General features: G+C 70.3%; 42 protein-coding genes, 1 tRNA gene and 3 pseudogenes. 21 read left to right on the plus strand and 25 right to left on the minus strand.

Annotated elements, in window-relative coordinates; translation table 11 throughout:
- Positions 1–91 precede the first annotated feature (91 nt).
- Positions 92–265, minus strand: coding sequence for a CsbD family protein (locus tag ACKUB9_RS14230; RefSeq protein WP_407523021.1), 174 nt, complete (start codon positions 263–265; stop codon positions 92–94).
- Positions 266–791: 526 nt separating this feature from the next.
- Between ACKUB9_RS14230 and ACKUB9_RS14235 the strand changes: the two genes are divergently transcribed.
- Positions 792–1,187, plus strand: a complete 396-nt coding sequence (locus tag ACKUB9_RS14235; protein ID WP_407523024.1) for a hypothetical protein — start codon at positions 792–794, stop codon at positions 1,185–1,187.
- 312 nt (positions 1,188–1,499) lie between these two features.
- A complete protein-coding gene (locus ACKUB9_RS14240) occupies positions 1,500–1,712 on the plus strand; it encodes a hypothetical protein (RefSeq protein ID WP_407523026.1) in 213 nt (70 codons plus the stop codon).
- 49 nt (positions 1,713–1,761) lie between these two features.
- Here the strand turns inward: ACKUB9_RS14240 and ACKUB9_RS14245 are convergent, their stop codons facing one another.
- From ACKUB9_RS14245 to ACKUB9_RS14285, 9 genes are all read right to left on the minus strand, one after another.
- Positions 1,762–2,091, minus strand: a complete 330-nt coding sequence (locus tag ACKUB9_RS14245) for a hypothetical protein (protein WP_407523029.1) — start codon at positions 2,089–2,091, stop codon at positions 1,762–1,764.
- Between the two features lie 296 nt (positions 2,092–2,387).
- Positions 2,388–3,824: a dihydrolipoyl dehydrogenase gene (gene lpdA / locus ACKUB9_RS14250; protein WP_407523032.1), complete on the minus strand. Its 1,437-nt coding sequence runs from the start codon at positions 3,822–3,824 to the stop codon at positions 2,388–2,390.
- 77 nt (positions 3,825–3,901) lie between these two features.
- Positions 3,902–5,398, minus strand: a complete 1,497-nt coding sequence (locus tag ACKUB9_RS14255; RefSeq protein ID WP_407523034.1) for a pyruvate dehydrogenase complex dihydrolipoamide acetyltransferase — start codon at positions 5,396–5,398, stop codon at positions 3,902–3,904.
- A 3-nt stretch (positions 5,399–5,401) separates the two neighbouring features.
- Entirely contained in the window at positions 5,402–5,995 is a 594-nt protein-coding gene (locus tag ACKUB9_RS14260; RefSeq protein ID WP_407523037.1) for a Uma2 family endonuclease, read from the minus strand.
- A gap of 11 nt (positions 5,996–6,006) precedes the next feature.
- A complete protein-coding gene (locus ACKUB9_RS14265) occupies positions 6,007–6,291 on the minus strand; it encodes a DUF5076 domain-containing protein (protein WP_407523039.1) in 285 nt (94 codons plus the stop codon).
- 4 nt (positions 6,292–6,295) lie between these two features.
- The gene (locus ACKUB9_RS14270; protein ID WP_407523041.1) at positions 6,296–7,765 is read right to left on the minus strand and encodes a pyruvate dehydrogenase complex E1 component subunit beta; all 1,470 of its coding nucleotides are present in this window, start codon (positions 7,763–7,765) and stop codon (positions 6,296–6,298) included.
- Between the two features lie 36 nt (positions 7,766–7,801).
- A complete protein-coding gene (pdhA, locus tag ACKUB9_RS14275) occupies positions 7,802–8,899 on the minus strand; it encodes a pyruvate dehydrogenase (acetyl-transferring) E1 component subunit alpha (RefSeq protein WP_407523044.1) in 1,098 nt (365 codons plus the stop codon).
- Positions 8,900–9,010: 111 nt separating this feature from the next.
- Positions 9,011–9,322, minus strand: coding sequence for an FtsB family cell division protein (locus tag ACKUB9_RS14280; protein WP_407523047.1), 312 nt, complete (start codon positions 9,320–9,322; stop codon positions 9,011–9,013).
- A 69-nt stretch (positions 9,323–9,391) separates the two neighbouring features.
- A complete protein-coding gene (locus tag ACKUB9_RS14285) occupies positions 9,392–10,258 on the minus strand; it encodes a helix-turn-helix transcriptional regulator (RefSeq protein ID WP_407523049.1) in 867 nt (288 codons plus the stop codon).
- A 182-nt stretch (positions 10,259–10,440) separates the two neighbouring features.
- Between ACKUB9_RS14285 and ACKUB9_RS14290 the strand changes: the two genes are divergently transcribed.
- Positions 10,441–11,358: a DMT family transporter gene (locus tag ACKUB9_RS14290; protein WP_407523052.1), complete on the plus strand. Its 918-nt coding sequence runs from the start codon at positions 10,441–10,443 to the stop codon at positions 11,356–11,358.
- A gap of 53 nt (positions 11,359–11,411) precedes the next feature.
- Here ACKUB9_RS14290 and eno read toward each other — a convergent pair whose 3' ends face one another.
- Entirely contained in the window at positions 11,412–12,689 is a 1,278-nt protein-coding gene (gene eno, locus ACKUB9_RS14295; protein ID WP_407523055.1) for a phosphopyruvate hydratase, read from the minus strand.
- Positions 12,690–12,865: 176 nt separating this feature from the next.
- Here eno and queF point away from each other — a divergent pair, with 176 nt between their 5' ends.
- Positions 12,866–13,327, plus strand: coding sequence for a preQ(1) synthase (gene queF / locus ACKUB9_RS14300; RefSeq protein ID WP_407523058.1), 462 nt, complete (start codon positions 12,866–12,868; stop codon positions 13,325–13,327).
- A gap of 60 nt (positions 13,328–13,387) precedes the next feature.
- Here queF and ACKUB9_RS14305 read toward each other — a convergent pair whose 3' ends face one another.
- The 3 genes from ACKUB9_RS14305 to ACKUB9_RS14315 all read right to left on the minus strand — a co-directional run bounded on the left by ACKUB9_RS14305 (position 13,388) and on the right by ACKUB9_RS14315 (position 15,579).
- Positions 13,388–13,705 carry a hypothetical protein gene (locus tag ACKUB9_RS14305; protein WP_407523061.1) on the minus strand — a complete coding sequence of 106 codons (318 nt, stop codon included), beginning with the start codon at positions 13,703–13,705 and terminating at the stop codon, positions 13,388–13,390.
- A gap of 136 nt (positions 13,706–13,841) precedes the next feature.
- The gene (locus ACKUB9_RS14310; protein WP_407523064.1) at positions 13,842–15,032 is read right to left on the minus strand and encodes an MFS transporter; all 1,191 of its coding nucleotides are present in this window, start codon (positions 15,030–15,032) and stop codon (positions 13,842–13,844) included.
- Between the two features lie 58 nt (positions 15,033–15,090).
- Positions 15,091–15,579: a hypothetical protein gene (locus tag ACKUB9_RS14315; RefSeq protein ID WP_407523066.1), complete on the minus strand. Its 489-nt coding sequence runs from the start codon at positions 15,577–15,579 to the stop codon at positions 15,091–15,093.
- A gap of 403 nt (positions 15,580–15,982) precedes the next feature.
- Between ACKUB9_RS14315 and ACKUB9_RS14320 the strand changes: the two genes are divergently transcribed.
- Together ACKUB9_RS14320 and ACKUB9_RS14325 are read left to right on the plus strand one after the other, a co-directional pair.
- On the plus strand, positions 15,983–17,065 hold the full coding sequence (locus ACKUB9_RS14320) for an adenylate/guanylate cyclase domain-containing protein (RefSeq protein ID WP_407523069.1): 1,083 nt from the start codon (positions 15,983–15,985) through the stop codon (positions 17,063–17,065).
- A gap of 230 nt (positions 17,066–17,295) precedes the next feature.
- The gene (locus ACKUB9_RS14325; protein WP_407523072.1) at positions 17,296–18,171 is read left to right on the plus strand and encodes a hypothetical protein; all 876 of its coding nucleotides are present in this window, start codon (positions 17,296–17,298) and stop codon (positions 18,169–18,171) included.
- A 66-nt stretch (positions 18,172–18,237) separates the two neighbouring features.
- Here ACKUB9_RS14325 and ACKUB9_RS14330 read toward each other — a convergent pair whose 3' ends face one another.
- The 3 genes from ACKUB9_RS14330 to queA all read right to left on the minus strand — a co-directional run bounded on the left by ACKUB9_RS14330 (position 18,238) and on the right by queA (position 22,095).
- Positions 18,238–19,743, minus strand: coding sequence for a Do family serine endopeptidase (locus tag ACKUB9_RS14330; RefSeq protein ID WP_407523075.1), 1,506 nt, complete (start codon positions 19,741–19,743; stop codon positions 18,238–18,240).
- 106 nt (positions 19,744–19,849) lie between these two features.
- Positions 19,850–21,010, minus strand: a complete 1,161-nt coding sequence (tgt, locus tag ACKUB9_RS14335; RefSeq protein WP_407523078.1) for a tRNA guanosine(34) transglycosylase Tgt — start codon at positions 21,008–21,010, stop codon at positions 19,850–19,852.
- Positions 21,010–22,095, minus strand: coding sequence for a tRNA preQ1(34) S-adenosylmethionine ribosyltransferase-isomerase QueA (gene queA, locus ACKUB9_RS14340; protein ID WP_407523144.1), 1,086 nt, complete (start codon positions 22,093–22,095; stop codon positions 21,010–21,012). Before queA ends, tgt begins: the two co-directional genes overlap by 1 nt.
- Before the next feature lie 98 nt (positions 22,096–22,193).
- On the opposite strand from queA, the gene ACKUB9_RS14345 reads away from it, so the two are divergent.
- The 3 genes from ACKUB9_RS14345 to ACKUB9_RS14355 all read left to right on the plus strand — a co-directional run bounded on the left by ACKUB9_RS14345 (position 22,194) and on the right by ACKUB9_RS14355 (position 23,242).
- On the plus strand, positions 22,194–22,670 hold the full coding sequence (locus ACKUB9_RS14345) for a MarR family winged helix-turn-helix transcriptional regulator (RefSeq protein ID WP_407523081.1): 477 nt from the start codon (positions 22,194–22,196) through the stop codon (positions 22,668–22,670).
- A complete protein-coding gene (locus tag ACKUB9_RS14350) occupies positions 22,670–22,966 on the plus strand; it encodes an antibiotic biosynthesis monooxygenase family protein (RefSeq protein ID WP_407523083.1) in 297 nt (98 codons plus the stop codon). The genes ACKUB9_RS14345 and ACKUB9_RS14350 overlap by 1 nt, the downstream gene beginning before the upstream one ends.
- 75 nt (positions 22,967–23,041) lie before the next feature.
- On the plus strand, positions 23,042–23,242 hold the full coding sequence (locus ACKUB9_RS14355) for a hypothetical protein (protein WP_407523086.1): 201 nt from the start codon (positions 23,042–23,044) through the stop codon (positions 23,240–23,242).
- 147 nt (positions 23,243–23,389) lie between these two features.
- Here the strand turns inward: ACKUB9_RS14355 and ACKUB9_RS14360 are convergent, their stop codons facing one another.
- Positions 23,390–23,623, minus strand: coding sequence for a hypothetical protein (locus ACKUB9_RS14360; RefSeq protein ID WP_407523088.1), 234 nt, complete (start codon positions 23,621–23,623; stop codon positions 23,390–23,392).
- A 278-nt stretch (positions 23,624–23,901) separates the two neighbouring features.
- On the opposite strand from ACKUB9_RS14360, the gene ACKUB9_RS14365 reads away from it, so the two are divergent.
- Positions 23,902–24,789: a cation diffusion facilitator family transporter gene (locus ACKUB9_RS14365; RefSeq protein WP_407523090.1), complete on the plus strand. Its 888-nt coding sequence runs from the start codon at positions 23,902–23,904 to the stop codon at positions 24,787–24,789.
- A gap of 7 nt (positions 24,790–24,796) precedes the next feature.
- On the opposite strand, the gene lipB is transcribed toward ACKUB9_RS14365, so the two are convergent.
- Positions 24,797–25,540, minus strand: coding sequence for a lipoyl(octanoyl) transferase LipB (gene lipB, locus ACKUB9_RS14370; protein WP_407523094.1), 744 nt, complete (start codon positions 25,538–25,540; stop codon positions 24,797–24,799).
- Between the two features lie 68 nt (positions 25,541–25,608).
- On the opposite strand from lipB, the gene ACKUB9_RS14375 reads away from it, so the two are divergent.
- From ACKUB9_RS14375 to ACKUB9_RS14395, 5 genes are all read left to right on the plus strand, one after another.
- Positions 25,609–25,914 (plus strand): FliM/FliN family flagellar motor switch protein, encoded by a 306-nt coding sequence (locus ACKUB9_RS14375; RefSeq protein ID WP_407523097.1) that lies wholly within the window; start codon positions 25,609–25,611, stop codon positions 25,912–25,914.
- A 132-nt stretch (positions 25,915–26,046) separates the two neighbouring features.
- Positions 26,047–26,131, plus strand: a tRNA-Leu gene (locus ACKUB9_RS14380).
- Positions 26,132–26,527: 396 nt separating this feature from the next.
- On the plus strand, positions 26,528–26,926 hold the full coding sequence (locus tag ACKUB9_RS14385) for a response regulator (RefSeq protein WP_407523100.1): 399 nt from the start codon (positions 26,528–26,530) through the stop codon (positions 26,924–26,926).
- Between the two features lie 149 nt (positions 26,927–27,075).
- The gene (locus ACKUB9_RS14390) at positions 27,076–27,264 is read left to right on the plus strand and encodes a hypothetical protein (RefSeq protein WP_407523103.1); all 189 of its coding nucleotides are present in this window, start codon (positions 27,076–27,078) and stop codon (positions 27,262–27,264) included.
- A 1,216-nt stretch (positions 27,265–28,480) separates the two neighbouring features.
- Positions 28,481–28,729: a hypothetical protein gene (locus tag ACKUB9_RS14395; protein ID WP_407523106.1), complete on the plus strand. Its 249-nt coding sequence runs from the start codon at positions 28,481–28,483 to the stop codon at positions 28,727–28,729.
- A gap of 275 nt (positions 28,730–29,004) precedes the next feature.
- Here ACKUB9_RS14395 and ACKUB9_RS14400 read toward each other — a convergent pair whose 3' ends face one another.
- Together ACKUB9_RS14400 and ACKUB9_RS14405 are read right to left on the minus strand one after the other, a co-directional pair.
- The gene (locus tag ACKUB9_RS14400; RefSeq protein ID WP_407523108.1) at positions 29,005–32,931 is read right to left on the minus strand and encodes a CHASE domain-containing protein; all 3,927 of its coding nucleotides are present in this window, start codon (positions 32,929–32,931) and stop codon (positions 29,005–29,007) included.
- Between the two features lie 81 nt (positions 32,932–33,012).
- Positions 33,013–33,882, minus strand: coding sequence for a response regulator (locus tag ACKUB9_RS14405; RefSeq protein WP_407523111.1), 870 nt, complete (start codon positions 33,880–33,882; stop codon positions 33,013–33,015).
- 169 nt (positions 33,883–34,051) lie between these two features.
- Between ACKUB9_RS14405 and ACKUB9_RS14410 the strand changes: the two genes are divergently transcribed.
- From ACKUB9_RS14410 to ACKUB9_RS14430, 5 genes and pseudogenes are all read left to right on the plus strand, one after another.
- The gene (locus ACKUB9_RS14410; protein ID WP_407523114.1) at positions 34,052–34,735 is read left to right on the plus strand and encodes a LuxR C-terminal-related transcriptional regulator; all 684 of its coding nucleotides are present in this window, start codon (positions 34,052–34,054) and stop codon (positions 34,733–34,735) included.
- A 100-nt stretch (positions 34,736–34,835) separates the two neighbouring features.
- Positions 34,836–35,069 carry a hypothetical protein gene (locus tag ACKUB9_RS14415; RefSeq protein ID WP_407523117.1) on the plus strand — a complete coding sequence of 78 codons (234 nt, stop codon included), beginning with the start codon at positions 34,836–34,838 and terminating at the stop codon, positions 35,067–35,069.
- A 29-nt stretch (positions 35,070–35,098) separates the two neighbouring features.
- Positions 35,099–35,443 (plus strand): Hpt domain-containing protein, encoded by a 345-nt coding sequence (locus tag ACKUB9_RS14420; RefSeq protein ID WP_407523119.1) that lies wholly within the window; start codon positions 35,099–35,101, stop codon positions 35,441–35,443.
- Positions 35,444–35,474: 31 nt separating this feature from the next.
- Positions 35,475–36,002, plus strand: a complete 528-nt coding sequence (locus tag ACKUB9_RS14425; protein WP_407523122.1) for a Ros/MucR family transcriptional regulator — start codon at positions 35,475–35,477, stop codon at positions 36,000–36,002.
- A gap of 60 nt (positions 36,003–36,062) precedes the next feature.
- Positions 36,063–36,647 (plus strand): annotated as a pseudogene (locus tag ACKUB9_RS14430) (carbohydrate porin); the annotation flags it as partial.
- On the opposite strand, the pseudogene ACKUB9_RS14435 reads toward ACKUB9_RS14430, so the two are convergent.
- Positions 36,580–37,992: pseudogene (locus ACKUB9_RS14435) on the minus strand (carbohydrate porin); the annotation flags it as partial. The pseudogenes ACKUB9_RS14430 and ACKUB9_RS14435 sit on opposite strands and share 68 nt — an antisense overlap.
- A gap of 26 nt (positions 37,993–38,018) precedes the next feature.
- Here ACKUB9_RS14435 and ACKUB9_RS14440 point away from each other — a divergent pair.
- Positions 38,019–39,032: a magnesium and cobalt transport protein CorA gene (locus ACKUB9_RS14440; protein WP_407523124.1), complete on the plus strand. Its 1,014-nt coding sequence runs from the start codon at positions 38,019–38,021 to the stop codon at positions 39,030–39,032.
- Positions 39,033–39,271: 239 nt separating this feature from the next.
- Here ACKUB9_RS14440 and gpJ (ACKUB9_RS34430) read toward each other — a convergent pair whose 3' ends face one another.
- From gpJ (ACKUB9_RS34430) to ACKUB9_RS14445, 3 genes and pseudogenes are all read right to left on the minus strand, one after another.
- Positions 39,272–39,607, minus strand: a complete 336-nt coding sequence (gpJ, locus tag ACKUB9_RS34430; protein WP_432760190.1) for a TipJ family phage tail tip protein — start codon at positions 39,605–39,607, stop codon at positions 39,272–39,274.
- Positions 39,602–39,787 (minus strand): annotated as a pseudogene (gpJ, locus tag ACKUB9_RS34435) (TipJ family phage tail tip protein); the annotation flags it as partial. The gene gpJ (ACKUB9_RS34430) and the pseudogene gpJ (ACKUB9_RS34435), both read right to left, overlap by 6 nt.
- Positions 39,788–39,980: 193 nt before the next feature.
- A complete protein-coding gene (locus ACKUB9_RS14445) occupies positions 39,981–40,319 on the minus strand; it encodes a hypothetical protein (protein WP_407523128.1) in 339 nt (112 codons plus the stop codon).
- Positions 40,320–40,975: the final 656 nt, after the last annotated feature.

Below are 40,975 nucleotides of genomic sequence, written 5' to 3' on the forward strand. Positions count from 1 at the left end.
GGGAGGCGCCAGAGGGGGCGTCACACGCCCGGATTCACGCGTCTCGCATCAGTTGTCCCAGGATCAGTTGCCCGGGATCACTTGCCCGGGATCACTTGCCCTTGAAGGCATCCTTGATGCTGCCGACGGCGTTCTGAATGCTGCCCTTCACCTGATCGGCGATGCCCTCGCCCTTCAGCTTCTCGTCACCGGTCATCTTGCCGGCGCCTTCCTTGATCTTGCCGCCGATATTCGTGGCAGAACCTTCCACGCGATCCTTATCCATCTCGCTCCTCCAGATCTTCTTGATGCGTCGATGGCACCCGCTTAGTAACGATGGCGCGCCGGGCCGGTTCCACGCGACTCCGGCCAAGGTTACGGCGCCGGACCGAGCCGTCGGCGGGTCGCGCGCCGTGCGCTCGAACTGATCGAAGCGGCCGTGACACGGCCCACGTCCGCGCGAGGAGGCGCGCGCCGCCCGCGTGCGGACCCCATGGCCAGAGCACGGCCCACCTCGTCGGCGTCATGCCGGGCGGAAGCAGGTCGCCCTCGCTCCTGTGGGGGCGCGAGCAGGGCCGTCAGGGCATCCTGACGCAGGTCCGGGGGACAGTCTTGACGAGGCAGCCGCCACCGGCGCCCCTCGATGATGTGCGCAGCGGCCTGGACTTACTCCCTAAGAGTTCTTCCGCACGCTCTGGACAGGACAAGTCTCTCCGTCCAGACTTGGTCTGTTTCACCCCACAGAGAAGCCGAAGGTTCGGGCCGACACTTCACGGATCGTGATGCGTCGGCCGGCCACATCTGAGGCGCCCATGCAGGCCCAGGTCAGATTCACCGTCGAGGTCGGCCCTGACGGCGATCCGGTCGTGAACGTGCACGCCGGCGATCGCACGATTCCGATCGGTCTGACGGCGGGGCAGGCCAGCGAACTCGGCCGTGCCCTCCTGGCGGTCGGCACGGTGTGCAGCAGCCCCCATCCTCCGCCGGAGGGCACGCCCATCGACAATTGCCACTTCCCGGTGAAGGAATGGGCCACTGGCCGGTCGGTCGAGAAGGGCCTTCCGATCCTGGTCGTGCGGATCCCGGGCGGCGCGGAGCTGATGCTGCAATTCTCCCCCGCCATGGCGGCGGAGTGTGGCGCGCACCTCAGGGAAGCCGCGGACCTCGCCGAAGGGGCCGCATCCCCCCGCGATCACAGCTTGAATTAGCCGATCCTTGGATGAGCCGAGACCGCTCCGGCGGCGGTCGTCCGAACCGCATCGTGCGGGGGCGATCCTCCCGGGTTCGCAGCCCGGCATCTTTGCGTCGTCCGTCGTCGCCCGCTCATCGCGTGGGGATGGAGGGGCACCCATCGCCGAGTGAGGAGCGACGCGGCACGGCCTGAGCATACCTCAAGGTTCAGGGCCGATCCGCTTCGTGCCGGAGCGTATCGCGCCTCTCCTCCCGCTTCGAAGATGGCAACCAATCGGGCCGCTCGTCGATTGGATTGCCATACTGCACGACGCTCGAGGCGATATCTCATGCTCTTTCTCGCAGCAGCGGCGATCGGCGGCGGCACTGCGACGGCCGTGCTCGCCGCGTCTCACGGATACCTCGTGGCACTGCTGGCCGCGCCGTTCGGAGGCAGCGTGGCGGCCCTCGGAGCCGGTCTGTCGCTCGCGTCCATGCGCGGCCATGACGAGCGGGACCGGCGCCGCTTCGAGCACCCACATTCCGTCCAAAGCGCCTGCTGAGCCCTCGCCCGCGCGGGCCTCTCGGTCCCGGTCGGCGCAGACCGACCGGTCAGCGGCCCTGGAGCAGCTTGTCCACGAGCGGCATGAGGGCGTCCACGCACGCCTTCGTGCTGTCATCACCCGCGCACTTGAGGTCCATGCCGACTTCGCCGCGGTAGAAGCGCAGCCTGGCGCCTCTCGCGCCACCCATGAACGGACGCCCACGCCAGCCGCCGTCGCGGTCGCCATCCGGCGGACCACGGCGCGACCACTCGGAGCGGGGATTGTCACCGCCAGGGCTCGAAGGCGGGGAGTCCGTTTGTCCCCCGGTGGCCTGGGCCAAGCAGGCCGTGCTGGTCACGACGGCGAGGATGGTGCCGGCGATCATGCGTTTCATCATGGCGCGTACTCCCTGGACGACTCTCGATCCCCGAAGGATGGCTGGCCTGCGTGTCTGGGGTTTGACCGGCCTGTATCGGCTTGGTGTCTGCCGGGTGATCGTGCCCGGGCACGCGGTTCCCGTCAGCGCGGCTCCGGTCTCTCTCGCCCGAGGGTATGCGTACGGCCTCGAACGCTTTCCTGGCACGCTGCGCCGTACCAAGAGCGGGCTCGTCCGAGGCTTGACCCCACGCCCCTGACCGGTGCGCCTCGTGCCGCCAACGGATCGGTCCGACAGGGCTTTCGGCGCCTTCCGCCTCACACGTGGATCACCCGCCCATACGCGTCGAGCACGCTCTCGTGCATCATCTCCGACAGGGTCGGGTGCGGGAAGACCGTGTGCATCAGGTCCTCCTCGGTGGTCTCCAGCTGCATCGCCACCACGTAGCCCTGGATCAGCTCGGTCACCTCGGCCCCGACCATGTGGGCGCCCAGCAGCTGGCCGGTCTTGCGGTCGAACACCGTCTTGATCAGGCCGTCCGGTTCGCCGAGCGCGATCGCCTTGCCGTTGCCCATGAAGGGGAAGCGGCCGACGCGGACATCGAAGCCCTGCTCCTTCGCCTTGGCCTCGGTCAGCCCCACCGAGGCGATCTGCGGCTGGCAATAGGTGCAGCCCGGGATCTTGCCCTTGTCCATCGGGTGGGTGGGCAAGCCCTTGATGGTCTCGACGCAGAGCACCCCCTCGTGCTCGGCCTTGTGGGCGAGCATCGGCGGGCCGGCCACGTCGCCGATCGCGTAGATGCCCGGCACGGAGGTGCGCCCGAGCCCGTCCGTCGCCACGATGCCGCGCTCGACCGTCACCCCGAGCGCGTCGAGCCCGAGATTCTCGATGTTGCCGACCACGCCCACCGCCGAGATCAGCTTTTCGGCGGTGATCGTCTGGGTCTTGCCGTCCGCCTCGACCGTCGCGGTGACGGCGTCCTTGCCCTTCTCGACCTTGGTCACCTTGGCGCCGGTGAGGATCCGGATGCCCTGCTTCTCGAACCGCTTGCGGGCGATGGCCGCGATCTCGGCATCCTCCACCGGCAGGATCTGCGGCAGCAGCTCCACCACCGTCACCTCGGCGCCCATGGTGCGGTAGAAGGAGGCGAACTCGATGCCGATGGCGCCCGAGCCCATGACGAGCAGGCTTTTGGGCATCGCCTCCGGCACCATCGCCTCGTAGTAGGTCCAGATCCGCGCCTTGTCCGGCTCGATCCCCGGGATGACGCGCGGGCGCGCTCCCGTCGCCACGACGATGTGCTTGGCCGCGTACTCGCCCGGCCCCTTAGCCCCCTTCGGGGCCTCGGCGCGTCGGGTCTCCGCCACCGTGACGCGGCCCGGCGCACTGCCCTTGGGCGCCGCCGCGATGCGCGCCTCGCCCCAGATCACGTCGACCTTGTTCTTCTTGAGCAGCATGCCGACGCCGCCGTTGAGGCGCCCCGACACGCCCCGCGAGCGCTTGACGATGGCCGCGGCGTCGAAGCTCACGTTCTCGGCCGAGAGCCCGTAATCCTTGGCATGCTGCAGGTAGTGGAAGATCTCGGCGGAGCGCAGCAGCGCCTTGGTGGGGATGCAGCCCCAGTTGAGGCAGATGCCGCCCAGATGCTCGCGGTCCACCACCGCGGTCCTGAAGCCGAGCTGCGCGGCGCGGATCGCCGTCACGTAGCCGCCGGGGCCGGCGCCGATGATGAGGACGTCGTAGGGGTCGGACATGCGTCAGGGGGCTCCGTGGCGGCGTGCGCCGGCGACGAGGAATTTTTTGGGACGAGGGCGCCGGACGCGCCGCCGCGTCACACCAGCATCCCCATCGGGCTCTCGATCAGGCCCTTGAAGGCCGAGATCAGTTCGGCGCCGAGCGCCCCGTCCAGCACCCGATGGTCGCAGGACAGGGTGCAGGTCATCATCTGCACGACCGCCGGGGCGCCGTCCTTCACGACGACGCGCTTCTCGCCCGCCCCGACCGCCAGGATCGTCGATTGCGGCGGATTGATCACCGCCGTGAAGTGCTTGATGCCGAACATGCCGAGATTGGACACGGACGTGACGCCGCCCTGGTACTCCTCGGGCTTGAGCTTCTTGGCCCGGGCGCGGGCGGCGAAGTCCTTCATCTCGTTGGAGATCGTCGAGAGCGTCTTGCGGTCGGCCTGGCGGATGACGGGCGTGAACAGCCCGCCGTCGATCGCCACGGCGACGCCGACCTCGGCGTTGTCGAAGCGCAGGATCCGGTCCTCGGCCCAGACGGCGTTGGCCGCCGGGACCCGCATCAGCGCCAGCCCCATCGCCTTGATGACGAAGTCGTTCACCGAGAGCTTGAAGATCGGCTTGCCGTCCTTGTCCTTGGCGGCGCTGGCGTTGAGCTGCTCACGCAGGGCCATCAGAGCGTCGAGCTCGCAATCGACGGTGAGATAGAAGTGCGGCGCCACCTGCATCGCCTCGGTGAGGCGCTTGGCGATGGTCTTGCGCATGCCGTCGAGGGGCACCTCCTCGTAGGTGCCGGGCTTGAACATCCCCGTCACCTGCTTGGCGGTGAGGCCGAGCGGCGGGGCGGCGCCGGCGGGCTTGGCCGGCGGTGCCTTGTCCGGCTGGGCGTCCGGGCCCGCCGCCGGGGCCTTCGGTGCGGGGGATTCTTGCACAGGGGATTCTTGCACGGCCGAGGGGGCCTTCGCGCCGCCCTCCTTGAGCGTGGCGCGCACGTCGCGCTCGATCACCCGGCCGTGCGGGCCGGAGCCCGTCACGCCCGAAAGATCGATCCCCTCCTGCTTGGCGATGCGGCGCGCGAGCGGCGAGGCGAAGATCCGCCCGCCCGCGGCCGGGCGCGTGGCGCCGTTCGGCTTGGACTCCGATCTGGCCTCCGGCTTGGCGGCGTCGGGTTTGGCGGCGTCCGGCGCCTCGTTCACCCGGGCATACGCCATCGTGCCGCCGCCGGGCGTGCGGTCCGCTTCGTCCGTTCCCACCGCGGGTTTGGATGCCTCGGCCTTGGGCGTCTCGGCTTTGGACGATTCGGGCTTGGCCCCGTCGCCGGCGCCGACGCTCTTCGGGTCCTCGCCCTCCTCGGCGATCAGCGCGATCAGGTCGTTCACCGGCACGTCCGCGGTGCCCTCCGGCACCACGATCCTGGCGAGCACGCCCTCGTCGACCGCCTCGACCTCCATGGTCGCCTTGTCGGTCTCGATCTCGGCCAGCACGTCGCCGGCCTTGACCGCATCTCCCTCCTTCTTGAGCCACTTGGCGAGGTTGCCCTTCTCCATCGTGGGCGAGAGGGCGGGCATCAGCACGTTGATCGGCATGTGTCAGGTCTCGGGCGGGGCCGGAGCGGCCGGGTCGTCGAGGGGAAAAAGGGTGTCGAGCGGGAACGGGACGGCGTCGAAGGGCGACAGGGCGACCGTCTCGCCGCGTTGAATGGTGCCCACCAGCAGCCAATGACCGCCGGTGAGCGCGAAGCCTTCGAGCACGCCGTCGGAGGGGTCGAGCAGCCAGAGATGGCCGACGCCCGCCTCCGCGTAGATGCGGCGCTTCGGCCCGCGGTCGAGCCGGACCGTCGAGGGCGAGAGGATCTCGCAGACCCAGTCCGGCGGCGTCTCGATGAAGGCGGTCTGCGGCTCGACCGGCAGCCGCGGGCGGCGCCAGCCGGCGAGATCGGGCACCACGACCTGCGGGCCGAGGTGAAGTTCGGGCTCGATCATGAAGATCCAGCCGCCGGGGCCGCCGCGCCCGCGGCCGAAGGGCGGCCCCAGTTCGGTCGCCAGCTCCATCGCCGCGGCCCCATGCCGTGGCCGCGGCCGCGGATGCGTCTCCAGCACCCCGTCGACGATCTCCGCGACGAGGGGCTCGGGCACGGCTTCGAGGTCGGCGTAGGTGGCGCGTCGCGGGGCGGCCTCGGCCATGGCGCGGCCCGTCAGTTGAGGTGATCCGGATCGAGGCTCTCGGCCTCCATCCCGGCGCGGATGCGCGCGAAGGCTTCTTCCTCCGACATCTCCGTCTCGCGGGCGTAGACCCGGGCCGCCTGCCGGGCGAGGTCGATCAGCAGGCGGCCCCAGGTGGCCGGGTCGTCGAAGGAGCGGCGCAGCGCGAAGCTCACCGCCCCGTCCACCACCGCGGCGCGCAGCACCTCGATCCCGCCGTGCTCGACGGCATCGGGCGGAACCGACAGGGCCTCGAATTGCGTCGCGTCGTCCGCCATCGGCCTACCGGTAGCAGACGGCCTTGGCCGCCTCGATCACCTCGGCGACGGTCGGCAGGGCGAGTTTTTCCAGGTTCGCCGCGTAGGGCATCGGCACGTCCTTGCCGGTGATGCGCAGCACCGGCGCGTCGAGGTAGTCGAAGGCGTCGACCATCAGGCGCGCGGCGATTTCGGCCCCGACGCCCGATTGCGGAAACCCCTCCTCCACGGTGACGCAGCGGCCGGTCTTCCTGACCGATTCCACGATCGTCTCGGAATCCATCGGCCGGATGGTGCGCAGGTCGATCACCTCGGCGTCGATCCCCGCCTCGGCGAGCTCGTGGGCGGCCTTCAGCGCGTAGGTCATGCCGATGCCGAAGGACACGAGCGTGACGTCCCGGCCCTCGCGGTGGACCTTCGCCTTGCCGATCGGCACCGTGAAATCGTCGCCCTTCGGCACCGGGAAGGACTGCCCGTACAGGATCTCGTTCTCGAGGAAGATCACCGGGTTGGGATCGCGGATGGCGCTCTTGAGCAGGCCCTTCGCGTCGGAGGCGGTGTAGGGCATCACCACCTTGAGGCCCGGCACGTTGGAGTACCACGCCGCGTAGTCGTGGCTGTGCTGGGCCGCGACGCGCGCCGCCGCGCCGTTGGGACCGCGAAACACGATCGGGCAGCCGAGCTGGCCGCCCGACATGTAGAGGGTCTTGGCCGCCGAGTTGATGATCTGGTCGATCGCCTGCATGGCGAAGTTGAAGGTCATGAACTCGACGATGGGCCTGAGCCCCGTGAAGGCCGCGCCCACGCCCACGCCCGCGAAGCCGTGCTCGGTGATCGGCGTGTCGACGACGCGCCGCGCCCCGAACTCCTGCAGCAGGCCCTGCGTGATCTTGTAGGCGCCCTGGTACTCGGCCACCTCCTCGCCCATCACGAAGACGGCTTCGTCCCGGCGCATCTCCTCGGCCATGGCATCGCGCAGGGCCTCGCGCACCGTCTGGGTTACCATCTCGGTGCCCTCCGGGATCTCGGCCATCGCCCGGTCGGCGCTGCGGTTGGTGATCACCGCGGGCGCCGCGGGGGCGACCGGCTTGTCCTCGGAGGTCTTGGCGGCGGGAGCAGCCTTCTCGGCCTGCCCTTCCGTCTTCATGTCGGGGGCCGGCGCGGGCTGGCCTTCGGGCCTGGCGGCGCCGTTCGGCTTGGCTCCGTCGGCCTTGCCACCATCCGGCTTGGCCGCGGCGGCCGAGACGTCCTCGCCCTCGCCGGCCAGCACCGCGATGGGCGTGTTGACCGCCACGTTGTCGGTGCCGTCGGCGATCAGGATCTTGGCGAGCACGCCCTCGTCGACGGCCTCGACCTCCATGGTCGCCTTGTCGGTCTCGATCTCCGCCAGGATGTCGCCGGGCTTGACCGGGTCGCCTTCCTTCTTGAGCCACTTCGCCAGCTTGCCCTGCTCCATGGTGGGCGAGAGGGCGGGCATCAGGATGTCGGTCGCCATGGGTGCTTCTGTCGATCCGAGGTGAGGGCCAGAGGGTCAGGCGCGGGCGGGTTCGAGCAGGACGTCGGTCCACAGCTCGGACGGGTCGGGCTCGGGATCGCTGGTGGCGAACTCCGCCGACTCGTTGACGATCTCGCGGACCTTGGCGTCGATCGCCTTGATCTCGTCCTCCGGGACCTTGTGGGGGCCGAGCAGGCGCTTGCGCACCTGCTCGATCGGGTCGGATTCCTCGCGCATCCGGGCGACCTCGTCCTTGGTGCGGTACTTGGCCGGGTCGGACATCGAGTGGCCGCGGTAGCGGTAGGTCTGCATCTCCAGGATGTAGGGCCCCTCGCCGTCGCGGGCATGCGCGATGGCGCGCGCGGCCGCCTCGCGCACGGCGCGCACGTCCATGCCGTCCACCTGCTCGCCCGGGATGCCGAAGGAGATGCCGCGCTTCGAGAAATCGGTCTGCGCCGAGGCTCGGGTCACCGAGGTGCCCATGGCGTAGCGGTTGTTCTCGATCACGTAGACCACGGGCAGCTTCCACAGCTGCGCCATGTTGAAGCTCTCGTAGACCTGGCCCTGGTTGGCCGCGCCGTCGCCCATGTAGGTGAGGCTCACCGCCCCGTCGCCGCGGTACTTGTTGGCGAAGCCGATGCCGGTGCCGAGCGAGACCTGGGCGCCGACGATGCCGTGGCCGCCGTAAAAATTCTTCTCGCGGGAGAACATGTGCATCGAGCCGCCCTTGCCGCGGGAATACCCGCCGCGGCGGCCGGTCAGCTCGGCCATCACCCCCTTGGGATCCATGCCGCAGGCCAGCATGTGGCCGTGGTCGCGGTAGCCGGTGATGACCTGATCACCGTCCTTCGAGGCCATCTGCACCCCGATCACCACGGCCTCCTGGCCGATGTAGAGGTGGCAGAAGCCGCCGATCAGGCCCATGCCGTAGAGCTGGCCGGCTTTCTCCTCGAAGCGGCGGATCAGCAGCATCTCGCGGTAGGCGTGCTGGTCCTCCTCGCGGGTGAACTGGGGTGCGTTGGAGGCCGTGTCGGACGGTTTGGCCGCGGCGGCCTTGGACGGCGGGGATTTGGGCGAGGCGCCCTTGCCCGATGCGCCCTTCTCGTCCTGGCGGGCCTCGTTCGCGGCATCCATCGGCGCCCTCCCGGCTGTGCGACCTTGGTCCAACAGCTTCTAGGGCAGCCGATGCCGGAAGGCGAGGGCTTGCGGGCCGGAGTGGCCCTGCGGGGCGCCGGACGGCGCACGTCAGGGCGTGATGATGACGACCTCGTTGGGGTGGACGCGCCCGAGCACGATGCGGGCGCGCTCCTCCAGGAGGTCGCGGTCGATCTGGTCGCTGCGCAGGAGGGCGACGCGCCGCTCCCACTCGGCCCGGTCGGCCCTGGCGGCGTCGAGCTCCTGCTGGAGGCCGTAGGCCTGGATCTTCAGCGCCCGCTTGGCTTCGAGGCCGCGGTTGCCGTTCTCCGCCTCGTTCAGGAAGTAGCCGACGGCCAGCACCGAGGCGGCGTAGAGGCCGAGCGGCAGCAGGATGGCACGGGTGCGACGACGGACGACCATGCCCGCCACGCTACGGGGGGATGGTTAAGGAAGCCTCAAGGGGGGATGCCGCGCGGGCCGGGGCAGGCATCAGGAGGCCCCCCGCCACGCGGCGGGCGTGAGGCCGGCCGCCTGCTTGAAGCGGCGGGTGAAATGGCTCTGCGAGGCGAAGCCGCAGGCCAGGGCGATCTCGGCGAGGCTCGTCCGCCCCTCCGCCAGCAGGTCCTTGGCGCGGGCGATCCGCCGCTCGGTCACGTAGCGGTGCGGCGCCACGCCGAGGCTGGCCTTGAACATCTTGGCGAAGTGGAAGGTGCTGAGGCCGGCCTCGTCCGCGAGCGCTTCGAGGGTGAGGGCCTCGCCGAGGCGTGCCTCGATCAGCTCCGCGACGCGGCGCCGGACGGTCGGGGAGAGGCCGCCCCGCACGGCCCGCGCCCCGGGAGGGCCGATGTGGCGCCGCAGGAGGGCGTGGAGCAGGAGGTGGCAGGCCGCGTTCAGGGCCATCCGGTCGGCGCCCGCCGCCCAGTCGAGGGGCAGCACGCCGCCGCGCACCAGCATCGCCGTGGCGGGATCGTCCGCGAAGGTCAGCTCGCGCAGATGGATGCCGCTTGGATCGACGTCGAGGGCGCTCACCGCCTGAGAGGCGAGGGTCTCGGGCGCGACGTAGAGGTGGAACAGCCGCAGGCGACCGCCGATCAGCCACCGGCTCTCGTGACCGGCGGGCAGCAGGCAGAGCTTGTCCGGCCCGCCGCCCGACAGGGCGCCGTCCTCGCGCACCACCCTCTCGCCGCCTTCGAGGTAGAGGCTCAGGGTGTGGTGGTCCGGGCGGTCGTAGCGGGCGCGGTTGTCGCGGTTGTGCCATTCGGCGAGCGACAGCCCGCGGCCGGCCGTGCCCGCGCGCAGGAGCGCCGCACCGGTGCGGGCCAGGGCATCGCGGACGTCGGGGGGCGGCTCGGTCATTCTGCGCGCGGATCGGTGGGGGGCGCAGCGTAGGGGCCGGGTCCGGCCGCCGGCAACGGGTGCGGCGGCCTGCGAGGCGAAAACCCCAAGAACGTGCAACGCCGCCGCCGGAAACGGACGAGCCGGCGGCACGGCGCCGACCTATCACGGGGTTCAGCCAGCCCGATCGGGAGCCCCGGACCGTGACCGCCCTCCTCTACGCCCTGACCGTGCTCATCTGGGGCACGACGTGGATCGCCATCACGCTCCAAGTCGGCCCCGTCGCCTTCGAGGCCTCGATCGTCTACCGCTTCGCGCTCGCCGGCGCCGTCCTGCTCTGCGCGCTCGGCCTCACCGGACGGCTCCAGCCGATCCCGTGGCGGCAGCAGCCCTTCGTGCTGCTCCAGGCGCTCTGCCTGTTCTCCTGCAACTTCGCCTGCTTCTACCTCGCCGCCTGCTCCGTCCCGAGCGGGATCGTCTCGGTCGTTTTCTCGGCGGCGACGGTCTTCGCCATCGCCAACGCCTACCTGTTTCACCGCCGCCGCCCGTCCGCCCGCGTCCTCGCCGGCGTGCTGATCGGGCTTGCCGGGATCGCCTGCCTGTTCCGGGACACGCTCGCCGGCACCGCGCTCGACCGAGACACCGCGGTGGGCCTCGGCCTCGCGCTCCTCGGCACGTGGTTCTTCTCGGCCGGGAACCTCGTCTCGGCCCGCAACCAGCGGCACGGGCTCGCGGTCGCCACGGTGAACGCCTACGGGATGCTCTACGGGGCCGCCCTGGTCGGGACGGTCGCCCTCGTCCGCGGCGTGCCGTTCGGATTCGACCCGTCGCCGGCCTATGTCGGCTCGCTCCTCTACCTGGCGGTTCCCGGCTCGGTGATCGGCTTCACCGCCTACCTGACGGTGGTGCAGCGGATCGGACCCGAGAAGGCCGCCTACATGACCGTGCTCTTCCCGGTCGTCGCCCTGACGATCTCGGTCTTCGCCGAGGGCTACCGGGTGACGCCCCTGGCGGCGCTCGGCGTCGCGGCGGTCCTGGCCGGCAACGTGGTCGTGTTCGCGCCGCTCCGGACGTGGCGGCGCCCCGACAAGGACCGCCCGGAGGCGGCCTGCGACGCGTGACGCGCCCCGCGGAGGGCGGTGCCCTCCGGGGCGTTGTCCTCCGCGCCGACGCCTCAGGCCTTGAGCGCCGCGCGCCCGGCGTAGCGCGCCTGCGGGCCCAGGCCCTCCTCGATGCGGATGAGCTGGTTGTACTTGGCGAGCCGGTCGGAGCGGGCGAGCGAGCCGGTCTTGATCTGCCCGCAATTCGTCGCGACCGCGAGGTCCGCGATGGTCGCGTCCTCGGTCTCGCCGGAGCGGTGCGACATCACCGCGGTGTAGCCGGCCCGGTGCGCCATATCGACGGCCGCGAGCGTCTCGGTGAGCGAGCCGATCTGGTTGACCTTGACCAGGATCGAGTTCGCCGTGCCCTTGGTGATGCCCTCCGAGAGCCGCGCCACGTTCGTCACGAACAGGTCGTCGCCCACCAGCTGGCAGCGCGCGCCGACCGCGTCGGTCAGCGCCTTCCAGCCGTCCCAGTCGTCCTCGGCCATCCCGTCCTCGATCGAGAGGATCGGGTAGGCGTCGACCAGCTTGGCGAGGTAGGCGGCCTGGGCCGCCGGGTCGCGGGTCTGGCCCTCGCCCTCGTACACGTAGGCGCCGTTCTTGAAGAACTCGGTGGCCGCGCAGTCGAGCGCCAGCACGATGTCCCGGCCCGGCTCGTAGCCGGCGGCGCGGACCGACTCCATCACGAAGTCGAGGGCGGCCTCGGCCGAGGGGAGGTTGGGGGCAAAACCCCCCTCGTCGCCCACGTTGGTGTTGTGGCCGGCCTTCTTGAGGGCGCCCTTGAGGGTCTGGAAGACCTCCGCGCCCATGCGCACCGCCTCGGCGAGCGAGGCGGCGCCCACCGGCATGATCATGAATTCCTGGAAGTCGATCGGGTTGTCCGCGTGCGCGCCGCCGTTGATGATGTTCATCATCGGCACCGGCAGGATGCGGGCCTGGGTGCCGCCGACGTAGCGGTAGAGCGGCAGGCCGGAGGCTTCCGCGGCGGCCTTGGCGACGGCGAGCGAGACGCCCAGGATCGCGTTGGCGCCGAGCCGGGCCTTGTTGGGCGTGCCGTCGAGCTCGATCATCGCCTCGTCGACCGCGACCTGATCCTCCGCGTCCATGCCGCCGATGGCGTCGAGGATCTCGCCGTTGACGGAAGCGACCGCCTTGAGGACGCCCTTGCCGCCGAACTTCGCCTTGTCGCCGTCGCGCAGCTCCACCGCCTCGTGCGCACCCGTCGAGGCGCCCGAGGGCACGGCGGCGCGGCCGAAGGAGCCGTCCTCCAAGAGGACGTCGACCTCCACGGTCGGATTGCCCCGGCTGTCGAGGATCTGGCGGGCGGCGATGTTGGTGATCGCGGTCATGAGGTCGCTCTCTCCGGCAGGCGGCCGTCGTCAGGCCGGGCTTATCCGCCAAGACGCCGCGCGCGGCAAGCACCTCCAAGCACCTCCAAGCACCCCAAGGTCAGGCAGGCCGGTCGGACCGCCGGGCACGGAGCGGGCCGTAGCGCGCAGCAGCCCCTCGCCCCTATATCGGGCGCATGACCGACGAGACCCCTGACGAGACCCTGCAGCTCGGGCGGCCCGCCGCCCTGCCCCGCTCGCCCGAGGAGGCGCAGCTCGACCGCGTGCCGAACCCGCACCCGGACACGGACTACCTCGCCCGCTTCACGGCGCCGGAATTCACCTCGCTGTGCCCGGTCACGGGCCAGCCCGACTTCGCCATCCTGGTGATCGACTACCTGCCCGACCGCTGGCTGGTGGAATCGAAGTCGCTCAAGCTCTACCTGCACAGCTTTCGCGATCACGGCGCCTTCCACGAGGATTGCACGGTCGCGATCGGCAAGCGCCTCGCGGGGCTGCTCGAACCCCGCTATCTGCGCATCGGCGGCTACTGGTACCCGCGCGGCGGCATTCCGATCGACGTCTTCTGGCAGACCGGCGCGCCGCCCGCCTCCCTCTGGCTGCCCGACCAGGGCGTGCCGCCCTACCGCGCCCGCTAACGGACATGAAAAAGGCGGCCGGGGGCTCGCCCCGGCCGCCCGATCGCGCTGCCGCGCGGCTCAGTAATCGTAGTCGTAGTAGCCGTAGGCCGGGGCGCGGTAGGCCGGCGCCCCGTAGCCGTAGCCGTACCCGTTGCGGCGCGCCGCATCGGCCGCGATGGCGCCGGCCGCCAGGCCCGCGATGCCGAGGCCCACGGCCGCACCCGTCGAGATGCCGCGCCGGCCGCCGCGATAGCCGTAGCCGCGGGCATAGGGGCCGCCGTGATAGCCGTGGCCGTAGCCGCCGCGGTAGCCGGGCCGGGCCTCGGCCGGGGCCGACATCGTCATCATCGTGCCGAGCGACAGCGCGGCGGCGGACATGATCGCGAGCTTGCGCATGAAATCTCCTCGCATGTGAAACAATTCAGGCAAGTCAACACGCGAGGGCGCCGGAAGTTCCAAGGCAGGTTCCGGCCCGTCCGGAAGTGGAGGGGCCGGCTTTGTCATTCATTCTCCGTTCACCGAGCTGGACCCGCTAGGGCAGTTGCACGCGCCGGACTGGCTGGGCGAGGCGGCGCGCGGTGACGAGACCGAGGATCAGGATGGCGACGGCGCAGAGCGCCAGCGCGCCGAACTGGCCCAGCGTCTCGAGCCCGAGGCCGAGCACCGCGACTCCCAGCGCCTGCCCGCAGAAGAACGAGAAGGCGTGCAGCGCCACCGCTGAGGCGCGGGCCTCCGGCGCCACCTCGGTGACCTGCACTTGGTAGGTGTTGTGGAGCATGTAGAAGCCGAGGCCCAGCGCCACCAGCGCCAGCGCGTCGAGCTGCCACGCGCCCGCGAGGCCGACCATCATCAGGGCGCCCCCCGAGACCGCGCCCCCGGCCATCAGCATCCGGGTCTGTCCGAGGAAGCGCAGGAGCAGGCCGACGCTGAGCGAGTAGAGCAGGCCCCCCGCCGCGAAGCCGGCGAGCACCAGCCCCGCCTCGCGCGGGCCGCCCTCGCCGCGGGCCTCGATCAGGTGGGCGAGGTGCGGGAAGATTCCGAACACCGCGATCGCCTCGACGAACACCGCCGCGAACAGCACCCGCGCGCGGGGATTGCCGAGGATCGCCCGATAGCGCGCGAGCGCCGGGCCGACCGCGAAGCGGCCCCCCCGGACCCGCAGGCTGCCCGAGAAGCCCGCGAGCACCGCGACCGCGCCGGCCGCCGCGATGGCGGCGGAGAGCACGAACACCCCGCGCCAGCCGATCTGCGCCTCGATCAGGCCTGACACGGTGGAGCCGGCGAGCTGCCCGAGGATCACCGCGACGAGGAAGCGCCCGATCGCGACCTGGCGCCGGTCCATCGGGATGCGGTCGCCCATCATGGCGAGCGCGAGCGGGATCACCCCGCCGGCCGCCGCGCCCGCGAGCATGCGCAGGGCGAAGAGCACCCGGATGTCGGAGGTGATCGGGCTGAGGAGGAGCGCCAGCATCAGGATGCCGAGGCAGGTGACGACCACCCGCTCCTTGCCGAGCGCGTCGCCGACCGGCCCGAGCACGGGCTGGATCAGCGCGTAGGGCAGCGCGAAGGCGGTGGAGAGCAGCGCCACGGTCGCCGGGCTGGTGGCGAAGTCGCGGGCGAGCACCCCGACGAGCGGTTCGGCCACGCGCCCCGCGAAGGTGCTGGCGAAGCCGCCCGCGGCCAGGACCACGATGAGCCGCGTGGGCGAGGTGGAGGCGGTCACGCGCGACCGGCCGGAGCGCGCGAGGCGCGAGCGCGAGCATTCGACATGACGGCGAGGGTTAACGCGTTTGCCGGAGCCCTGATAGGCGCCTGAGCGCATGGGGGGGTGCCGCCCGCACGAGGCAACTCGTCAGGAACTCGCCCGCGGCCCGGGCCCCGCACAGGATCTCGGCCCGCCCCGCCTGACCGGCCTGGTCGGTGCCGGTGAGACGGGCCTCGCGGTGGAGCCGCAGGGCCAGCGCCTCCGCCTCCTCCGCCCGCGCGCCGGTGAGCGCCCGGGCGGCGAGCCCGATCAGCACGAAGGTGTAGCGGTTCGGCTCGGCGAAGCGCGAGCGCAGGACGACCCGCCGGGGGGCCGCGCAATCGAGCAGCATCAGGTCGGCATCCGCCGCCCCGAACGCCACCACGCTGCCGCTGCGCCCGGCGATCGCGGCCCCGGTCGTCGTCACGAAGCGCCCGGTGAGGCGCGCGCAGGCGTCGGCCCGCGCGCCGGCTGCGGAGCCGAGGAGGAGAAGGGCGGCGAGGGCGAGGCGCATGGCAAGGCGCATGGCAAGGCACATGGCAAGGCACATGAGCGGAGTATGCTGGTGCGGCCGGCTCCCTGCCAAGCCGCACGAGTGAGCCGCACCCGGGTGCTCACGGGTGCGCCGCCCTGCGCGATCCGCGCTGCCGCCCGGCATCAGGTTCGCGCGCAGCCGGATGCGGGTCCGTGGTGCGCCCCGAGGAGGAATGATAGGCTGCGGCCGGAACAAGATAGTCTTGAGTCGAAAAATGCTCAGTTTAACGAATCGTCTGTTCTTTCCGTGGTTCGATATTTCCGATGAGGAGAAATTTAGGGCGTATTACACCGAAGAGACAATCACATCTCTGAAGTATGCATTGACGGTTACATGTATATTGCATGTGCTTCTATTCGTTTCGGATTGGTTGGCGTTCCGAGATGAATTCAACATGCTGGCGATCTACCACATCTACATCATCGTTTCGTGCGCCCTGGCGGTTCCCGGCTTCACGATCCCGTTCGTCAGACAATACCTGTTCCTGCTGGTCCCGCTGTTCTGGATCCCGAGTGGGATCGCGATCGCCATCGTCATGTATTTCGCGGAGAGATCCTTCGATGTATACATCAGCGGAGTCGTTTTTACGCTCTTATACGCCTGTTGTGCGGTGAGAATGTTGTTTGTCAGTGCCGTAATGTGCTGCTTGTTGCAGGTCATTTTCGTCAATGTCGCGCTGTATGCCAGGTCGGCGGGTGCGAACGCGTTCACCTATACCAATTCCGTGTTGATGTATTCCGTCGCGATCGGCTTGGTGCTGAATTTCACGATCGAACTGCTGGCGCGCCGCAACTTCGTTCTGCGGAGCAACCTGGACAGCGAGCGGGGCAAGCTGGACGCGATCCTGCGCGAGATCCTGCCCTCGTCGATCCTGGCGCGGATCCGGTCCGGCGAGCGACGGATCGCCGACTTGAGCGCTCCCGTCACAGTGATCTTCGGGGACATCGTCGGATTTACACAGTTGACGGCAAGGCAGAAGCCTGAGTTCGTCGTCGATATGTTGAACAGGCTGTTCTCGACGTTGGACGAGCTCGCGGCCAAGCACGGGGTCGAGAAGATCAAGACGGTCGGAGACGCCTACATGGCCGCCGTGGGCGTGGGTGACGCGGCCGACAAGGACGTTTTTGCGATCGCGGAGTTCGCCCTGGAGGCGCGCGATGCGGTCAGCCGGCTGAGCCGGGAGGCCGGCGTCGACGTGTCGATGCGCTTCGGCTTCGCGACCGGCAGCGTCATCAGCGGCGTGATCGGCGTGGCGCGCCCCGTGTTCGACACCTGGGGCTTGCACGTCAATCTCGCGAGCCGCCTCGAAGGCGCAGCCCCGCCGAACGGCATCTTGGTGGACGGGCAGACCGCCGACGTCATCCGGTCCCGCTACATCGTGCGCGACGACGGGCCGAAAGACCTGAAGGGCATCGGCGAGACCCCCACCTTCCTCGTCGTGGGACGGACCGATCGGCACCTCGATGCCGCGGCTTAGAGCATCGTCCGACGGAGCGGCCACCGGTTCGCCGCAGAAAGCGTGACGCTATCAAAGACTTAAGAGTGGGGGCGATCACAGCGCGATCGGCTCCTGCTCCAGGGTGAGCCCCGGATCGGCGTGACCCGCCCATCCCCGCTATCCCCAGGACGATGCGCCTGCGTCGTTGCCGCGGAGCCCGCCCGGAGGCCAGATCGCGCATCATCCGCTCGGGATCGGCGGGGAGTGGCGTGCTGAACAGGATCCTCCAGGGCGTGGTCGGGGCGGCGGCGCTCGCCGCGGTGGCGAGCCCGCTCGTGATGATCCTGCTTCTCGACCCGCGCGTCGGCCTCCGCGCTCACCGGATCGAGCCGGAGCCCGCGCCGGTGGTCGCCCCCCGAGAAGCCTGCCCGCCCTGCCGGACGGCCCCGCCGCCCGAGCCGGAGCCCGCGCGGCCCGCGCCACCGCCGGCGCCGCCTGAGCCGGCACCGCCGGCCCTGCGTCCGGCCCTGTCCGACGGGATCGCGACCCCGGACGTCGCGGGCGAGCGGGAGACGCAGCGCGCGCTTCTCCTCGGCGCCACCGCCCATCCCGACCGCGTCTCGGGCTCGGCGGCGTGGCTCGACGTGGTCGGGCTGCGCTACACCGCGCCGCGGGCTGCGGCGGGCGCGCCGCCCCTTGATCCGAACGGCTACCGGCGCGTGCGCGTCGACCTCGCGCAGGCGCCCGACCGCGCGCTCGTGGTGCTGGCCGACCAGCCCCTCGCCCTGTCGCTCGCCGTGAGCCCGCCCGACCGCGCGGGCGCGCTCGGGGTCGAATCGCGGGCCGCCTTCACGGTAGCGGAGGGGCGTCCGGGACTGCTCGGGGGTTTTCGCAGCACGGCCTTCGGGGCGCCGAGCGTGGCGCCGCTCCTCGACACGCTGCGCCCCGGCCCGGATGGCATCCGGACCTTCTGCGCCGCGCTGAGGCTCTGGGCCGGGCAGTACGGGCTGCCGGTCGCGCGCCTGCGCTACACGCTCCTGGAGAACGCCGCGCAGGTGCGGCTGGAGGGCGACCGCCTGCTGACGGACGGCAGCGCGCGCGGCCGGGTGGCGGGCCGGCGCCTCGCGGTCCTGTGCCGGCAGTGAGGCCGGCGCGCGAACGCCGGCCCCGCGCGGGGCCGGCGTCGGCAGGGCGTTGCGGGGCGAGCGCGCTCAGCCGTTCTTGGTCTGGAGCGAGATCGCCACGAAGCGCACGCCCTTGTCGCTCTTGACGCGCATCAGCACCGCCTTGCGGCCGTCGCTCTCGGCGCTGCGGATGCGGCTCGCCACGTCCGCCACCGAGGAGACCGGCTGGCCGCCGACGTCGAGGATGACGTCGCCCGCCTCGATGCCCTTGGCGGCCGCCGGGCCGTCGGGATCGACGCTCACCACCGCGACCCCCTCGCCGCCGGCGCCCACCGCGTCGGCGGGGGCGAGCCCGAGGCCCAGCCGCGGCTGGGCGTCGCCGCGCCGGCTGCCGCGCTCCTCGCGGGAGGCGACCTTGGTGTCGTTCGGCAGCGTGCCGAGTTCGACGGTCGCCACGTCGCGCTTGGCCCCCCGCAGGTAGGTCAGCTCGACCTTGCTGCCGGGCTTCATGGAGGCGATCTTGCGCGACAGCTCGCGGGCGTCGGTGACGGGCTCGCCGTTGACGAGTTGGACCACGTCGCCGGACTTCAGCCCGGCCTTGGCGGCCGGCGTGCCGTCCTGCGTGCTCGTCACCAGCGCGCCCTTCGGCTTGTCGAGACCCAGGCTCTCGGCGATGTCCTTCGTCACCGGCTGGATCTGGAGGCCGAGATAGCCGCGGGCGACCTTGCCGTCGGTGCGCAGCTGATCGACCACCGCCTGCACGGTCTCGGAGGGGATCGCGAAGGCCAGCCCCACGTTGCCGCCCGACGGCGAGGCGATGGCGGTGTTCACGCCCACGACCTCGCCCGTGACGTTGAAGGTCGGACCGCCCGAATTGCCCTTGTTGATCGGCGCGTCGATCTGCAGGAAGTCGTCGTAGGGGCCCGCCCCGATGTCGCGGCCGCGGGCCGAGACGATGCCGGCCGTCACCGTGCCCCCCAAGCCGAACGGGTTGCCGATCGCCACCACCCAGTCGCCGACCTGCGGCGCGCCGTGGGCGAGCTTCACGTACGGGAAGCTGCCGCCCTCGGTGACCTTCAGGAGCGCGAGGTCGGTCTTGGGATCGGTGCCGACGAGCTTGGCGTCGAGCGTGCGGCCGTCGTCGAGGGTGACCTCGATGGCCTTGGCCTTCTCGACCACGTGGTTGTTGGTGACGACGTAGCCGTCGGCCGAGACGAAGAAGCCCGAGCCTTGCGCGGCGCGGCCGCGGTCGCGCGGGCGCTGGGGCGTGCCCTCCTCGCCGAAGCGGCGGAAGAACTCGCGCAGCTGCGGCGGCACGCTGCGGCCGCTCAGGCCCTCGTCGTCCGAGGCGTCGTCGCGCAGCGTCACCTTCACGGAGACCACCGCGGGCTTCACCCGGTTGACCACCGGCGCGAAGCTGCCGGGCGGGTGGTCGGGCACGGTGATCGGCGTCTGCGGCAGGGCCTGGGCCAGGGCGGGCGTGCTCGGCGGCAGGAAGGCGGTGCCGAGGGCACCCGTCGCCACGAGCGTCACGGCCGCGACGGAAGCCAGGGCCTTGCGATGGAAGCGGGACGCGGGAACGGGCTGTGTCATGGACGAACGATCCTCCGGGATGCGAGGGCCGCGAGCGCGGCCGGTCGATGGGGCCACTCTCGGGGAGTGCGCCTGACCGGCCCGTGGCCCGAACATTACGGATTGGTCACGCCCCGGCCGGCCCCTCCGGATCGCGTCCGGCCCGGTCCCGCTCGGCCCGCGCCCAGCCCTCGCGGGTCTCGCCGATGAAGTCCTGCAGGCGCCCGGCCGCGATGGCGCGGCGCAGGCCCGCCATCAGGTCCTGGTAGTAGGACAGGTTGTTCCAGGTGAGCAGCATCATGCCTAAGATCTCGCCCGCCCGCACGAGGTGGTGGAGGTAGGCCTTGGTGTAGAGATGCGCGGCCGGGCAGGCGGATTCCGGGTCGAGGGGCGTATTGTCCTCGGCGAAGCGCGCGTTGCGCAGGTTCATGCGGCCGAAGCGGGTGTAGACCATGCCGTGGCGCCCGGCCCGGGTCGGCATCACGCAGTCGAACATGTCGATGCCGCGGCTCACCGCCTGCACGATGTCGTCGGGGGTGCCGACGCCCATGAGGTAGCGCGGCTTGCCCACCGGCAGGTGCGGCTCGGTGGCCTCGATCATGGCGAGCATGGTGGCCTGCGGCTCGCCCACCGCGAGGCCGCCGATGGCGTAGCCCTTGAGGTCGAGGTCGACCAGCGCCCGCGCGCTCTCGGCCCGCAGCGCCGGCACGTCGCCGCCCTGCACGATGCCGAACAGCGCCCGGCCCGGCTGCTCGCCGAAGGCCGTGCGGCAGCGCTCGGCCCAGCGCAGCGACAGGTGCATGGCCCGCGCGATCGCCTCCCGCTCGGCCGGCAGGCGCACGCACTCGTCGAGCTGCATCTGGATGTCCGCGCCGAGCAGGCCCTGGATCTCGATCGAGCGCTCGGGCGTCAGCGCGTGGGCGGTGCCGTCGATGTGGGAGCGGAAGGTGACGCCCCGCTCGTCGAGCTTGCGCAGCGCCGACAGGGACATGACCTGGAACCCGCCCGAATCGGTGAGGATCGGGTAGGGCCACTGCATGAAGGCGTGCAGGCCCCCCAGGCGCGCCATGCGCTCCGCCCCCGGGCGCAGCATCAGGTGGTAGGTGTTGCCCAGCACCACGTCGGCCCCGAGCGCCTTCACCTGCTCGGGGTACATCGCCTTGACGGTGCCCGCCGTGCCCACCGGCATGAAGGCCGGGGTGCGGATGACGCCCCGCGGCATGCGGATCTCGCCCGTGCGGGCGACGCCGTCGGTCGCCGCGACGGTGAAGCGGAAATGGTCCGTCATCAGGTCTCCGCCCGGAAGAGCAGGCTCGAATCGCCGTAGGAGTAGAAGCGGTAGCCGCGCGCGATGGCCTGCGCGTAGGCGGCCCGCATCGCGTCGAGCCCGGCGAAGGCCGAGACCAGCATGAACAGGGTCGAGCGCGGCAGGTGGAAGTTCGTCATCAGCACGTCCACCGCCCGGAAGCGGTGGCCGGGGGTGATGAAGATCGCGGTGGTGCCCGCGAAGGGCCGGATCGTCCCGTCGGGATCGGCCGCGGATTCGAGCAGGCGCAGGGCCGTGGTGCCCACGGCCACGATCCGCCCGCCCGCCCGGCGCACGCCGTTGAGCCGGGCGGCGGCCTCCGGCGTGATCTCGCCGAACTCGGCGTGCATGCGGTGCTCCGCGGTGTCCTCGGCCTTCACGGGCAGGAAGGTGCCGGCCCCGACATGGAGCGTGACGCGCACCTGCGCGAGCCCCGCCGCGTCGAGCCGCGCCAGGAGGTCGGGGGTGAAGTGCAGGCCGGCGGTCGGGGCCGCCACCGCGCCGGGCTCGCGGGCGAAGACCGTCTGGTAGTCGGCCGCGTCCCGCGCGTCGGCGGGGCGGCGCCCGGCGATGTAGGGCGGCAGCGGCACTTCCCCGAGCCGGGCCACCGCCTCGTCGAGATAGGCCCCCGCGAGGTCGAACGCGAGGGCGACCTCGCCTCCGTCCCCGCGCTCCGCCACCGTCGCGTCGAGGTGGCCGAGATCGCAGGCGGTGCCCTCCGGGCCCGCCCCGAACCGCACCCGGTCGCCGACCCGCAGCCGCTTGCCCGGCCGCGCGAAGGCGCGCCAGCGGTCGGGCGCCTCGCGCCGGTGCAGCATCGCCTCGATGCGTACGCCGGGATCATCGCCGCGGGTGCGCAGGCCGTGCAGGCGGGCCGGGATCACCCGGGTGTCGTTGAAGACGAGGGCGTCGCCCGGCCGCAGCAGGCCCGGCAGGTCGCGCACCGCCGCGTCGGCGGGCGCCTCGCCCGGGCGCACCACGAGGAGCCGCGCCGCGTCCCGCGGCACGACCGGGCGCAGGGCGATCAGGGCCTCGGGCAGGTCGAAATCGAACAGGTCCACGCGCATCGCCACGGCATCTGCACGGATCGCCCCCGCGGATCAACCGGGCCGCCCTCGCAACCCCTATTGACAACATACTGTCAATTCGACAGCATGGTGTCGCCATGAACGATCCCGCCTCCCCCGTCGGAGCCTTCACGGATCTCGTCCTAGAGGTCTTCCGGCTGAACGGTGCGCTGATCGCGGCGGGCGACGCGCTGACCCGCGACCTCGGCCTGACCAGCGCCCGCTGGCAGGTGCTCGGCGCGGTGGCCCTGGCCGGACGGCCGCTGACCGTGGCGGGGGTGGCCCGCGGCATGGGGCTGACCCGGCAGGCGGTGCGGCGGGTCGTGGCGGATCTCGGGGCGGCGGGTCTCGTGGCCTCTGCGCCGAACCCGGATCACCGCCGGGCGGATCTGGTGGTGCTGACGCCGGCCGGCCGGGAGGCCTACGCCGCCGCGAGCGCGCGGCAGGCCGCCTGGGCCGGGCGGATCGGCCGGGAATGCGGGCCTTGCGACTTCGCCGGGACCGCCGCCCTGCTCCGGCGCCTGCGCGCCGCGCTGGAACGGGACGAGGACGCGGGCGTGCCGGAGGAGCCGTGATGAGCGACGTGGTGCTGATCAACCCGTTCGAGGTCGAGGCCGGGGCCGAGGAGGCCGCCATCGCCTACTGGGAGCGGGCCGCCGCGCACATGCGGGCACAGCCCGGCTTCGTGTCGACGGCGCTGCACCGGGCGATCGGCCCGGGCGCGCGCTTCCCGCTCGTGAACCTCGCCACCTGGCGCTCGCCCGCGGCGTTCGAGGCGGCGGTCACGAGTCCCGCCTTCCGCGCCCTCACGCAGGGCGACGCGGCCCGCTTCCCGCATCACCCCGGCCTCTACACCGTCATCCGCACCTGAGCGGCGCTGGCGCCGCGCCTCCCGGGACGCCATCTCTGGGCGACGAAGGCCCGGAGCACCGCCAGGAGATCCCCCATGACCGCTCACTCGACGCTCGATGCCGAACTGATCGCGTGGTGGGACTGCGAGGCCGCGCGCCTCGACGCGCTCGCCGCCTCCGCCCGCTTCGGCTTCATGCGCCGCCATTACGAGCGCAAGGCCGCGGAGGCCCGCGCCCGCGCGCAGGTCAGCCGCGTGCGCGAGGCGGCCCGCCGGGGCGCCCCCGCCCTCTCCTGACCGCCACGGCCGGAGCGCCCGGACCCCTCTGCCGGATCCCTCTGCCGGACCTGCCGCCCCGACCGTTCGCCTCCTCGGCAGCACGGCCCGGGGCCGCGCCGCCGAGGCTTCCGCTCCCGCGGCGTCCGCCGGGCCGGCAGCGGAGGCTCAGCGCGCGCGGTCGTTCCGGTTCATGCGGCGCTGCATCATCGTGCGCTGCTTGCGCGGCGCCATGCGGCTGGAGGGCGTGCCGCCGGGCGCGCCCATCGCGCGCTGCTCACCCGCGAGCGGCCCGCCGGCCTGCGAGCCCGAGTTGTTGTAGGGCGAGCCGCCCTGCGCGAAGGCCGGGGCCGCGGCCGCGGCGAGCACGGCCGCGAGGGCGAAGGTCTTGAGCGAGGTCATCGAACCATCCCTGTCAGCGGCCCTCCGAATCGGGGCCGTATGCAGGAGACGCGCGGGGCGCGCCGAGGTTCACGCCGCTTGCAATCTGCGCGGTTCTGGCGCGCTCCGCGCACGTCAGGCGCGAGCCGGGCGCCGCCGGCACGGCCCCGGGGGGCGGAACGCCTTAGCCGGAGCTAAGAGGTGTGCCGTGGCCTTGGCGGCGTGCCGCCCCGTAGAGGAGGCCCCGCCCCGTCGAACCGGGCGCATGTGACGGAAGCCCTTCCCGAAAGCCCTTCCCGATGAACCGTGCCCAGACCCTCGCCCTCGCCAGCATCGGCCTCGGCCTCGTGGTGCTCGGCCTCAAGTTCGGCGCGTGGTGGGTCACCGGGAGTCTCGCGCTCTACTCGGACGCCCTGGAGAGCATCGTCAACGTGGTGGCGGCGGCGACGGCCTTCGTCGCCCTGCGCGTCGCCGCCCGGCCCGCCGACCAGGAGCATCCCTACGGCCATCACAAGGCCGAGTATTTTTCGGCGGTGATCGAGGGCGCGCTGATCATCGTCGCGGCGGTGATGATCCTCCGGGACGCCGCCGCCGCCGCCCTGGCGCCCCGCCCGGTCGAGATGCCGCTCGTGGGCATCGCGGTGAACGGGCTCGCCACGGTGATCAACGCGGGCTGGGCCTCGCTGCTGCTGCGCCGGGGCCGGGTGTGGCGCTCGCCCGCCCTCGTCGCCGACGGGCGGCACGTGATGGCGGACGTCGTCACCTCGATGGGCGTGCTGGCGGGCCTCGGCCTCGTCGCCGTCACGGGCTGGCTCCTGCTCGACCCGATCATCGCCGCCCTCGTCGCCGTCAACATCCTGTGGTCGGGCTGGGGCATGGTGCGCGATTCGGTGAACGGGCTGATGGATCAGGCCGCCTCCCCCGAGATGCTGCTGCAGATCCGCAGCCTGATCTCCGAGCACGGCGCGGGCGCCCTCGAAGCGCACGACGTGCGCACCCGCCACGCGGGCCAGGCGACCTTCATCGACTTCCACCTCGTGGTGCCGGGCGAGATGACGGTGGCGGAGTCGCACGGCATCTGCGACCGGCTCGAATCCGCCATCGAGGGCGCGCTGCCGGGCGCCGTGGTGACGATCCACGTCGAGCCCGGCGAGCACGCCAAGCAGCGCGGGGTGCCGGTGGTCTGAGGCCGCCTCAGCCCGCCTCGCCCGAGACCCGCACGGTCTCGCTCGAGACCGGCACTGTCTCGCCGAACACCGCCTCGAACCGGCCGCGCAGCACCGCATCCACCTCCGGCATCGTCACCGGGCGGCCGAGGTCGACGAGGCTGGTGACGCCGTGGCGGCGCACCCCGCAGGGGACGATGCCGTCGAAATGCGACAGGTCGGGCTCGACGTTGAGGCTGATGCCGTGGAAGGTCACCCAGCGCCGCACCCGGATGCCGATCGCCGCGATCTTGTCCTCGACGCCCTCCCCCTTCTCGGGCCGGCGCACCCAGACGCCGACCCGGTCCTCCCGCCGCTCGCCGCGCACCGTGAAGGCGTCGAGCGTCGCGATCAGCCACGCTTCGAGCGCCGCCACGTAGAGCCGCAGGTCCGGCCGGCGCCGGGAGAGGTCCAGCATCACGTAGGCCACCCGCTGGCCGGGGCCGTGATAGGTGTACTGCCCGCCCCGGCCGGTGCGATGGACCGGGAAGCGGTCGGGCGCCACGAGGTCCTCGTCCCGGGCCGAGGTGCCGGCGGTGTAGAGCGGCGGATGCTCCACGAGCCAGACGCGCTCGCGCGCCTCGCCCCTTGCGATCGCCGCGACATGCGCCTCCATGAGGGCCTCCGCGGCGGGGTACTCCGTCGTGCCCTCCGTGACGAGCCACTCGACCGGAGGCGAGCCGGGCGTCGGCAGGAGGGCGCCGGGGGCGACGGCGAGGCGCGCGTTTACCAAGACTTCACCCTGTCTGGAGAAAGCTGCGGGCGAACCTGTGCGCTTGGGCGGGGCAAGGAAGCGGGCAAGTGGCGGTACTCGAAGACCTCAAGGTGGACCTCACGGTCGTCCTCGGCCGGACGCGGATGCCGATCCACATGCTGCTGCGCATGGGCCGGGGCGCCGTGATCGAGCTCGATGCGACCGATTCCGATATGGTCGAGATTCTCGCCAACGACCACCCGATCGCCCGCGGACAGATCGTCGTCACCGGCAACCGGATCTCGGTCGAGATCACCGAGCTGATCCGCAAGACCGAGGTGGTGCGCGAGCCGGGCGTGCGCGTGGGCGACGGCGCCGCGGCCTCGCTCGGCGCGCTCGCCGGGATCGCCTGACCACCCCCGCGAGATTCTGCGCCGCCGCGCGCCGGTGCGGCTTGTGGCCCCGGAATCGATCTGGTATTGGCTGCGCCGCTTCGACGGGTTTCACCCCCGCACCGCCGGCCCCGGCCGACGAGGGAGCACTCCGCGGCCGTGGCGGAATTGGTAGACGCGCTAGCTTGAGGTGCTAGTTGGGCAACCAGTGGAGGTTCGAGTCCTCTCGGCCGCACCATCCTGAAACGACAGAGATTTTCAGGATGGCTGCCAGGGTTTGGCACAACACGCCGACCCATGTTTTGCAAATCGTTTTGCAAATTCATCGCTGAAGTCAGTCTGTTTTCGTTCCGCGGTTTTCCGAACCGGAAATGCGAAAGCGCACCGACAGATAGCTTGATGTGCGCCGGGACGAGGCCATACCCCAGCGCATGAGCACCGTTGATTCGCCCTCCCCCACCGTACTCGAATGGTCCCCCGGCCTCGCCGGTCTCTCGCCGAGCCAACTGTCTCGTCGGTGCCGCCGGCCTGCAGGCTCTGGACTGGAGCTTTGCCTCACTAGCCTTGCGTAGCGTCAACCCTACTTACCTGCTCTCCGTCCCTACTCGGGCGTCAGCGTTGGTAGGAATGCGCCATGACCCAGGCGAGCAAGCCAACTCCGTTCGCTGGCAAGCGGCTGCTCGTCGCAGATGATCAAATTATTGTCCGTCAGATCGTCAGTGCCATCGGGGAGAAGCTCGGCTTCGGCACCATCGACACGGCGCAGGACGGGGATGAGGCGCTGCTGATGATGCGCAAGCAGGCCTACGACGTCGTGATCGCGGACTGGAACATGCAGCCCATGACCGGTTTCGAGCTGCTGCGCATCGTTCGAGCTGACAAGGATCTGGCCGCGACCAAGTTCCTCATCATGACGGCGCGCACGGACAAGGACGCCGTCGTGGCGGCCAAGAGCGCGGGTGTGGACGGCTACATGCTCAAGCCGTTCTCGCCGCAGGCTCTTCGCGACAAGATCTTGGCTACGGCAAGCTGACATAGGTGCATCACCGGAGGTCGTGCGCGAGGGCGGAGGAGTCGCGTAAGCGCGTGTATGGACCCTGTAGGGGATGGCCATCGCAGGTGAATGCTCGCACTCCGATCGTCCGCTAAGCCAGTCACGGATCGTCCTCTCGTCGTGTGCGCATGCAGACCCCGTCGACCAACAAGGCGACCGAGTACCGGCAGCTCGCCCGGGATGCGCGCGAGCGGGCAGCGTGGCTGTCGATGAACGATGCCCGCGCGCAGCTCACGGAGGTGGCGCAGCGCCTTGAGACCCTGGCGGATGCCGAGGATGAGCGGGTACGCAGGGGAACGGAGCGGCGCCGGTTCTGAGCACCTCGCCCGCGGTGAGCGGTTCCAGAACTTCTACTGCGCCAATGTAGGGGGCTCAATTGAATCAAGCTGCGCGAATGCGTTAACCTGGGTGAACAAACTCACAGCACGCAGAAGCGCCGATGGACGCTGACCTACTCGCCCGTGCGGACCGCGCCATCAGGAATGCGCAACTGCTCCACGCAGAACTCACCGAGACAAGAGAGCGGACACGGGCGCTCATCTGGGCCACGCGCGTCAGTTATGAGGAGTTCCACGCCATCAGCCGCAACGCGGAGATCGTTGCCCCACGGCGGCGACCCGAGAGGCTGTTGCGACGCGTGTGCCACTGGCGCAGCCTTTAGCAAGGCGCGCGAGAGGGCCGTTGGTGGCGCGGGCTGTTCCATAACACCCGTGCAGCGCACGGAAGTGGCCCCTCCACATAGTGTACCGCAGTCTCTGTGGGTGTCTCACGCCGGCACGCAGTCGAAGGTCACTCTATCGGCGGCCAGCAGGGCCGCACGGAGACGTGGATAGACCGGAGTAGTCTTTCTGCGCGCGAGACCACTGGCATGCCTTGTGCAATACTCAGAATGTCTCGCGCCGGCCCCCCCGGCGATGCGGGACGGCGGGCCGAGTGCATGGGGCCTCAATACCAACACGCGCTCGGCCCGCACCGCCACGTTCAACCTGAGTGAGTGACAGCCGGCGCGATCTTCGCGACACAGAGCGTATGGTGCTGCTGTCCTCCTTCCAGTCGACGCAGGTGGACAACATCATCAGCGGGCTGAGTGTCGGATGGATGAAATCCGACACTCAGCCCGTGCCTCTCTACTGCGCGCACAGGAGCGTCGGCGCAGGGGCAAACAATCGCTCTACGGAGCACACGCCAGGGTGCGGCCGTAGTACTTCTCGGCCGATTGAGCCGCTAAGATCGCCTGCTGCTCGGACCGGCGCTCGCCGAACGCAACCGTGATGGTTCCCTGCCGCAGCCGCCAGCACCAAACAGGTTGCATGCGGCCGTTGCCGGCAGCCCTCTGCCAAACCTCTTGGCTGAAGCTGATGAGTGCGTTGCTTACTGTCATCGCCCGACCATGGCATGCTCCCGCCTCAGCACCAAGCCGGTTTGCCCGATGCTCCTACCTCGTGCGGCCTTCGACTCGGCTGAGACACCCTCTCCCAGTTCAGCGTGCACCCGAAGTCGGGCGCGACCCGCGGAGACTGGTGCGGCCTGCTGATGCCCTGCCTGTACACCTCTTACAAGGCCAAGCGCGTCACCGACGACCTGACCACCGCCGTCGCCAACTACCTCGCTGATCCGACGCCGGGCCCGCGCGAGGTCGCGCCGGGCATCGCGCTCGACATCGCCGCGGCGATCGAAGCGAATGCTTGGGCGCGGATCTTCGTGCGTGCGCGCGGTTTCTCTGCCGAGCAGCAGGCCTCCGCGATCAAGACGGCCGTGTTGCTAGCACCGATCAGGGACTAACCTGGGTGAGGGGCGCTTCAGCTCAGACCTGCTATATCGCGCCGATGCATGATACTCAGCTGCAGCGCCTCGCCGACTTCCTAGATCAGACTCGATATCTATGTATCCAGCAAGCTCGACTGCACCTTCAGCAGCAGCTGCTGCGTGTTGAGATGCGACGTCGTGTTCTTGAGCTTGCGAGTGAGCGGATGGAGCAAGCGGCGATCAGCGAGGAACGCAAGTGGCGCCGAAAATTCGGCGTCTGATTTTGTCGACAATATGGGCGAGGCGGACGGCTATGTGGGTTTCGCTGAAGCCCTTTGCACGCACGGCTTGAGGTGCAGGCCGATTTCACGCCCACCCGCCAGCCCAATGCCTGCCGGCGCGTCCAAGTCGTCACGCATGCTCTCGGCCATCCTCGCGGAACGGTGAGCGTGGCGGCGCACCCTGTCCAGGACCGCGGCGAACGCGGCTATGCCCTCGGATGCCACCCGCGCCTCATCGAACACCTCAAGCGCATGGCAGGTCGCCGCGACCTCGGTGAAGCCGATCATCCCCGCCGCGGAGGATAGCGAGTGGGCGCGATGGCGGAGCCAGGAACGGCTGTCCTCGTTGCCGGGATCCCCCTCGAAGCTGGTATCCAGTTCCTGGACCATCATCCCGAGAACCTCGCGAAGGCGAGCCGGCGACAGGAAGCGACTCACCTCGCGGTAGGCGTCCTCGTCGAACTCGACGGGAGGCGGGTTTCGAGAGGATACCGCGGCCGACGTCGTATCCTGCGACAGCCAACGCTCCACCGTCGCATAAAGCCTTTCCCGGTCGAACGGCTTGCCGACGTGGTCGTCCATGCCGGCGTCGCGGAAGGCGGAGACCTGCTCCGGCAGCACGTTCGCCGTCATGGCGATGACCGGCAACCGCGACACGGGTCCCGGAAGTGCCCGAATGTGGCGGGTCGCCGTCATCCCGTCCATGCCCGGCATCTGCACGTCCATCAGCACCAGGTCGAAGGCCCGCTCCCGGACCGCGTCAACGGACGCCTGACCGTCCCCGACCGTCTCCACCACGTGCCCGGCGCCGCCGAGGACCGCCCGCGCGAGTTCCCGGTTGATGGGGGAGTCGTCGACCAGCAGCAGGCGTCCTGTCCGGCGGGGCGCGGCCGCCAGGGCCAGTGTCGTCACCTCAGCGGGCGCGAAAGTCCGCGGCATGCGCACGGTGAACCAGAAGGTGGAACCGCCTCCTTTTACGGACGAGACACCGATCTCGCCGCCCATCAGCTCGACGAGGTGCCGGCAGATGGCTAGCCCGAGACCGGTGCCACCGAAGTCCCGCTGGATCGATCCGTCAACTTGGCTGAAACGCTGGAACAGCCGGTGCTGCTTGTCCCTCGGGATGCCGATGCCGGTGTCGATGACACGGAAGCGCAGGAGGTCGGCGCCGGAGAAACCCTCCGCTGGCGCGACGTCGAGGGTGATCGACCCGGACGCCGTGAACTTCACCGCGTTGTTGAGCAGGTTGAACAGCACCTGCCGCAGGCGGTTCTCGTCGCCCTTGAGCCAGCGCGGCAGGCCGGGGTCCATGCGAAGCCTGAAATCCAGGCCCTTCGCATCCGCCGGACCTCGGACGATTGAGACGCAGTTATCGACCATGGCCAGGAGCGGGAACGGCCCTTCGACCAACTCGATGGCCCCCGCCTCGACCTTCGAGAAGTCGAGTATGTCGTTGACCACGGTGAGAAGCGCGTTGCCTGACGAGCGCACGAGCTCGGCCTGGCGACGGTTGCCCGGGTCGAGCCGGCCCGAGGCCAGCATCAGGTCGGTGAAGCCGATGACTGCATTGAGCGGCGTGCGGATCTCGTGGCTCATCGAGGCCAGGAAGTCGGTCTTGGCGCGGTTCGCCCGCTCGGCCTCGGCGCGCGCCGCCTCGGCCACCGCCTTCGCCTCCGCCAGCGCGATCTCGGCCGCCTTGCGCGCGGTCGTGTCCAGAGTCAGCCCAATGACCCGGGTCGTCCGCCCTGAGGCGTCCGCCTCAACCCGCCCGATGGCGGTGATCCAGCGCATGCCGCCATCGGGCAAGGGCACGCGGAACTCGGTGGTGTAGCCGCCACCGGTCTCGACGGCGCCCGCAAGGTCTGCGAGGACCTGGGGGACGTCGTCGGCGTGCGCCAGCGGCTTCCATTCGCGCTCGACGTCGAGCTCGGTTTTCCGATCCGGCAAACCGTGCTGGCGAGCGCATTCGGCCGAGAACCGCACCCGCCCGGTCGCGACCTCGTAGTTCCAGGTGCCGGCTTGTGCGGCCTTCATCTCGGCCTCGTGCCGGTAGCGTTCGCTCAGGTCCATGGCGATGCCAAGGAAACCCAGGTCGGTCCCGTCCTCCGCGCGCAGGAGGGTGACGTTTAGCAGCACCGGCAGGCGTTCGCCGCTCTTGGTGACGTAGGTCCACTCGTCGGGATCGGGCTGGCCGCGACGCGCCTTGGCCACGAACACCTCGAACCCCGGCTCGACGGTTCGGCCCAACTCCCGCGATAGGCTCGCGGCCCGCCGCCCGACCTCGGCCGGGTCGTGGAACACCCCCGGGGACTCCTTGCCCACCAGTTCGCCGGCGATGTAGCCCAGCATCCGCTCGGCGGCCGGGTTGAACAGGGTGATGGTCCCCTGCATGTCCGTGGCGATCACGGCGTAACCCGCGTGGTCGAGGATGGCCCTCTGCAGGGCCGATCCGGCCCGCAGCGCCGCCGTCCGTTCCGCGACCTGCCGTTCGAGCGATGCGTTGACGGCGCGGATGCGCTCGTCGGTCGCCGCCTGCTCGGTGATGTCCCGCGTGACAGCCGCGACGCCGGCGACTGAACCGTCCGGGGCACGGATCGGGGAGGCGGTCACCTGAACCGGGAAGACCGTGCCGTCCTTGCGCACCCTGAAGGTCGAGAACGGCGGCACCGCCTCGCCGCGGCGGATGCGCAGGAGGACGTCCCGCTCCTGCGCCCACAAGTTCCCGGGGACGATGAAGTCCTCGGCCTTCCGACCGATGGCCTCCTCCGCGGGATGGCCGAACAACCGCTCCGCGCCCGGGTTCCAATCCGTGACGACACCGTCGAGGGACTTGCCGACGATAGCGTCGTCGGCGTTCTCCACGATGGCTGCCAGCCGTGCCTTCGCGACCGCCGCGAGCACCTCGCGGCGACGCCCCGCCAGGCGCAGGTAGACCACCCCCGCCAGCAGCAGGGCGCCGACGAGCACCACGATGGCCACCGTCGCCGGCGCGTAGAGGTTCAGGCCCGCCAGGAACGCCGGCCGCGCGGCCACGTCGACGTCCCAGTTCCGGCCATAGACCGAAAGCCGCCGGGTCGTGGCGAGGCCACTCGCTGGGGCCTCGGTCGCATCGCGGCCGGCATAGAAGCGCGTGACCGCTTCCGGTTCCACGTCCCGGATGGCGACGTCGAGCTCCGTCGCGTCGAGGTCGAGGCCCGCCAGCACCTCGTCGATGATCAGCGGGGCGTAGGTCCAGCCGAGGGTTGAGGCCCGACGACCGGCCGCCGTGTCCGCGGGTGCACCGCCGCGCAGGATCGGAAGGAAGAGGAGGAAGCCACGCTCCTTCATGCCGGAGGCCTGCACGAGGGTTATCGGTGCCGTCAACGACGCGGTCCCAGTCTCCATGGCCCGAAGGGCGGCCCCGCGACGGTGCTCCTCGGAGGCGACGTCAAGGCCGACCGCCTCGCGGTTGCGTGCCAGCGGCTCGACGTACTGGATGACCCAGCGCTCGCCGTCGTGCGGCTTGATCTGCCGGATGCGGAAGTCCGGGGCTCTGTCGCGCCGCGCCGCCTCCGAGAACGCCGCCTCGTCCGCCTCCGGCACGCGCCGGATGAAGCCGAACCCGCGCGTCCCAGGGAACTCGCGGTCGATGTCACGGCTCTCGGCGTACCGGTGGAAGCCGTCCCGCGTAATGCCGTCCTCGCCGGCTGACAGGACGGCTCCGCGGGCGCCTCGCAATGCGTACTCGTAGCGGTCCATGCGCCCCTCGACGAGCGCGGCCACGCGGATCGCCGCGACCTGGAAGCGCTCCGAGGCGACGCGCCCGTTCCTCGAATGCGTCCACTGGGCCGCCGCGAGCGCCGCCACCAGCCCGAGGACCATTACCGATAGCGCGGCGACGCACGGCGCGGGACAAGCCGCGTTCCACCCCCGGGACGCGGCGCCCTTCTCGCGTGCGTTCGATCCGATCCAGGCCATGTCCAGAATCCCCCAATCGAAGACCTCACGGGAAAGCTGCGCGTTTCTCCGCGCTTGACGCCCTCCGACCGGTCCCGGCCCTCAAACCGCCTTCCAGTCCATCCGGCGCAGCGCGCCCTGCCCGAAGCGCGGGTCGCCAGTGACCTCCCGCCCGACCCAGTCGGGCAGGGGCACCTCCTGGTCCTCGCCCTCCAACTCGACCTCGGCGGCGACGAAGCCGTCCAAGTCGCCTTCGTAGACGTCGACCGTCCAAGTCAGGCCCGCGTAGGGCACGCTGTGCCGGACCTTGTCGATCCGGCCGTCGTCGAGGACGGACGCGAGGAGGGCGTCCGCTTGGCGAAGGGACACCTCGCACTCGAACTCCATGCGACTGAAGCCTGTCCGGGGGCCCTTCACCGTCAGCCACGCCCGGGTGCCGTCCTTGCGCACACGAACCTTCATGCCGCCTGCCGCGCCGATCAGCCCGTCCGAAAGGTGCCGGCGCTCGATGACCTGCGTCCGCCAGCCCTCGTCACGCACGAGGAACTTGCGCTCGGTCTCCAGGCGCAGCGTCCACGTCTCGGCCATGAGGTTCGACACGCCGCCGCACATGACCGCCCGCATGAGGACTGTGAGCTGCCCGACCACGTAGGGCTTCTCGAGGAAACACGATCCCGGAACCATGTGCCGGGCCTCGACGGCCCGCCCGGAGAGGTAGACCACCGGCAGGCGCGGCCTTAGCGACCGGACCTCTGCGGCGAGGAAAAGCCCGTCGATGGAGCCGGGCATGTGGACGTCGGTGACGAGCGCGTCGAGCCGTTCTCCGTAGGCCACGTATTCGAGCGCGGTGATGCCGTTCGAGCAGGTCACGGCCTGGTAGCCCGCGGCCTCCAGCTCGGCGGCCACAACCCGCAGCGCGATGGGGTCGTCCTCGGCGATCACCACGACGGGCCTCCTGACCGGTTCCTGCATGGGGCGCTCCTCGTCGGACGGCGCGATGACGCGCCGGATCCACACGAAAACGCTACGACGCGTCGGGCTGCGGGAACCAGTAGGCTTCCCGGCCATCATCCTGTGCCCGAATAGTCCACCTGGACTAGCGTCGTTGTCGCGAGGCCTCCGAAAACCGGGATAGTCGCCCATGACCCGCCATTCCGGAAAAGCTGTGGTCGCCGACGACGACCCGTTCTTCCGCATCGCCCTCGCCAGCATCCTGACCGAGCACCTCGGCGTCCCCGAGATCCATCAGGTCGGCTCCCTCGACGAGGCGCTGGAGGCGCTGGCCGAGAAGCCGGACATACGCTTCGCCCTGTTCGACCTCGACATGCCCGGCATGGAGAGCCCGGCCAGCTTGTCCGCCGTGCGGGAGTGCTTCCCAGAGGTGCTGACCGTCGTCGTCTCCGGCTCGACCGAGCGCGAGGACGTCTTCCTCGCGCTGCGTGCCGGCGTGCACGGCTTCGTCCCGAAGGGCTCCAATGTCGAGTCACTGATCCAGGCCCTGCGGATGGTATTCGACGGCTTCGTCTACGTGCCGGCCTTTGTCACGCGTACGCCCGGCGGCGGCCCGCCCGAGGCGGCGACCCCAACGGCATGGCGCGAAGCCGCCGCGGACCCGACCGCGGCCCTGACGCCCCGCCAGCGCCAGGTGCTCGACCTAATTGTCGCCGGGCAGTCGAACAAGGAGATCGCGCGATCGCTGTCACTCGGCGAGGGGACGGTGAAGATCCACGTCGCCGCCCTGCTGAAGGCGCTCGGCGTCCCGAACCGGTCGGCGGCCGCGGCCTGGGGCGGGGCGAACTTCGCCCGCCCCCGTGCCGCCCCCTAGGCCACTTGGTCTATCGGGGCGGCCAGGACAGTCCGCCAGGCCGAGATGACGCCCGGCATGGGCCGTGGCCTAACAGGGCATCCATCGAGGCACGACCGGCATGACCCACCTCCTCATCCCTCCGGCGCTCGCGGCGGCCGCCCTCGGCGTCGGCTTCGGCCTACGCCCCGTGCAGGCCCCTCTCCCGGGCGCGCTTCCGACGCTGGCGGTGATTTCCGCCCCCTTCGGCGCGGAAGCCATACCGGGGCGCACCATCGCCCACCCCGCCATGCCCGCCGCCGACCCAGTCCGGTCGGTGCGCGTGGTGCTGGCGTCACCTTTCACCGGACATTGAACCCTATCCCGATCCGACGCGAGGACCCCATGCAGGACACGCCAGCCGACCTCAATCCGGAAACCCACCATCAGGTGGCCAAGCTGCTGGGCGCGGCGCGGGCGGCCGAGATGCTGGGCCTGCTTCGGGATTCGCTGGTCCGGCTCGGCGACATGCCCGTGCAGGAACTCTCCAGCCCGTCCTCCCTGGCCCTGGTCCACCGCCTCAAATCGGAATCCGGCCTCATGGGCTTCGACCGGCTCTCGCGGGCCTGCGAGGCAGTCGACACCGCCGGCGCCCGCGGCGGCGTCCCGCCGGACGATCTGCAAAACCTGCGCGAGGCCGTCGTCTCGGCACTGGCCATGGCCGACACGCTCGGCAAGCCGGGACCCTGACGGCCCATTCCCTCCAACCGAGGTCACCACCATGAACAAGCCCGAACCGCGCGCCTCGGCGGACACGGTCGCCTTGTCGTGCCGTATCGTCTCCGCTTACGTCTTGGGCAACGCCGTGCCAGTTGACAGGGTGCCCGCCCTGATCGCGGACGTCCACGCGACCCTCGTCGGCCGACGCCAGGCCGCGCCGGAGCCGGCCGCGCCGTGGTCACCCTCGCTGGCCCAGATCCGGGCCTCGCTCGGTCCAGGCGGCATCTTCAGTTTCAAGACCGGCAAGCGCTACACCTCGCTCCGGCGACATTTGGGTAGCCTCGGCCTCAGCCCGGACGCCTACCGAAGGAAGTGGGGCCTGCCGTCCGACTACCCGATGGTAGCCGCCAATTTCGCGGCGCAACGCTCCGAGCTCGCCAAAGCATCGGCCTCGGCCGGCTGCGGCAGCAGCGGCCCGCCTGATGACACACAGGCAGTGGCCGGACTGCCAGGACAGCTCCGGCCACTGCCTGTACGGCCCCCGCGAGGCAATCCGGCTCGCACGCGGGAGGGCGGCGGAGTCGCGTAAATGAGTATTATGGAGCGTGATCACGACGGCCTCAGAAATCCACGTGCAACCGGGCGGCGAAGAAATCGGCTGGGGTTCTTCTCCAACGTCGGCAACGTCGCCGACTTCCGCCAAGTGGCAGCCCTGACCCAGGCTGGGGTGTTCGACGACGCCGTGACGGCATCCACGCTGACGCGCCGGCCGCGCCGCAAGACCGGGTTCTACGCCAACCTGGAGCAGGAACTGACAGACGAACTCGGTTTGTTCGCGCGGGCGAGCCTCAACGACGGGCGCAACGAGAGCCTGTCCTTCACCGACATCGACCGCTCGTTCTCAGGAGGCTTCTCGCTGAAGGGTAGCGCATGGGGACGCCCGAACGACACAGTCGGCGTCGGCGCCGCGGTCAACGGCATCACGCGGGCGCACCAAGCCTTCTTCGCGGTTGGCGGCCTGGGCCTCCTGATCGGCGATGGGCGTCTGACCCGCTACGCCCCAGAGAGTGCGTTCGAGGCGTTCTACGCGGTGAGCCTGACAAAGGCGATGACGGTCACGTTCGACTATCAGCACGTCGAGAACCCGGCCTACAACCGCGAGCGGGGCCCAGCCGCAGCACGCCCGGCCGGTCCAACTCGGCTAGCCTGTAGCGCCCCTCGAACTCGACGTTGATCCCGGCCCGCTCGAACACGCGCGGGTCGAGCACGTCGCTGGAGGGCTGCTTGGGTACCTGGGTGTAGGCGGCCCGGATCGCGAACTCCTTGCGGTTGTACTCGGCCACCACGCCTTGCGTGAACCCGGGCAGGTTGGCCGGGAAATCCCAGGCCGAGGAGGCCCAGATCGACCAGTTGAAGAAGTCCACGCGTGGGTCATGGGCGTACTTGTTGCCGTCGAAGAAGTCGCCCAGCGCGAACTTGCCCGCCACCACGGTGATCCGCTCGATGTCCCGGCGCGTCGCCACTTGGTTGGGGCCGTCCGGCACGTCCTCGGTCTGTCCACCGAGCCCGAAGGTCTGGCGCACGAAGTAGCGGTTCGAGCGCAGCCGCGGGAAGGCGGCTCCGGCCTTCTGTGCCTCGCCGTTGACGAAGCCGGCCACCCCGGTCGTGCCCGACAGGCCGAAGCCCTGGCTGAACTCGGGGTTGTAGTAGAGTTCCGTCCCCTCCCACAGCTTGAACCCGGCGAAGATGGTCGCCGTGGTGGTCTGCTGCGTCTGGGCCGGCACGAGGCTCTGCGGGCCGAGATATGGGGAACGGAAGCCTGGCACGCCCTGCGCGATCAGCGTGGTCTGCCCGTGCAGGGAGTAGCGGTCACCCTCGCCGCTGCCGGGGTCGTGCGGTGCGACCTCGTCCTCCTCCGGCGGCAGGCGCAGACCTTCCGGGAACCACAGCAGCCGCGCCATGACCTGGTTGCCGGTGGCCGCGGCCCGGGTAGTCACTGGGCCGCCGGCCAAACCCGGCACGGTGCCGAGGTTGAACCGGCGGCTCTCACCAAGATCGACGTAGCGGTAGTCGATGCCCAGCGCGAAGTTGGGGTGGAAGGCGAACTGCGCCCCGGCTCCGATCGTGAAGCCGAGATAGCCCTGCTCGGCCCGCGCCGTGAAGAAGCCGCCACTGATCAGGTCCGGGTAGGCCGCGATGAAGCGTGAGTTGGCACCGGCCAGACCAAAGCTGGCGTAGACGAGATAGCGCTCGAAGCTGTAGCCGAGCCGTGCGCGCACGGAGCCATAGAGATCGGTCTTGGCCCGGAGCAGGCTGAGGTCCGGGTCGAGCGCCTCGTAGCCGAAACCAGGAGTGGCCAACGACAGGGGCCGCTTGAGGTTCGCCGCCGAGATGTCGGCCTCCAGGCCGTAGGCCCACGGTCCCGTCTGCCACGTCCATCCGCCGAACAGGCCGCCGACCGCAGTGGTGGCATTCTGGCCCTGATCGCGGCTGCCGGTGGTGTCACCGGTCCGGAACGCCGGAACGGCGCGGCCGCCGATCGTCGTCTGGTCGAAGTTGAAGGCACCGTATGACGCACCAACCACCCGACGGATGACGCGCAAAGATGGCCCTCACGCCCACCGCACCTGCACCCATCTCAGCCCAGAAACCCGGCGTCGTCATGTCTGCCGCCTATGCCGACGGCCGCCGTGTCTCGGACGTGAACATCGAGGATGCCGGCGAGTGGGCACGCCGGCCCGGCCACCTGGTCTGGATCGGCTTGTACGAGCCCTCAGCTGAGCTGCTGGGCCAAGTCCAAACGCAGTTCGGCCTGCACCCGCTGGCCATCGAAGACGCGCAGACCGCGCACCAGCGGCCCAAGCTCGAACGCTACGGCGACTGCCTGTTCGTGGTCGCCCGCACCGCTCAGATCGCGCAGGGACGAATCGCGCTCGGCGAGACGCACCTGTTCATCGGGCGCGGCTTCGTCGTCACCGTGCGCCATGGTACGTCCGTCTCCTACTCCCCGGTGCGCGAGAAGACCGAGTCCTGCCCCAAGCTGCTCGCACACGGCGAGGATTACATCCTCTACGCCGTGCTTGATTTCATCGTCGACAACTACGCGCCCGTCATGGAGACGGTGCTGGCTGAGGTGGAGGGCATCGAGGACTGCATCCTCAAACGCGAGCTGCGCCCCGACGAGGTCGAGCGGCTGTATCTGCTGCGGCGCGACCTCCTGCGCCTGCGCACAGCCGTGGTGCCGCTCGTCGAGGTCTGCCGCAAGCTGGAGCATGGCGATATGGTGGCCATCGATGATGAGATGCAGCCCCTATTCCGGGACGTCTCCGACCACCTGCGGCGGGTGCAGGATGAGATCGATGCTGTTCGCGAGGTGCTGGCCTTCGCCTTCGAGGCGAGCCTGATGCTCGGTCAGGCCCAGCAGACGGTGATCACTCGACGGCTCGCGGCCTGGGCCGCCATCCTGGCGGTGCCGACGGCGATTGCCGGCATCTACGGCATGAACTTCGAGCACATGCCGGAGTTGAAATGGGAGTACGGTTACTTATTGGTACTCGGCGGCATCTTCGCTGTCTGTGCTGTCTTGTACTGGCGTTTCAGGAAGAATGGGTGGCTGTAGTAGCCCAAGATGCGCCACAACTGAGCGCAAAAATCAGTTATTTTAGTGCGCTACAACAGAATGCATTCCGGGAGCATCTTCACGGCTTGCTATCTCCAGTTCAACACGCACGGTTGAATAACCTGAACTGGTGGATGCGCGACGGTTGTGATCTTAAGTCATGTTGAATCGTGCGCCGGAAAGAAAAAGCCCGCCGCGGCAGGGCCGGGCGGGCTTCGGGGGCGCGTCGGGGCGCCGGATCAACGGTGGTGGGTTTCCCGGCGGGAGCCGCGGTGCTGGCCATGATGCCGGCCCGTATCGGCGTCCATGTCGTCGAACCGCTCGTCTTGGAGCGCCGTCAGCGAGAAGAAGACGATGTCCGACTGGCTCGTCCACTTGTCCTGGCTGTTGTTGAACGGGTCGGTGTCCGGGGTGATCCGGGTGACCCGCACCTGCCAGGGCGAGGACGTGCCCGCCGGGTTGCGCGGCAGGTTGATCTCGAAGGTGTCGAAGGCCGGGCTGGTGTTCTTGCCCGTGATCTGAATGTCGCCCAGCTGGTNCGAGGACGTGCCCGCCGGGTTGCGCGGCAGGTTGATCTCGAAGGTGTCGAAGGCCGGGCTGGTGTTCTTGCCCGTGATCTGAATGTCGCCCAGCTGGTTTACCCAGGGGCCGCCGCTGTAGCGCGCCTCGATCCTGAACTGGACCACGTTCTCCCGCACGCTGCCGTCCGACTTCGCCAGGAACAGCGACGGGTACTCGATGATGATCCGGGCACGGTCGGTGCCCTCGGCCCGCCGTTCGCCAGCCGGCTGTCGCCCACGCCAGCGAGGAAATTGTTCAGGAGGGCGGGAAGACCTAAAGCCGGGCTAGCCGGAGCCCACGCACGGCCGCCAAGGGCGACCCGTGCAGCGACGCCCTGGCCCCGGAGCGGGCGGATGCCTGGGAGCCCGAGCGCCATCGCCGTGCCCCTTACGCCGCCGCCGCCCAGGCGAGCTTGTCGCCGGCGGTACAGGGGATGTAGCGGGTCTCACCAGTTGGGATCGGCACGCGGGCCGCCTGACCCTCGCCGCTGGCCTGGGACGCGTCCGGCGCCGCGCCGACAGCCACGAAGATGTCGCGGTCGGCGCGGATCTCGAAGCACAGGACCGGCGTGCCGGTCGGCTTGTTGCCGGCGGCGGCGGGAGCGGCCGCCGTTCTGCTGCTCGTGCCCGCGCTGGTCATCGTCTGCGACCAGGCCGGTCCGAACAGGCTGACGCCGCCGCTCGTGTAGGCGAAACCGCACGCCACATGGACGCCCGTGAAGGCCATGTCTGTCTCCTCGGTGGTGGAAGCGTTCAGGGCGCGGGGGGCGCCGTCCGATGCCGGTGGCGGTGGGTGATCCAGACGAGGCCGCAGCGGGAGTTGCGGAGCCACTGGCCAGGGCGACGTAGGCCGGGTAGCCGCTAGACGTTTGCGTCGGACGCGCTCGTGATCACATCACGCTGTGTCGGGGGAACGCGCGAAAGGCCTAGCGGCAAACCCTTGATGCTAGACACCCATCCGCGAGGTCCTCTCCGGGTGGCTCTCTGCCATTCGCGCACACATGACCCCAAGGCGAAGATGCGCCGCGGCCACTAATCCGCAGTCCTCCTCCGGAGCTCCCGTATCAGCCGTAAGGCGGACCTTCCCACCTGGGGTCGCCCTCCGGACTCACCGAGCGTGTCACGGATAATCAAGCCGACGAGACACGGCCTGCGTAAGGTGCGAAGCGCCGGCACGAGCGCGGAAGTGAGGAACATGTTTAGGAGGAAGACAGCGGCTGCCGCCGGCTGACCAAGACGCACCTGCGCCCTGGCGTGCGCGGAGATTGCTAACTGGGAACTACGACGATGGTGCCAGCCGCAAGGTCCACTGCTCTGTACCGCCCGCGGTTTGTGAGACACCGATTTAAACCCTATGCGGCGAGAGCCGCCGGTGGAAGCTGC

It is taken from the genome of Methylobacterium oryzisoli, from assembly GCF_046557895.1.
GTDB lineage: Bacteria > Pseudomonadota > Alphaproteobacteria > Rhizobiales > Beijerinckiaceae > Methylobacterium > Methylobacterium oryzisoli.

Coding starts and splice junctions, on each gene's coding strand:
- ACKUB9_RS14230 (WP_407523021.1), bottom strand. CDS start 265: ATGGATAAGGATCGCGTGGAAGGTTCTGCCACGAATATCGGCGGCAAG.
- ACKUB9_RS14235 (WP_407523024.1), top strand. CDS start 792: ATGCAGGCCCAGGTCAGATTCACCGTCGAGGTCGGCCCTGACGGCGAT.
- ACKUB9_RS14240 (WP_407523026.1), top strand. CDS start 1,500: ATGCTCTTTCTCGCAGCAGCGGCGATCGGCGGCGGCACTGCGACGGCC.
- ACKUB9_RS14245 (WP_407523029.1), bottom strand. CDS start 2,091: ATGATGAAACGCATGATCGCCGGCACCATCCTCGCCGTCGTGACCAGC.
- lpdA (WP_407523032.1), bottom strand. CDS start 3,824: ATGTCCGACCCCTACGACGTCCTCATCATCGGCGCCGGCCCCGGCGGC.
- ACKUB9_RS14255 (WP_407523034.1), bottom strand. CDS start 5,398: ATGCCGATCAACGTGCTGATGCCCGCCCTCTCGCCCACGATGGAGAAG.
- ACKUB9_RS14260 (WP_407523037.1), bottom strand. CDS start 5,995: ATGGCCGAGGCCGCCCCGCGACGCGCCACCTACGCCGACCTCGAAGCC.
- ACKUB9_RS14265 (WP_407523039.1), bottom strand. CDS start 6,291: ATGGCGGACGACGCGACGCAATTCGAGGCCCTGTCGGTTCCGCCCGAT.
- ACKUB9_RS14270 (WP_407523041.1), bottom strand. CDS start 7,765: ATGGCGACCGACATCCTGATGCCCGCCCTCTCGCCCACCATGGAGCAG.
- pdhA (WP_407523044.1), bottom strand. CDS start 8,899: ATGGATGCCGCGAACGAGGCCCGCCAGGACGAGAAGGGCGCATCGGGC.
- ACKUB9_RS14280 (WP_407523047.1), bottom strand. CDS start 9,322: ATGGTCGTCCGTCGTCGCACCCGTGCCATCCTGCTGCCGCTCGGCCTC.
- ACKUB9_RS14285 (WP_407523049.1), bottom strand. CDS start 10,258: ATGACCGAGCCGCCCCCCGACGTCCGCGATGCCCTGGCCCGCACCGGT.
- eno (WP_407523055.1), bottom strand. CDS start 12,689: ATGACCGCGATCACCAACATCGCCGCCCGCCAGATCCTCGACAGCCGG.
- queF (WP_407523058.1), top strand. CDS start 12,866: ATGACCGACGAGACCCCTGACGAGACCCTGCAGCTCGGGCGGCCCGCC.
- ACKUB9_RS14305 (WP_407523061.1), bottom strand. CDS start 13,705: ATGCGCAAGCTCGCGATCATGTCCGCCGCCGCGCTGTCGCTCGGCACG.
- ACKUB9_RS14315 (WP_407523066.1), bottom strand. CDS start 15,579: ATGCGCCTTGCCATGCGCCTCGCCCTCGCCGCCCTTCTCCTCCTCGGC.
- ACKUB9_RS14320 (WP_407523069.1), top strand. CDS start 15,983: ATGCTGGCGATCTACCACATCTACATCATCGTTTCGTGCGCCCTGGCG.
- ACKUB9_RS14330 (WP_407523075.1), bottom strand. CDS start 19,743: ATGACACAGCCCGTTCCCGCGTCCCGCTTCCATCGCAAGGCCCTGGCT.
- tgt (WP_407523078.1), bottom strand. CDS start 21,010: ATGACGGACCATTTCCGCTTCACCGTCGCGGCGACCGACGGCGTCGCC.
- queA (WP_407523144.1), bottom strand. CDS start 22,095: ATGCGCGTGGACCTGTTCGATTTCGACCTGCCCGAGGCCCTGATCGCC.
- ACKUB9_RS14345 (WP_407523081.1), top strand. CDS start 22,194: ATGAACGATCCCGCCTCCCCCGTCGGAGCCTTCACGGATCTCGTCCTA.
- ACKUB9_RS14350 (WP_407523083.1), top strand. CDS start 22,670: ATGAGCGACGTGGTGCTGATCAACCCGTTCGAGGTCGAGGCCGGGGCC.
- ACKUB9_RS14355 (WP_407523086.1), top strand. CDS start 23,042: ATGACCGCTCACTCGACGCTCGATGCCGAACTGATCGCGTGGTGGGAC.
- ACKUB9_RS14360 (WP_407523088.1), bottom strand. CDS start 23,623: ATGACCTCGCTCAAGACCTTCGCCCTCGCGGCCGTGCTCGCCGCGGCC.
- ACKUB9_RS14365 (WP_407523090.1), top strand. CDS start 23,902: ATGAACCGTGCCCAGACCCTCGCCCTCGCCAGCATCGGCCTCGGCCTC.
- ACKUB9_RS14385 (WP_407523100.1), top strand. CDS start 26,528: ATGACCCAGGCGAGCAAGCCAACTCCGTTCGCTGGCAAGCGGCTGCTC.
- ACKUB9_RS14390 (WP_407523103.1), top strand. CDS start 27,076: ATGCAGACCCCGTCGACCAACAAGGCGACCGAGTACCGGCAGCTCGCC.
- ACKUB9_RS14395 (WP_407523106.1), top strand. CDS start 28,481: ATGCCCTGCCTGTACACCTCTTACAAGGCCAAGCGCGTCACCGACGAC.
- ACKUB9_RS14400 (WP_407523108.1), bottom strand. CDS start 32,931: ATGGCCTGGATCGGATCGAACGCACGCGAGAAGGGCGCCGCGTCCCGG.
- ACKUB9_RS14405 (WP_407523111.1), bottom strand. CDS start 33,882: ATGCAGGAACCGGTCAGGAGGCCCGTCGTGGTGATCGCCGAGGACGAC.
- ACKUB9_RS14410 (WP_407523114.1), top strand. CDS start 34,052: ATGACCCGCCATTCCGGAAAAGCTGTGGTCGCCGACGACGACCCGTTC.
- ACKUB9_RS14415 (WP_407523117.1), top strand. CDS start 34,836: ATGACCCACCTCCTCATCCCTCCGGCGCTCGCGGCGGCCGCCCTCGGC.
- ACKUB9_RS14420 (WP_407523119.1), top strand. CDS start 35,099: ATGCAGGACACGCCAGCCGACCTCAATCCGGAAACCCACCATCAGGTG.
- ACKUB9_RS14425 (WP_407523122.1), top strand. CDS start 35,475: ATGAACAAGCCCGAACCGCGCGCCTCGGCGGACACGGTCGCCTTGTCG.
- ACKUB9_RS14440 (WP_407523124.1), top strand. CDS start 38,019: ATGGCCCTCACGCCCACCGCACCTGCACCCATCTCAGCCCAGAAACCC.
- ACKUB9_RS14445 (WP_407523128.1), bottom strand. CDS start 40,319: ATGGCCTTCACGGGCGTCCATGTGGCGTGCGGTTTCGCCTACACGAGC.